This window comes from Massilia pseudoviolaceinigra (genome assembly GCF_030846505.1).
In the GTDB taxonomy this organism is placed as follows: domain Bacteria; phylum Pseudomonadota; class Gammaproteobacteria; order Burkholderiales; family Burkholderiaceae_D; genus Telluria_A; species Telluria_A violaceinigra.
The window spans coordinates 169,515-221,779 of sequence record NZ_JAVCWL010000008.1; the positions used below are offsets into that span (position 1 = coordinate 169,515).

The window sequence follows — 52,265 nt, forward strand, 5'->3', positions numbered from 1 at the left end:
ACCAAAGCGACCAGCAACGCTACCCGCATCACCGCTGAAGGCGTTGTAGCAACCTTCATCGCTGGCAATGTCGGCGCCCTGGTTGAAGTCAACAGCGAAACCGACTTCGTTGCCAAGAACGACGACTTCCTGGCCCTGGCGAACAACGCCGCGCGCCTGGTTGCGGAAAACAACCCTGCCGACGTCGCCGCCCTGCTGGCCCTGCCACTCGATGGCAAGACCCTGGACGAAGTGCGTATCGCCCTGATCGGCAAGATCGGCGAAAACATGACGATCCGCCGCTTCCAGCGTTTCGACACCACCGGCAAGCTGGCGTCGTACCTGCACGGCACCCGTATCGGTGTTGTGGTCGACTTCGAAGGCGCCGACGAGCAAGTTGGTAAAGACGTGGCCATGCACATCGCCGCCATGAAGCCAGTGTCGCTGTCGTCGGACCAGGTGCCTGCCGAACTGATCGAAAAAGAGCGCTCGGTTGCTGCTCTGAAAGCTCAGGAAGATGCGGACAAAGCCGTTGCCGAAGGCAAGCCGGTACAATCGGCTGAAATCCTGGCCAAGCGCCTGGAAGGCTCGATCCAGAAGTATCTGAAAGAAGTGTCGCTGCTGAATCAATCGTTCGTCAAGAACGACAAGCAATCGATCGAACAGATGCTGAAAGAAAAAAGCACCACCGTGAAAGCATTCACGATGTATGTCGTTGGTGAAGGCATCGAGAAAAAGCAAGACGATTTCGCTGCAGAGGTTGCGGCGCAAATGGCTGCGAACAAGCAGTAAGTGTGAAAGCGGGCCGGAAGGCCCGTTTTTTTAATCTGCGCACATGAAAGTGTGCGCACGGCAAGACCGAATACAAACCGTCATTTTTTGGAGCCCACCCCCATGTCGAAACCAGCCTACAAACGCGTACTCCTGAAATTGTCTGGCGAAGCACTGATGGGCGATGATCCTTACGGCATCAACCGCGCCACCATCGAGCGCATGGTCGCCGATGTCGCGGAAGTAGCGAACCTGGGCGTGGAACTGGCCGTCGTCATCGGCGGCGGCAACATCTTCCGCGGCGTCGCACCCGGCGCCCAGGGCATGGACCGCGCCACGGCCGATTACATGGGCATGCTGGCCACCGTGATGAATGCGCTGGCCCTGGCCGACGCCATGCGCCACGTCGGCATCGTCGCCCGCGTCATGTCGGCCATCGCCATCGAACAGGTGGTCGAGCCTTACGTGCGCCCGAAAGCGCTGCAATACCTGGAAGAAGGCAAGGTTGTCGTGTTCGCCGCCGGCACCGGCAATCCCTTCTTCACCACCGATACCGCCGCCGCGCTGCGCGGTTCGGAAATCAGCGCCGAAATCGTGCTCAAGGCCACCAAGGTCGACGGTGTCTACACCGCCGATCCGAAAAAGGACCCGAACGCCACGCGCTACGAGTCGATTACCTTCGACGAAGCCATTTCCAAGCACCTGCAGGTGATGGATGCGACCGCGTTCGCGCTGTGCCGCGACCAGAAGCTGCCGATCAAGGTGTTCTCCATCGTCAAGCCGGGCGCGCTCAAGCGCGTGATCATGGGCGAAGACGAAGGTACACTGGTACACGTTTAATATCATTCAGAGCTACAGGAGAGCAGCATGACTATCGCTGACGTCAAGAAAAACGCGCAAGAGCGCATGAACAAGTCGATCGACACCCTCAAGAGCGATCTGGCCAAGGTCCGTACCGGCCGCGCCCACACGGGTATCCTCGATCACATCATGGTCGATTACTATGGCTCGGCCACCGCGCTGACCCAGATCGCCAACGTGACCCTGATCGACGCCCGCACCATCGGCGTGCAGCCGTGGGAAAAGAAGATGCTGACCACCGTCGAAAAGGCGATCCGCGATTCCGACCTCGGCTTGAATCCTTCGTCGCAGGGCGACATGATCCGTGTACCGACCCCGCCGCTGACCGAAGAACGCCGCAAGGAAATGGTCAAGCTGGTCAAGGGCGAGGCGGAAGATGCCAAGATCGCGATCCGCAACATCCGCCGCGACGCCAACGAGTCGCTGAAAAAACTGGTCAAGGACAAGGCTTGCTCCGAAGACGACGAGCGTCGCGCATCGGAAGAAATCCAGAAACTGACCGACAAGTTTGTCATCGATGTCGATAAACTGGTTGCGGAAAAAGAAAAAGAAGTCCTGACGGTGTAGAGTTAGGGGACGCCACGGCAGGGTCTGCCCACGCGGAGGCGGACCTGGCGTCCGCTTCCCATGCATTTGTTCTAAATAGTCTGGATTTATGATCTATAAAAGTTCGACGACAGCAGTACCCGAAGTAGCCCGCGTGCCGCGCCATGTGGCCATCATCATGGACGGCAACGGCCGTTGGGCCACCAAGCGCTTTTTGCCGCGCGTGGCCGGCCACGTCAAGGGCGTCGAAGCCGTGCGCGGCTGCGTTGAAGCCTGCGTGCAGCGCGGCATCGAGTACCTCACCCTGTTCGCCTTTTCCTCCGAAAACTGGCGCCGCCCCGAAGAAGAAGTGTCGCTGCTGATGCGCCTGTTCGTCACCGCGCTCGAACGCGAAGTGGCGAAGATGCACGCGAACAATATCCGCCTGAAAGTCGTGGGCGATTTGTCGCGTTTTGATTCCAAGCTGCAAGATATGATCGCCTCGGCCGAGCGCCGCACCGCCAACAACACGCGCCTGACGGTGACCATTTGCGCCAACTATGGCGGCCGCTGGGACATCATGCAGGCCACCAGCAAGATGGTTGCCGCCAATCCTGGCCTGACCAGCTTTGCCGAAGAGCAGCTGGCCGAACACCTGGCCATGGCGTACGCGCCCGAGCCCGACCTGTTCATCCGGACCGGCGGGGAAGAGCGCATTTCCAACTTCCTGCTGTGGCAGCTGGCCTATTCGGAGCTGTACTTCACCGATACCTACTGGCCCGATTTCTCGATCGAGTCCCTGGATGCGGCGATCGCATCCTATCAAAGCCGCGAGCGCCGCTTCGGGCGCACGGGCGATCAACTGGCTGAAAAGAAAAGCTGATGCTAATTACCCGGATCATCACCGCCGTCGTGTTGCTTGTCGTCTTGCTGGCGGTGCTGTTCGGCGGGTATTACCCCGCTTTCGCCGCGGTCGTGCTGCTGTTCCTCACGGCGGCCATCACCGAAAGCTTTCAGCTGTTCAGGTCGTCGCGCAAGCAATCGTTCCTGATCGCCCTGTTCTGGAGCGCGGCCTTTGCCTACGCCTTCCTGTATAACGACAACAGCGCCGTCAAGTTCTGGTTCGGCCTGTCGACCTTGCTGTGGCTGCTGCGCTTCGTGCCCTCGCTCAAGGTGGGCTTGCCGCCGGCCGAAGGCGGCCGCAACACCATGATGGCCACCATGTACGCGATCTCGATCGTGGCCTGTTTTGCCGCCATCGTGCTGTTCTTCAAGCAGTCGGCCGTGTACCTGCTGTCGGTGCTGGCGCTGGTCTGGATCGCCGACATCGGCGCCTATTTCTCCGGCAAGGCCTTCGGCAAGCGCAAGCTGGCGCCGTCGATTTCGCCCGGCAAATCGTGGGAAGGCGCCATCGGCGGCGGCATTGCCGTGCTGCTGATCGCGAGCCTTTCCGTGCTGTTCGGCGGCCCCGTGCTGGCCGATACCTTCGCCGTCGCCCTCCAGGCCAAGCTGGGCTGGGCCGGTGCGCTGGCGGTGCTGGTGGTGATCGTCGCCGCCAGCGTGGTGGGCGACCTGTTCGAGTCGCAGCTCAAGCGCCGCGCCGGCGTCAAGGATAGCAGCAACCTGCTGCCGGGCCACGGCGGCGTGCTCGACCGGATCGATGCACTGGTGCCGGTGCTGCCGCTGGCGGCCCTGATCCATACCGGGCTGCTTTGAACGAAGTTTGAAAGTACAACTATGCAACGCATCACCATTTTAGGCGCGACCGGCTCGATCGGCGTGTCCACCCTGGACGTGCTTGCACGCCATCCCGATAAATACCAGGTGTATGCGCTCAGCGCGCATGCCAAGGTGGAAGAGCTGGCCGAGCAGTGCGCACGCTTCCGTCCGGCGCGCGCCGTGGTCGGCAGCGCCGATGCCGCCGCCAGCCTGACCGCCTTGCTGCGCGAACGCGACCTGCGCACCCAGGTCGAATACGGCGAAGCCGCGCTCTGCTCGATCGCCGCCAGTGCCGACACCGACACCGTGATGGCCGCCATCGTCGGCGCCGCCGGCCTGGCCCCGACCCTGGCCGCGGCCCGTGCCGGCAAGAAAATTTTGCTCGCGAACAAGGAAGCGCTGGTCATGTCCGGCCAGCTGTTCATGGATGCGGTGCACGAGCATGGCGCCACCTTGCTGCCGATCGACAGCGAGCACAATGCGATTTTCCAGTCGCTGCCGCAATCCTACGCGCGCCAGCCCGGCGCCGCCGGCGTGGCCAAGATCGTGCTGACCGCGTCCGGCGGCCCGTTCTTGAACCACGCGGTCGAGACGCTCGAACACGTCACCCCCGACGAAGCCTGCAAGCACCCGAACTGGGTCATGGGGCGCAAGATTTCGGTCGACTCGGCCACCATGATGAACAAGGGCCTGGAAGTGATCGAGGCGCACTGGCTGTTCGGCGCGCCGGCCGCGCTGATCGAGGTGGTGATCCACCCGCAAAGCGTGATCCATTCGATGGTGTCCTACGTGGACGGCTCGGTCATCGCCGAACTTGGCAACCCCGACATGCGCACCCCGATCGCGAATGCCCTCGCATTTCCCGAGCGCATCGAATCCGGCGTGGCCCAGCTCGACCTGACCAGCATCGGCACCCTGCAGTTCCACAAGCCCGATTTCGCGCGTTTTCCCTGCCTGGCGCTGGCCTTCGAGTCGCTTGAAGCGGGCGGCACCGCGCCGGCCCTGCTCAACGCGGCCAACGAAGTGGCGGTGCAAGCCTTCCTGGAACGGCGCATCGGCTTTCGCGACATCGACCGCGTGATCGCGCGCGTCATGCACGAGAACGACCATCACGCGGCAACCAGCATCGACGCGGTACTGGCGTGCGACGCGCGCGCCCGCGCCGCCGCCGGCAGCATCGTCGCCGGCCTGGCCAGATGACGTTCCTCACCACCGTCCTGGCGTTTCTGTGCGCGCTGGGACCGCTGATCATCTTTCACGAACTGGGCCACTACACGGTGGCCCGCCTGTGCGGCGTGAAAGTGCTGCGCTTCTCCCTCGGCTTCGGCAAGGTCATCTGGTCGCGCCGGTTCGGCGCCGACCAGACCGAATGGGTCGTTTCCATGCTCCCGCTCGGCGGCTACGTGCGCATGCTGGATGACCGCGATCCGGACACCCGCGCCATGAGCGAGGCCGACCAGGCGCGCGAATTTACCCGCAAGAGCGTGTGGCAGCGCATCGCCATCGTCGCGGCCGGCCCGATCGCCAACTTCCTGCTGGCCATCGCCGTGTTCGGCGGTCTATATATGGTGGGCATGGACGAGGTCGGTACCCGCGTGCGCGCCATGGCCGACACCACGCCCGCCTTCCAGGCCGGCTTGCGCGGAGGCGACCGCATCGTGGGCGTCAACGGCGTGCCGGTCTCCACTTTTTCGGAACTACGCTGGGAAACCCTGAAGGCGGTGCTCGACAAGAGCGGCGTGCGACTCGACGTCACCCAGCCGGGCGGGGCGCGCTACAGCGCCACCTTGCCGCCGGCGGCCCTGGCCGGCAAGAATGTCGAAGGCGACCTGCTGGGCGAACTGGGCATTTCCATGTTCCGCTCCCCGGTTTCGATCGGCAAGATTCCCGATAGCGCCGGTCCGGCCGCCATGGCAGGGATGCGCCCGGGCGACCGCGTGCTCAGCGTCGACGGCAAGCCGCTGCCGGACGGCGCCGCCTTGATGGCGCTGATCGCCCAATCGTGCGGGCGCACGCTCGAATTCGGGATCGAACGCGATGGCCGCCCCTTGAGCCTGGCCGTGACGCCGGAATTGAATAAAGCTACTAATCGCTACCGCATCAATGCCGAATTGCTGTCCTTGTTCGAAATGGTCAAGGTCACGCTCGGCCCGGTCGACGCGGTGCTGGCCGGTGCCAAAATGACCTGGCAGCAAAGCGTGATGAGCCTGAAAATGATCGGCAAGATGGTCACCGGGCAGGTGTCGCTGGCCAATCTGACCGGCGTGGTCACGATTGCCGACTACGCCGGCAAGACCGCGCGCATGGGGCCGATTGAATTTCTGAGCTTTATTGCCGTCGTCAGCGTCAGTCTTGGAGTGATGAATCTGTTACCAATTCCGGTTCTGGACGGTGGGCTTTTGCTGTATTATTCGCTGGAAGTTTTGACCGGGCGCCGTCTGCCGGACCGGATAGTCGAGTTGGCGCAGCGCGCCGGCATCGTGTTTTTGGTGATGCTGATGGCGCTGGCGCTCTTCAATGATACGATGCGCCTGCTGCGACCAGCGGGCACGCCTCCCGCGAATACATATGTACGTTGTCCAAACGATTGACCCATTGAATAACCCCAATGAAATTAAATTCTGAACGTATTGCCTTGCCTTTCTTTCGTCGCAGCTTAATTGGCGCTGCCGTCCTGGCGATGTGCGCCGGACAAGCCCTTGCAGTGAACCCGTTCGTGGTCAAGGATATCCGGGTCGAGGGCATCCAGCGTACCGAAGCCGGTACCGTGTTCAGCTACCTGCCGGTGCGCGTGGGCGAAACGTTCAACGATGAAAAGAGCATCGCCGCCATCAAGGCCCTGTACGCGACCGGCTTCTTCAAGGACGTGCGCCTGGAAGAAGAAAAGGGCGTGCTGGTCGTGCTGGTCGAGGAACGCCCGGCGATTGCCACCGTGGACTTCACCGGCACCAAGGAATTCGAAAAGGACGTGCTGGTCAAGGCGCTCAAGGAAATCGGCGTCGGCGAGACCAAGATTTTCGATAAGGCCTCGGTCGACCGCGCCGAGCAGGAACTCAAGCGCCAGTACCTGTCGCATGGCCTGTACGGCGTCAAGATCACCACCACCGTCACCCCGATCGAACGCAATCGCGTCACCGTCATGTTCAACGTGGACGAGGGCGAGGTCGCGCGCATCAAGCAGATCAGCATCGTCGGCAACAAGACCTTCTCGGACAAGGAACTGCGCGAAGTGCTGCAGCTCGGCACCTCCGGCTGGTTCACCTGGTACACCAAGGCCGACCAGTATTCCAAGACCAAGCTGACCGGCGACATCGAGTCGATCAAGTCGTTCTACCTGAACCGCGGCTACCTGGAAGCGAACGTCGAATCGACCCAGGTTTCGATCACGCCCGACAAAAAAGACATCTACCTGACGATCAACATCACCGAAGGCGAGAAGTACACCGTCTCCGGCATCAAGCTCGAAGGCGAAATGTTCGGGCGCGAGGAAGAGCTCAAGGAACTGGTGCGCCTGCGCGTGGGCCAGACCTATTCGGGCGACCTGCTCACGGCCAGTAACAAGCTCATTTCGGACCGCATGGGCACCTTCGGCTACGCCTTCGCCAACGTCAATGCGAACCCCGAAATCGACCGCGAAAAGCGCGAAGTGGCGTTTACGTTCTTTGTCGATCCGGGCAAGCGCGCCTACGTGCGCCGCATGAACATCGCCGGCAACACCACCACGCGCGACGAAGTCATTCGGCGCGAGTTCCGCCAGTTCGAGGGCTCCTGGTACGACGGTAACAAGATCAAGATGTCGCGCGACCGCGTCGACCGCCTTGGCTACTTCAAGGACGTGACCATCGACACGCCGGAAGCGCAGGGCACTTCCGACCAGGTGGACGTGAACCTGACCGTGACCGAAAAACCGACCGGTAACTTCCTGATCGGCGGCTCGTTCTCGCAGGCGGAAAAATTCACCTTCACGGCGTCGATCCAGCAGGCCAACTTTGCCGGCAGCGGCAACACGGTCGGCATCGACCTCAATACCAGCGATTACAGCCGCACGATCGCCTTCTCGCACACCAATCCGTACTTCACCGAAGACGGCGTGTCGCAGCAGTTCGAGCTGTATCTGCGTACCCTGAACCCGCCGGCGCTGAACATCGGCACCTACAAGGTCAAGCAAACCGGTGGCCGCGTGAGCTACGGCGTGCCGTTCTCCGAAACCGACACCGTGTATTTCGGCATCGGCGTGGAACGCACCACCATCGAAACCGATATCACCAGCCCGACCCGCTACCTGGAATACGTGCGCCAGATCACCGGCATCGAGAGCGGCATCGGCAGCGCCACGACCAACGCCTTGCCGCTCACCGCTGCGTGGCAGCGCGACAGCCGCGACAGCGCCATCACGCCATCGTCGGGCCGCTACCAGCGCGTCAACCTCGAACTCGATCTGGCCGGCGACACCAAATACTACCGCGCAGTCTACAACCAGGAATGGTACCGTCCGATCACCAGCAAGATCACCCTGGCGCTGCGCGGCGAGTTCGATTACGGCCATGGCGTCAAGGGCAGTCCGTACCCGGTCTTCAAGAACTTCTACGGCGGCGGCATCGGTTCGGTGCGCGGTTACGAGAGCTCGTCCCTGGGCGTGGTCGACCGCAACGGCGACGCCGTCGGCGGCGCCAAGCGGATCATCGGCAATGCCGAACTGCAGATGCCGTTCCCGGGCAGCGGCGCCGACCGCAGCCTGCGCTGGTTCGGCTTTTTCGACGCCGGCCAGGTCTACAGCGAAGAGCAAAAAATTCGCTTGAACGAACTGCGTTACTCGGCGGGTCTGGGCGTGAGCTGGATTTCGCCGGTCGGCCCGCTCAAGTTGAGTTATGCTAAGCCTTTGAACGCGAAACCTGGTGATCGCCTGGAACGCTTCCAGTTCCAGATGGGTACCGGTTTCTGATCGCGCCACGCGACCGTTTCCCTTTTAGATTGCGGAGAACTATGTTGAACACTGTGACTGCCTCCTGGCCCAAGCACATCGCCTTGCTGGCTTTGTGCGCATGCTCGCTGGCCCAGGCGCAAAATGCGCCGAGCAGGATTGGCTTTGTTTTCACCGAACGCCTGATGACCGAGTCGAAACTGGCCAAGGCGGCTGACGCCAAGATCGAAGCCGAGTTCTCGAAGCGCCAGAAAGCGATCCAGGATACGGTGGCGCGCTTGAAATCCATGGAAGCGAAGTTCGAGACCGACGCGCCGAACCTGCCCGAACTCGAACGCACGCGGCGCGCACGCGAGCTGCTCGACCTCGAAAAAGACGTGCAGCGCACCCAGCGCGAATTCCGCGAAGACCTGATCCAGCGCAAGAGCGAAGAACGCGGCAACATCGCGCAAAAAGCCGGCAAGCTGATCGAACTGATCGCCGAGCAGGAAAAGCTCGATATCGTGCTGCAGGAATCGGCCTGGACCAGCCCGCGCATCGATATCACGGACAAGATCCTCAAGCTGCTCGATAAATAAACACCACCACAACAATACAGGAATCAAGATGAGCACTCGACTAGGTGAATTGGTCGAACGCTTGGGAGGACAGCTGATTGGCGACCCGAATACCGAGGTATCCGGGGTCGCGCCATTGGCTGACGCAGGCGTTTCGCACATCAGTTATCTCAGCAACAGCAAACTGCGGGCCCAGGCCGCGCAGAGCGGCGCGGCGGCGATGATACTCTCGCCCGCCGACGACGAATTCGTCGGCGCGACCTTCCAGGGCGCGCGCATCGTCGTCAAAAATCCGCACGTCTACTTCGCCTACGCCGCCCAGTATTTCGCTTCGCTCGATCCGATCGTGGCGCCGGCCGGCATCGACCCGAGCGCCAGCGTGGCACCGACCGCCAGGGTCGACCCGAGCGCGCATATCGGTCCGCAGGTGACCATCGAAGCGGGCGCGGTGATTGGCGCGAACGCCATCATCGACGCCGGCAGCTTTGTCGGACGCGACGCCGTCATCGGCGAAGGCACGCACCTGTTCGCGAACGCCACCTTCCATGCGCGCTGCCAGATCGGCAAGCGCGGCATCATCCACTCGGGCGCCGTGATCGGCACCGACGGATTCGGCTTCGCCAACGAGGGCGGCGTGTACATCAAGATTCCGCAGACCGGACGCGTGATCATCGGCGACGACGTCGATATCGGCGCCAACACCACGGTCGACCGCGGCGCCATGGCCGACACCATCATCGAAGACGGCGTCAAGCTCGATAACCTGATCCAGATCGGGCATAACTGCCATATCGGCGCGCACACGGCCATGGCCGGCTGCGTCGGCGTGGCTGGCAGCGCCACCATCGGCAAATACTGCACCTTCGGGGGCGCCGCCATGGTCTCGGGCCACATCACCATCGTCGACAAGGTGTACGTCACCGCCGGCAGCCTGGTGGCCAACTCGATCAAGGAACCGGGCCAGTACACGGGCTTCTACCCGATCGCCAAGAACAGCGACTGGGAAAAGAACGCCGTCCTGCTGCGCAACCTGACGTCGATGCGTGAAAAAATCCGCGCGCTCGAAAAAGCCGTCAAGGCACTCACAGAACAAAAATAGAAGACATATGACCATTACCGACAACAAAGGCGTACCCGGCAAGACCCTCGACATCTGCCAGATCAAGGAATACCTGCCGCACCGCTATCCGATGCTGCTGGTCGACCGCGTGCTGGACTGGGAAGCGCACAAGTCGATCAGCGCGATCAAGAACGTCACCGCCAACGAAGAATTCTTCAATGGGCATTTCCCGCACAAGCCGGTGATGCCGGGCGTCTTGATGATCGAAGCGATGGCGCAGACCGCGGCGATTTTGTCGTTCATGTCGATCGGCGTGAAACCGGACGCCAGTTCGGTGGTCTATTTCGTCGGCATCGACAACGCGCGCTTCAAGCGCCCGGTCGGTCCCGGCGACCAGCTGCGCATGGATATCGAAATCGTGCGCTGCTCGCGCGGCATCTGGAAATACAAGGCCGTCGGCAGCGTCGATGGCGCCATCGCCCTCGAAGCGGACCTGATGTGCACCATCCGCAGCGCGAGCGACGCGAGCCAGCCAATGGGGAACTAAATGGCGACGATTCATCCTAGCGCCATCGTCGATGCGCGCGCGCAGTTGGACAGCAGCGTCGAAGTCGGCGCCTTTTCGATCATTGGCCCGCACGTCTCGATCGGCGCCGGCACGGTGGTCGGTCCGCACGTGGTCATCGAGGGCCACACCACGATCGGCAAGGACAACAAGTTCTTCCAGTTTTCCTCGATCGGCGCGCCGCCGCAAGACAAGAAATGGGATGGCGAGCCAACCCGCCTGGAAGTGGGCGACCGCAACACGGTGCGCGAATTTTGCACCTTCAATACCGGCACCGTGCAGGATGAAGGCGTCACGCGCCTCGGTAACGACAACTGGATCTCGGCCTACTGCCACCTGGCGCACGATTGCCAGGTCGGCAGCAACACGATTTTCTCGAACAACGCGCAGCTGGCCGGGCACGTGGAAGTGGGCGACTGGGCGATTTTGTCGGGGTTTGCCGGCGTTCACCAGTTCTGCAAGATCGGCGCGCATGCCTTCATCGGCATGTACACCAGCCTGACCCAGGATGTGCCGCCGTTCGTGCTGGTGTCGGGTAATCCGGCGTCGGCCCATGGCGTGAATATCGAAGGCATGAAGCGGCGCGGCTTCACCCGGCCGCAGATCGACGGCGTGCGCGCGGCCTACAAGCTGATCTACCGCTCCGGCATGACGCTCGAAGCAGCCAAGGCGGCCCTGGTCGACCAGCAGCACGAGTCGCCCGATGCAGCAGCCGACATCGGCGCCATGCTTACCTTCCTGGGCAGTGCGTCCCGTGGCATTGTCCGCTGATTCAACGCGGGGCGCGTCGGTTGCGGCTGCTGCCGCCGCATCGGTAGCCATGGTCGCAGGCGAGGTATCGGGCGACATGCTCGCCGCGCGCCTGCTGGCCGGCCTCGCGCCGCATCTTCCCGGCGCGCGTTTCCACGGTATTGGCGGCCCGCGCATGGCCGAGCAGGGGTTTGTGTCCGACATCGACATGGACCGCCTGACCGTGCGCGGCCTGTTCGAGATCATTCCGCGCTACCGCGAAATCAAGGGCATCCAGAACGCGCTGCGCGACCGCCTGCTGGCCGAGCGCCCGGACGTGTTCATCGGCGCCGATTACCCAGGCTTTAACCTCGGCCTGGAACTCCAGCTGAAAGAAGCCGGGATTCCGACGGTGCACTTCGTCAGCCCGCAAATCTGGGCCTGGCGCGGTGGCCGCATCAAGAAGATCATCAAGGCCGTCTCGCACATGCTGGTGATCTTCCCGTTCGAGGAAGAGATCTACCGCAAGGCCGGCGTGCCATGCACCTACATCGGCCATCCGCTGGCCGAACTGATTCCCATGGAGCCCGATGTGGCCGCGGCCCGCAGCGCGCTCGGCCTGGCGCCGGACGCGCGCGTGATCGCGCTGATGCCGGGCAGCCGCATGGGCGAACTCAAATACCTGGCCGAACCCTTTGTCGGCGCGGTCAAGCTGCTGGCCGCGCGCGACCCGGACCTGCGCTTTGTCGCGCCCATGGCGGGCGAACGCCAGCGCCAGTATTTCACGGAGCTGATCGCCAAGGCCGGATTGCAGTCGGTGCGCATCGACCTGTTAGAGGGCCGCTCGCATGAAGCCATCGCCGCCGCCGACGCCGTGCTGGTGGCCTCGGGCACGGCGACCCTGGAAGTGGCGCTGTTCAAGAAGCCGATGGTGATCGCCTACAAAGTCATGCGCGCCTCGTACGAGATCATGCGCCACATGGGTTACCAGCCCTGGATCGGGCTGCCGAACATCCTGGCGCGCGAATTCCTGGTGCCGGAACTGCTGCAGCACGCGGTTACGCCGCAAGGGCTGGCCGACGCCATGTGGGAACAGCTTAACAACCTGGCCAACCGCAAGACGCTGGTGCAGCGCTTCACCGACATGCACCATAGCCTGCTGCGCAACAGCGCGCAGGAAAGCGCGGCTGCCGTCATGCGCGTCATCGCGGCATCGAAAAAGTCATCATGAGAACCAAAAAAGTCAATTTTTACCCGGGGCTGAAGAAGAACGCCTATCCGTTTACGCTTGACGATATCGTCTGCGGCGTCGACGAAGCAGGGCGCGGCCCGCTGGCCGGCCCGGTGTTCGCCGCCGCCGTCATCCTGCACCCGGACCGCCCCATCGAAGGCTTGCGCGACTCCAAGAAGCTGACCGCCGAAAAGCGCGAAGAGCTGGCCCCGCAGATCAAGGAATATGCGCTGGCCTGGGCGATTGCCGAATGCTCGCATGAGGAAATCGACAGCATCAATATTTTGCAGGCGACCATGCTGGCCATGCGGCGTGCGGTGGAAGCCCTGTCGACCATCCCGACCATCGCCCTGATCGACGGCAACCGCAGCCCCGTGATGCAGATCCGCTGTCATCCGATCATCGAAGGCGACGACAAGGTGCACGCCATTTCCGCGGCCTCGATCCTGGCCAAGACCGCGCGCGACGCCGCCCTGGTGGCGCTGCACGAACTGTATCCGCAGTACGGCTTCGACCAGCACAAGGGCTACGGCACCGCCATGCACCTGGAGCGGCTGCGCGAGCACGGCGCCTGCCCGGTGCACCGGCGCTCGTTCGCACCGGTGCGCGCCACCTTGCCGGTGTCGGTGGCCAACACCATCGTCGGCATGGACATGTCGTTCGACTTCGGCGAGGCGGCATGAAAACCATCACCTCGCGCGACAATCCGCTCTATAAAGACCTCAAGCACCTCGCCGGCAGTTCGCAGGCACGGCGCAAGGCCGGCCAGACCCTGCTCGACGGCGTGCACCTTTGCCAGTCGTACCTGGCGCTGCGCGGCGCGCCGCTGCACTGCATCGTCTCCGAAGGCGCGCTGGCCAATCCCGAAGTGGCCGACATCATCATGCAGTGCGAGAGCGCGCATGCGTATGTCACCGCCATGCCGGATGCGCTGTACAACGCCCTGAGCCAGGTCGAACACGGCGTCGGGCTGATGTTCCTGATCGCCACCCCGGTGCTGGATGCGCCGGGCGTGCTCACCGCCTCGGCGGTCCTGCTGGACAACCTGCAGGACCCGGGTAACGTCGGATCGATCCTGCGCAGCGCGGCGGCGGCCGGCATCACCCAGCTCTACTGCAGCAGCGGCACGGCCTTTTGCTGGTCCCCCAAGGTGCTGCGCGCGGCCATGGGCGCGCACTTCGTGGTCGACATCCACGAAAACGTCGACCTGGCCGAACTGGTCAAGGCCTCTGCGATTCCCGTGCTGGCCACCAGCGGCTACGCCACGCAGCGCCTGTACGATGTCGACCTGGCACGTCCGGTGGCCTGGCTGCTCGGACACGAAGGGCAGGGCGTGGCGCACGACCTGCTGGCGTTGGCAACTCATCAAGTCGTGATTCCACACCTGGGACAAATCGAGTCGCTCAACGTGGCGGCGTGTGCAGCTGTCTGTTTTTTTGAACAGTTGAGGCAGATTCAATCAAAGTAAGGCGAAACAGTTTCTGGACCGCATAGACGACGCTAGGGGTATCGGGGTAATGTCAATACCAGAACCTAGCGGAGGAATGATGGACATCGCCCACTTGCACTTTCTGGTTGCGGACGCCGATACGGCCCAGCGCCAGACCCTGATCGACATGCTCGGCCGCCTGGGCGCCACCCGCATCAGCGTGGCCCTGGACGGCGAAACCGCGCTGCACAGCATCGAAGTGCCGGACGGCCCGCCGATCGACATCGCCATCATCGACCTGGCCCTGTCCGGGCGCGACGGCCTGGAACTGATACGCGACATCACCGTCCTCAATGCCGGCACGCGCGCCATCATCACCGGAAGCTGCCATGCGAGCCTGCTGTTTTCGGTCGAAAGCCTGGCGCTGGCCTACGGCCTCGACCTGCTCGGCACCATCCCCAAGCCGCTCACCAGCGGTCACCTCGAAGCGGTGCTGTCGCACTACACGCCGCCGGCCGCGCCGGTGCTGGAGCGCCGCGTGCTGCCGCGTTTCAGCTTCGCCGAAGTGGGCGAGGGGCTGCAGGCGCGCCAGTTCGAACCCTTTTTCCAGCCCAAGATCGAGCTGGCCAGCGGCGAGGTCAAGGGTTTGGAAGTATTCGCGCGCTGGCGCCACCCGGAGCACGGGGTGGTGGGGCCGGCGGCCTTTATCGATGCGCTGGAACAGAACCACCGCATCGATTTTCTCGACTGGACCATGATCGAGCGCTCGGCCGAGCAGTGCCGCGTGTTTTTGGACAAGGGCTTGCCGAGCGCGATATCGCTCAACCTGTCGGCCGAAACGATCGGCCACCCCGATTTCTTGCGCCAGATCGGCGTGTGCACCGACCGCCACGGCATCGCGCCATCGATGTTGACCTTCGAGCTGCCGGAATCGGCGGTGCTGACCAACGACCCGAGCTTCCTGGAGCGGCTGCTGCGCCTGCGCATGATGGGGTACGGCCTGGCGGTGGACGACTACGGCACCGGGCGCTCGAATGTGCAGCAGCTGGCCCGGGTGCCGTTTTCGGAATTGAAGATCGACCGCAGTTTTGTCGACGGCGCCTCGCGCAAGCGCTCGCTGGCCACGGTGCTCAGTTCCTGCCTGGGACTGGCGCGCAGCCTCGACCGCAAATCGTGCGCGGTGGGCGTCGAAACGCGCCAGGACTGGGATTTCTTGCAGGGTCTCGGCTGCACCTATGCGCAGGGCCATCACATTGCGCGGCCCATGGAAGCGGAGCGCTTTCCGGACTGGCTGGCGGACTGGCGCCAGTTTTTCTGAAAACGCTTAGCGGGAGCGCCGGCGCACAGCCAGCGTGTGGGCCAGCCATAACAGCGCGGCGGGAAATAGCGGCACCAGGATGCAGGCGAGCATGCCTGCGACGATGCCGCCGTCCATATAGTTGATCGTCGCAGCAAAGCCGGAGTCGACGGCGAGGTAAGCGAGCCCGTTGAGCAGCACGATAATGCCCGCACCCAGCCAGCGGTTTCCCTTGCCGGCCACGGCGAGGAAAAGGGCGCGTCACGACGCGTATCGAAGGCAAGCGCTGGGGCAGGCAGCAGAGCTGGCACTATGTCTGGAACAGCGAGAACCGCCTCAAGCGTGTCATTACGGCCGATGGCGATGCCTGGGAATATACCTACGATGCCCTGGGCGGCAGGCTGACGAAAAAGCAGGTGCCGAGCGATCGCGCTGCGCGCTTTACGGAACTGGAATACCTGTGGGATGGCCACACGGTCGCGGAAGAAAGGCGTTTTGGAAGAAAGCCGGACGGCAAGGGCGGCTCGGATCTCATGAGCAGTCTTTACGAATAAATAGAATAATTTCAAACATAAGTTAGACCGTTTTTTACCGCCGTGTCAGCGGCAACGGATTGGACTCCATGATGGCGCTTGCAACCAGAACTGGTCAGATCCTGACACTGGGTGCACACCCGGACCTTTTCGTTTGCGTGTCAGGAAATTTTATTCATTCCGCCAGTTTTGCATCAGTCCCGAAGGAAACTCATTCAGTGATCATCCTTTTATTACTTTGTATTTGGTAATATTAATAATTTCTGAGTGAATGGTTCGTGCCCGGCCAAGTGTATTAAATAAGAACGCAATTTCAATGTTTGCTTCCGGATTTGACCAGTTCGACGTATCAAAACTCCCGCCGATGTTCTTCAATTTCCACTCTCTGATGAAGTTGCATACAATCACTTCCTGATTGACACTTTGAGCGCATTGACCTCTATTTTTCCAGAATATCTCTTCAATTTTATTTCGATCCTGCCCAACGAATAGCTCGCTTGCAAGAGAGTTGAATTTTAATCTGTCAATGCGACCAACGCCGATGGAGCCACTGCTGTGCCCTGGGGTGAGATTTATATCCGAATAGGACTTGCGCAATAGATCTGATAAAACGTCATTATCCAGAACGGAAAAATCATCCGCGGCCAGTGGCATGCATCCAGCCAATGCCGCAACAAGCGCTAATGCTGCAAATGTGGCGCTTCGATTTGTCACGCCTGGCGCGCAAATTTGATGACGAACGATTTCCATAATATCTATCCAGAAGTATAAAGTGATTATATTGATCAAAATTTGCAGAATCTACGCGTTTTTCCGCTTCATGGAAGTCGACAATGGCGACCCGGAAGCAACCCTTGAACACCATCACGTCCTCAATGCAAGCTCGACGACCGAACTGGTGATGGAGGAGGCGATCAAAGCACGCCGGACGCGGCTGCGTTAAAGAAAGTTGCAGGTGTCTGGAGGCAGCGCCCAGACATCCAGGCGTACGGCGTGGATTACAGAGGGAACTCAGGCATGAACAGCGGATCTGGTTCCTTGCGACCCCAATATGCTGATCGGCTTGAGCATAGAATATGTGCAAGCGCTCCGGAACTTGCGCACTGGGATAATCCAGCTATCAGCGCGATCATCTGTCATCATTCCATGACTATCGCGCATGGTCGGCCAACACCAGCACCGGCCCGCTCGCCACCAGCACCATTTCGCGCACCATCAGGTTCAGGCGCATCTGCACCGCTTCCCGCAGCGGTCCCTGGATCGGCTTGAAGCCGAACATCTTCAGCACCGCCTGCACGATTTCTTCCTGGCTGGCGCCAAAGTGGCGTTCCACCACCTCGATGATGGCCACCTCGATCTCCTTTGGCGGCAGCATGTCGGCGCGGCGCAGGCCATCCGACTCCACGAACGTGCGGTCGCGTACCGTGACCGGGCTGCCCGGCTTCCACACGAAGCCGTTCAGGCGCGCCACCAGGCCGCTGGCGACGGCCGCATCGACCGCTTTCTCGGTGGCCGCTTCCATGCGCGAGCCGACCCGCTGCAAGCCCCAAGCCTTGCGCAGCCGGACCACGATTTCGTCGAGATGGACCGGGCCCTCGATATAGACGATCTGTTCGACCAGGTCGACCAGCACCTCCAGCGGCGCTTCATGCAGTTCATAGTCGCCGCTCGGCCGCACCATGCTCGCTTCCACGTAGCGGTTGCGCCGCTGCGGCGCTTCTTCCACCGGGACGATCGCCACTTCCGTCACGATCTCGCGCTCGATGCGTACACTCTGCGGCGGTGGCGCCTGGTGCAGTTTTTTACTGTCCTCGGCGCGCGCGTCGAGCGTCTTGCGCGCCTCATGGATCGCGGCGATCACGCGCGCAAGCTGCTCCTGCGGACGCTGGAACCAGTCAGTGCTCCAGATGCGGTGGATGATCCAGCCGTGATCCTCCAGCACTGCCTGGCGCAAGCGGTCGCGGTCGCGCGCGGAACTCGACGAGTGATACGCCGCGCCGTCGCATTCGATGCCGAGCAGGTAGCGCCCCGGGCGGTCCGGGTCGGGAATGGCCAGGTCGATGAAGAAACCGGCGATGCCGACCTGCGGATGGACCTCGAAGCCGCGTTCCTTGATGGCGGCCGCCACGTCGACCTCGAACATGCTGTCGTAATCGCGTGCGCTCCGGACGGCCACGCCGAGCTGCCCGGTGCGCGCATAGCGCAGGAACAGCTTGAACGCCTGCACGCCCTTGCCCTTGCCGCGTTCGAGGTCGATGTCTTCGTCGGTGATCGATGAAAACACTTCGCATCGGCGCTTTGCGCGGCTGATCAGCACATTCAAACGGCGCTCGCCGCCTTCCGCGCTCAACGGCCCGAAACGCATGTTGACCTGTCCGCTGGCGTTGCGCCCGTAGCCGACCGAAATGAGGATCACATCGCGCTCGTCGCCCTGCACGTTTTCGAGGTTCTTCACAAAAAACGGTTCGCTCGGATGCGACTGGAAAAAGCCTTCGGCGTGCTGGTTGGCGCGCCGCAGCAGCTCCAGCTGGTCTTCGATGGCCTTGCGCTGCACCACCGAGAAAGTGGCCACGCCCAGTGAATGCTGCGGCGTTTGCAGCGCGTGGCGCATGATGGCCTCGGCCACCGCCTTCGCTTCGGGCACATTGGTGCCCGTGTTGCCGGAGTCGAAAACGCCGTCGGTGACGTGCGTGAACTGCAATCCCATGCCCGCTTCCTGCGTGTAGGGGCTGGGCACGATGAACAGCTTGTTCTCGTAGAACTGGCTGTTCGACACGGCGATCAGCGACTGGTGGCGGCTGCGGTAGTGCCAGCGCAGCATGCGCTGCGGCAGGCCGCGCGCGGTGAACAGGCCCAGGATGCTTTCGATGTCGGCCACCTGCGCTTCGCCGCCGTCGGTATCCGTCTCGTCGCCGGCGTCGCTGGTCATCTTGGCAAAAAAACGGGTCGGAGGCAGCTGGCGTTCATCGCCCACCACCACCACCTGGCGGCAGCGCGCGATCGCGCCGAGCGCGTCGACCGGCTGGATCTGGCTGGCCTCGTCCATCACCAGCAGGTCGAACGTGAGCTGGCCGGGCGGCAGGAACTGCGCCACCGACAAGGGGCTCATCATGAGCACCGGTTTCAACGCCTGGATCGCCGGCGCCGCCTTGAGCATGAGCTGGCGAATCGGCATGTGTCCGCGCCGGCGCGCCATTTCGCCGCGCAGCACGCCCAGCGGGCCGATGGCGCCGCCACCTTGCGGAATGCGCTTGAAGTGGGCACGCGCCACTTCGATGCTGGCCGCGGCGATGCGCTGCAAGTCCAGTTCCACGAATTGCCGCACTTCGCTGTCGTGCACCTGCCCATCGAACGTGGCCAGGGCCGGTTCGGCGCGCACCTGGGCCGCATACAGGGCCTCGAAATAGCTCATGTTAAAGCACGCCGGCGCCGCGCCAGCGGTCAGGCGGCCGCTTTCCATCTCGTCGACAAAGCGGGCCATGCCCATCAGGCGCGCCTTGCCGCTGCGTTCGCGCCAGGTGACCCAGCGCGACAACTGTTCGGCGTGCGTGATCCATTGGCCGAAGTGCACCAATATGTCGGCAATCGGCACCTGCGCGATGCTGTCGGCGCCGAACAGCGAATGGGCGTCGGTGCACAGGGTCTCGAACAAGCCGGCGAGCTCGTTGTTCCAGGCGATACAGGTCTGTTCCAGAACGTGGGCGCGCCGCAGCGGCAGATCGCGCTCGTCGTGGCGCGCCACCATCGCCGGCAAGGCCGGATTGGCGGCGATCCACTGCGCCGCGCCGACCAGGAACGGCCAGTCCGAGGCCGCGCCTTGCCAGTGCGCGCCGAAGGCTTGCTCGCCCAGCACGCGCGCGCTGTCGATGCTGGCCGACAGGCGCTGCGCGCTGCTCAGGGCGTCGAGCACCGGCAGCAGGTCCGACAGGCGCGCCGGCCGGAACGCCAGTGCGCTGCGCACCGTGCCCAGGGCGCCGTCGATGGCGGCGACAAAGGTGCCCACCGCCGACAGGTCGGCATGTTCGACCGTCAGGATGTCGGGGAACATGTCGCGGATCGCCGCGCCGCAGTCGTTCCAGCAGTCGCGCAGCAGGGTCAGTGTGTTCTCGAGCGAGCGCTGGACGTGGTTCACGCGCTCGCCCAGGGCAGGGCGGTCTGTCACGCTGGCGGCGATCAGGCGCGGTTCCGGACCCATGCCGCGCAGGGTGCGCATCCACGCTACCAGGGCGCGCAGCGGGACCGGGGACGAGCGCTCGGCGCGCCAGTCGGTGCCGAATGCGGCGCGCCCGAGCTGGTCGTTCTCGCGCAGAAAACGCATGGTCTGCTGGCCGGCGGACAGGCGGTCCAGAATGTCGATCTGGCTGGCCAGGTCGATGTCGGGCACGCGCAGCACCGATTTGACCAGGCCATTGGCGCGGCGCCAGTCGTCGCGCAGAAAGCGCAGCATGCTGTTGCCGTGGATGGCCAGTACCTGGCGCACGCCGGTCAGGTCGGCCTCCCAGGCGTAGTCGAGGACCTTGTTCTGCAGGTAGGCACGCGCTTCCTGCAGCGACGCCACCGCCTCGGCCAGATCGGCGGCCTGCTCGATGCCGTGATCCCAGACGCTGGCGGCAAGCACCTCGGCGCTGACATCCGGCGCGCAAGCGATGCGCTGGCCGAGCACGAGGGCCTTGCCGATGTCGGCCAGTGTGCCGGTACGCGCGGACGCGCCCAGGTGCTGGCGCAGTCGTTCGGTATCCTGCAGCAGCGCCGGCAACTGGCCCGCCAGGCGCGCGATGCGGCCGAACGCGTCGTCGCTCATCCCGGCCGGCAGGGGACGCAGCGCCAGACGCGCCGGTTTCAGGTCCATCGTCCAGGCGGCAGGGGAGACTTTGCCGTCCAAAAAAGTGAGCAGCTGCGCGTATTGCGCACCCAGCTCCACCAGATTGGCCAGCTCCTCGCGCTGCGTGCGCCATACCGGCGACGAGAGGGCTTGGCGCGACAGGCGCGGCGCACTGGCAACCCGTTCGGCCATGTCGGCGATGCGGGAAAAATCGTCGCAGCTGTCCGGCGGACCCATGTCGAGCGAGGTGGCAAGCCCGCTCTGGCTGGCCGCCAGTTCCGACAAGCCGGTGCTCGACTGCGCGATGCGCTGGCCCAGGCGTTCCATTTCGGTGGGCGAGATATTCGTCATGCGCACGCCGCGCCATGGGTGCTGCGACGGCAGGCCCATGTCGGCGAGGCGCTGCGCCAGTTCGCTCACCAGCTGGTAGCGCTGCGCGCGTTCGTCCGGGGTCCAGGTTTCCGGGTGGTCGAACGCATCCTGCAGCGGGGCGACGCGCTGGCGCTGCAATTCGGTGATGTGGCCGATGACCTGATAGGGCGTCAGGCGCGCCACCGGGTGCGGCGCGTGCATGCGGTCCGCATGGCCGTTGAGGGTATCGCGCGCCAGCTGCAGGCGCGCGTTGAGCGTGGCGGGCAGTTCGCCGCGCGGCGCGCCCAGGTCGGCGGTGCGGCGCAGTTCTTCCAGCAGCACGCGCTTGTTGGCCTTGTTGCTGTGCAGTTCAAGGCAGGCGTCGCCCACGCCGGCATGATCCAGGCGGCGCTTGACCACGTCCAGCGCGGCCATTTTTTCGGCCACGAACAGCACGCTCTTGCCGTCGGCGACGGCCGAGGCGATGATGTTGGCGATGGTTTGCGACTTGCCGGTGCCGGGCGGGCCCTGGATCACCAGATTGCGCCCGCTGCGCACATCGTGCACGGCCAGTGCCTGCGAACTGTCGCAGTCGACGATGTGCAGCAGGTCCGCTGGCGCGATCACGGCGTCGATCGGGGTGCCGTCCGGGATCGTCAAGGCGTTGCTGGTAAAGCCGTCCGACAGCAGGCCGCGCATCAGCGGCTGGCCGAGCAAGCCTTCCTGCACCGGCCACACGGCCGGATCGAGGTCGCGGTACATCAGGAATTTGGCGAACGAGAAAAAGCCCAGCACGACGTCGTCGGCGAGGACGCGCCAGTCTTCCTTGGATGCGACGGCGCGCGCGACTTCGCCGATGTAGGCGGCAGGATCGAAGTCGTCGCCGGCCTCGAACGGCGGCAGGGTGATGCCGTGCACGCGGCTGAGGAACGCTTCGAGCGAGAGGTTGGCCGACAGTTCTTCCTGGCGCCAGCGCAGCTTGAACTGTTCGGCCGCATTGCCGCGCTGAAGACTGACCGGGATCAGGATCAGCGGCGCATAGCGGATATTCCTGGCGTTGGCCGGGTCGATCCATCTCAGGGTGCCGAGCGTGAGGAACAGGATGTTGACGCCCTGTTCTTCTTCCAGCGTGCGGGCGTCGTTGCACAAGTCGAGCAGGCGCTTTTGCAGGCCTTTCGAGGTCAGCCTGGTTTGCAGCTTGGTGTCGTTATGGCGCAGCATGACGCCACGCTCGTCGACGGCGTCGTCGGGCTGGGCCAGTTCGTCGAGCACGTCGGCATCCTGCTCCAGCTCGGCCGCGCCACCCGGGTAGGCCGCGCTGCGCCCTGGCAGGAAGGTGAGCGGGCGGTTTTCCGTCACCAGCATGCGGAAAATGTCGCTGGAACGCTCGTCGGTCACGTCGATGATGCGGGTCGCCTTGGCCGAGCGTGGAATGTTCAGCAGCCGGTTGCGCGCCGACAGGTCGAGCAGTTCCATGCGCGCGCGTTCGAGCTTGTCGTGCGCACTGAGGTTGCCGTCAAGGAACTCCGAGAGTTTTTCCGGCGCCGCGTCAGGCGCTGCCCCGTCAGGTTTTTTGGCCAACAGATCGGTCTTCTTGTTCTCAGCTTCACTCATGAATTAATACTCGCGCCGATCCGGTTTGATTTCCTGCAAGATGGTGGTGGCGATTTCTTCGATGGACTTGGTGGTCGACGACAGCCAGCGGATGCCTTCACGCTTCATCATCAGCTCGGCCTCGTTGACTTCGTAGCGGCAATTTTCGATGGACGCGTACTTGCTGCCGGCGCGCCGCTCATGGCGGATTTCCGACAGGCGCTCCGGCGTGATGGACAGGCCGAAAATCTTGTCGCGAAACGGCGGCAGGGACGACGGCAGCTTGCCGCGCTCGAAATCGTCGGGAATGAGCGGGTAGTTGGCGGCTTTAATGCCGTACTGCATCGCCAGATACAAGCTGGTCGGCGTCTTGCCCGAGCGCGATACGCCCACCAGGATCACATCGGCCGAGGACAGGTTCTTGTGCGACTGGCCGTCGTCATGCGCCAGCGAGAAATTAATCGCCTCGATGCGGTTCTTGTACTCCTGGCTGTCGACAATATTGTGCGAGCGGCCGATGGTGTGGGTCGACTTGACGCCCAATTCTTGTTCCAGTGGGGCAACGAATGTCTGGATCAAGTCCATGTGCATGCCGCGCGACTGGCGGATCACGTTCGACAGGTCGGGCTTGACCAGGGTCGAGAACACGATCGGACGCTGGCCGTCGGTGGTAAGCGCTTCGTTGATCTTGCGCGCCGCGTCGTAAGCCTTGTCGAGCGTGTCGATGAAGGGCAGGCGTACCTGGCGGAAACGCATCTCGAACTGGGTGAGGACGGCGTGGCCGAATGTCTCTGCGGTAATACCTGTGCCGTCGGAAACGAAAAAAACCGTACGGGCGGAGGTGGGCAGGGGTGGGCGTGGTTCTGTGGTCATATTTGTCGTGTCGGCTTCCTGTGCTGCCAATGTTTCAAGTTGTGCGCTGTAAATTCGCGGCGCAGGCTGTAAAATGCTCTGCAACGCTCAATTGTGCGGCACGACCCAAAGAATAACAAGAAAACATAGTCAGCCCCGCCTAGCGAACAGATTTCTACTATCAGTAAGGGTGTTTGTTATGACCAACTTGTCTACCGCAGCATTGAAGGAACCGGATCGCACCGGTGTGTACGTCGCATCGTTCGAGACATTACGCATGACGGATGTGGAATCCGTCGGCGGAAAAAATGCCTCCCTGGGCGAAATGATCAGCCAGCTCGCTGGTGCCGGCGTACGCGTGCCGGGCGGCTTTGCCACCACGGCCGACGCCTTCCGCGACTTCCTCGCGCATGGCATCGACGGCGGCCCGTCGCTGGGCGACCGCATCGCGACCCGCCTTGAGGGCCTGAACATCGACGACGTGCGCTCGCTCGCCGTTGCCGGCGCCGAGATCCGCAAATGGATCGTCGAAACGCCATTCCAGGCCCGCCTGGAAGAAGAAATCCGCACCTTCTACGCGCGCCTGGTGGCCGATTCCGAAGTCGAAATGTCGTTCGCCGTGCGTTCGTCCGCCACTGCGGAAGATCTGCCCGACGCCTCGTTCGCGGGCCAGCAGGAGAGCTTCCTGAACGTGGTCGGCATCGACAACGTGCTCGAAGCCATGAAGCACGTGTTCGCGTCGCTGTACAACGACCGCGCCATCTCGTACCGTGTGCACAAGGGCTTCACCCACGCCGAAGTGGCTCTGTCGGCCGGCGTGCAGCGCATGGTGCGCTCGGACCTGGGCGCCGCCGGCGTCATGTTCACCATCGATACCGAATCCGGCTTCAAGGACGTGGTGTTCGTTACCTCCAGCTATGGCCTGGGCGAGACGGTGGTGCAGGGCGCGGTCAATCCCGACGAATTCTATGTGCACAAGCCGATGCTGGAACAGGGCAAGTCGCCTGTCATTCGCCGCAATATCGGTTCCAAGCTGCTGAAGATGGAATTTACCAACGAGGCCAAGGCCGGCCGCTCGGTCAAGACCGTCGACGTGCCGATCGAAATGCGCAACCGCTATTCGCTGGACGACGCCGAAGTGGTGGAGCTGGCCAAGTACGCCGTCATCATCGAAAACCACTACGGCCGTCCGATGGACATCGAGTGGGGCAAGGATGGCCGCGACGGCAAACTGTACATCCTGCAGGCGCGTCCCGAGACCGTCAAGTCGCAGCAAAAACCGACCGACGCGCAGCAGCGCTTCAAGCTCAAAGGCAGCGGCACGGTGCTGGCGCAGGGCCGCGCCATCGGCCAGAAGATCGGCGCGGGCCGCGTGCGCGTGATTCACGATCCGTCCGAAATGGAACGTGTGCAGCCGGGCGACGTGCTGGTGGCCGACATGACCGACCCTAACTGGGAACCGGTGATGAAGCGCGCTTCCGCCATTGTCACCAACCGTGGCGGGCGTACCTGCCACGCCGCGATCATCGCGCGCGAACTGGGCGTGCCGGCCGTTGTAGGTTGCGGCGACGCCACCGAGACGCTCAAAGACGGCATGCTGGTGACCGTGTCCTGCGCCGAAGGCGACGAGGGCATGATCTACGACGGCTTGCTGGAAACGGAAGTGTCGGAAGTGGCGCGCGGCGAACTGCCGCCGATCGCCACCAAGATCATGATGAACGTCGGGAACCCGCAGCTGGCGTTCGACTTCCAGTCGATCCCGAACGGCGGCGTCGGTCTGGCGCGTCTTGAGTTCATCATCAATAACAATATTGGTGTGCACCCGAAAGCGATTCTCGAGTATCCGAACATCGATGCAGATCTGAAGAAAGCGGTGGAGTCGGTCGCGCGCGGTCATGCCTCGCCGAAGGCCTTCTACGTCGACAAGCTGGCCGAAGGCATTGCCACGATCGCCGCGGCGTTCTGGCCAAAGCCGGTGATTGTGCGCCTGTCCGACTTCAAGTCGAACGAGTACAAGAAGCTGATCGGCGGTTCGCGTTACGAGCCGGATGAAGAAAACCCGATGCTGGGCTTCCGCGGCGCCGCGCGTTACCTGTCGCCCGATTTCGCCGAGTCGTTCGAGATGGAATGCGCCGCCATGAAGCGCGTGCGCAACGACATGGGCCTGACCAACGTCGAGATCATGGTGCCGTTCGTGCGTACGCTCGGCCAGGCTGAAAAAGTCGTCAATCTGCTGGCCAAGAATGGTCTCAAGCGCGGCGAAAATGGCCTGCGCCTGATCATGATGTGCGAAGTGCCGTCGAATGCGATCCTGGCCAACGAGTTCCTGCAGCACTTCGATGGTTTCTCGATCGGTTCCAACGATCTGACCCAGCTGACCCTGGGCCTGGACCGCGATTCGGGCATGGCTTTGCTGGCAGCCGATTTCGACGAGCGCGATCCGGCCGTCAAGGCGCTGCTGTCGATGGCGATCAAGGCGTGCCGCGATCAGGGTAAGTACATCGGCATTTGCGGCCAGGGACCATCGGACCACCCGGATTTTGCGGCGTGGCTGATGGGCGAGGGCATCGAGTCGATGTCGCTCAATCCTGATTCGGTGATCGATACCTGGCAGAAGCTCGCCGCGCTGTAAAACCGGTCTTCATACGCTGAACCGCCGTTCCTGCCGTTGCCAGGAGCGGCGGTTTTGCATTTGCGGGTCATCATTCAGTAGTTGACTCTTCTCCAAAACCCGCTAGACTAAGCGCATTAAAGTTAATCCAACAAGACCATTATAAATACTGACTTTCTAACAAATTCTCACCCTCGTCGTCCATCCCGGGCCACGGGGGTTTTTGCTTTTTATAACCTGGAGGAGTGTTATGGCTGACTGGACGTGGTGGCTGGCGCTGGCTGGCGCACTGGTAATTTTTGAACTTTTCACGGGCACGTTCTACATCCTGATGATCGCCGTTGGGGTGGCGTGCGGCGCCATCGCGGCGCTGATGGGCTACGGCCCATCGGGCCAGCTCCTGACCGCCGCCGTCGTCGGCGTGATCGCCACCGGGCTGCTGCACCGCAGCCGCTTCGGCGCGCCCGGGCGCCAGAACACCGCGCGCGATCCGAACGTGAACATGGACATCGGCCAGAGCGTCAACGTCGACACCTGGAGTGAAGGCAAGGCGCGCGTGATGTACCGCGGCGCGCCGTGGGATGTGGAACTCGGTCCGGGCGCACTGGCCGAAGCGGGCAGTTTCCGGATCGTTGAAGTGCAGGGCAGCCGCCTGATCGTCTCTAACAAATAAATAACAACAAACTGAAAGAGGTAAGCTATGGAAGTTTTCGGAGTGATGACAATCGTTCTCTTCATCGTGGCGCTGGTGTTCGTCTTCAAGACCATCAACGTGGTGCCGCAGCAGCACGCCTGGGTCGTCGAACGGCTCGGCAAATACCATGCGACCCTGGCTCCGGGCCTGAACATCGTGGTGCCGTTCATCGACCGCATCGCATACAAGCACATTCTCAAGGAAATTCCGCTCGACGTGCCGCCGCAGGTCTGCATCACGCGCGACAACACGCAGCTGCAAGTGGACGGCATCCTGTACTTCCAGATCACCGATCCGATGCGCGCCTCGTACGGCTCGTCGAACTACCTGGCGGCCATCACGCAACTGGCGCAAACCACGCTGCGCTCGGTGATCGGCAAGATGGAACTCGATAAAACCTTCGAAGAGCGCGATCACATCAACATCACCATCGTCAACGCCATCGACGAATCGGCTGCCAACTGGGGCGTGAAGGTCTTGCGCTACGAGATCAAGGACCTGACGCCCCCGGCGGAAATCCTGCACTCGATGCAGGCCCAGATTACCGCCGAACGCGAAAAGCGCGCCCTGATCGCCGCCTCCGAAGGGCGCAAGCAGGAGCAGATCAACATCGCCACCGGCGAGCGTGAAGCGGCGATTGCCCGCTCCGAAGGCGAGAAGCAGGCCTCGATCAACCGCGCCGAGGGCCAGGCCAAGGCCATCGTGGCGCTGGCCGAAGCGAACGCCGAAGCGTTGCGCCAGATCGGCGCCGCCATCCGCGAGCCGGGCGGGCAGGAGGCGGTCAACCTCAAGGTGGCGGAGCAGTACGTGGATGCGTTCTCGGAGCTGGCCAAGACCAACAATTCGATCATCGTGCCGGCCAACCTGGGCGAGATGAGCGGCTTGATCGCCAGCGCCATGCAAATCGTCAAAACCCAGAAGTAAGGAGCGGCCATGCGCGTGATCGTCATCACCGGGAGTTCGGACGGCATCGGAGCCGAAGTGGCGCGCCAGCTGGCGGCGCGCGGAGGCGCCGGCGTGGCGCTGGTGCTGGCGGCCCGCAACGGCGCCATGCTCGATGCGGTGGCCGGGCAGTGCCAGTCGCTCGGCGCGCAGACGCTGTGCGTGCCGACCGATGTATCGGTGCAGGCCGAGTGCATTGCGCTCATTGGCGCGGCGGTGGCGCGCTTCGGCCGCATCGATGCCCTGATCAACAATGCGGGACGCTCGGCGCACGCCTTGTTCGAGGAGGTGCAGGACCTGGGCTGGTACGAAGACTTGATGCGCGTGAACCTGTGGGGCAGCGTGTGGTGCACGCACGCGGCTCTGGCGCACCTGAAGGCGACGCGCGGCAGCATCGTGGCGGTATCGTCGCTGTCAGGGCTGGTCGGGGTTCCGGGGCGCACTGCGTATGCGGCGACCAAGTTTGCCATGGCCGGTTTTTTCGAATCCTTGCGCGCCGAATTAAAAGGCGCGGGAGTGAGCGTGACGACCGCGTATCCGGGCGTGGTGACCACGCAGATCCGCCATCGCGGCTACAACGCGGCGGGCCAGCAACTGGGCAAGAGCAGTTTGAAGGAAGAAGGCGCGATGTCGGTGGAGGAGTGCGCACGCCTGATCGTCGACGGCATGGAGCGGCGCAAGCGCGAGGTTGTGATGACCGCCAAAGGCAAGGTGGGGCGCTTTCTCAAGCTGGTTGCGCCGGGGATAATTGAGAAGATGGCGTTGGCGGCGGTAAAGGAACCGTAGCTGGCGGGAATGTAAGCGGAAATTCGCGCGTACTGCGCGAATTTCGGCATCATAGCGCGAGCGATCATGCTCCCAAGTTGCCTCCGTTTACGGCAGTCATCTCGTCGGTCATATCGACGCCGTTACCGGGGCCTGAATTCATCAGATACGCGGCATAGCTTCCGACGCCATCGTAGATCAAAGTTGTTAGAAAGCGTATCGCAAATTTACGAGCACCCCCGGATACTGCTTCAATGTCGCTTGCACTCATCTCTTCCATTGCTAGCTCCTTAAGTCGCTTATCGGGTGATAAGAATCTCTATCCTAGGTTTGGAAGTGCCGAGCAGTATTGATATGGGAAATCATGTTGTTCAATAACCCGTATTAAGAGTCAACGTTGACCATTGTTTTGATAGTGATCAACGCGGTGCTTATTCATGGAAATGCTGTCTGGTAATCGACCGCCCTAAATGCGAGGATACGGCACGTCACTTACTTTAAGGCAACCATGTCGGCCATTCTAAAAACCCCAGAGCTCAGGAGCGGCGGCCTATGGCAGACCTGTCTGCTGAGCTATGCGACAGCGCTGTTTCTTTCTTTTTGCTTATTGGTAGTAGCCGATTCAATCGCCCTGCAGTTTGACATTGTCATGTCTGATCCGCCGTCGCGCTCGGCAACATTAGCCGAATTTTTTGGTACCATTTTTTTTGCGCCGGTCCTCGAAACACTTCTGGTCGGACTGACTATCAAGGCTCTTTCCAGATTTTTCCATCGACCATTTGTGATCGCCAGCATATCCGCACTGATTTTTGGAGGCGCCCATGGCCTGGTCGCCGTATCGTGGTTTTTTGGAACGGTTTGCTCATTTTTCGCCTACTCGTACGCGTATGTTTACTGGAGTAGCCGATCACTCCGTAAAGCGTACGTGGCGGCATGCGCGCCCCATATGCTGATCAACCTTACCGCGATGACCTTGGTTTGCTTGGGAAATTAATGCTGTCAACTGTTGTGCAGCAGGCAAGAACAAGGTTCGGTACCCCAATATGGGTTTATCTGCAAGCGCGGGCCACGCCGCGCTCGGCGTCGGCAATGGCCGCATTGCGATTTTCATCCGCCAAATAGTGGCGCTCCCCCTTTTTGTCGATCTGGACGACGCGCCCATCGCGGCGGACATGCGTCAGTTGCTGGCGCGCATTGGTGCATTCGATCGCCTTGTTGCTCGCCCGAATCTTCGCATTCTCGGCGTCGAGCTTCTCCGCAGCGAGCTTTTGCTGATTTTCGCTTTTGGCCGGCGCGTCAGACGCGGCTTTCGGTACGGGCGCGGACTTGGCCGCTACCACCGGTGCGCTCGGCGGCGCGGCCTGCGTCAGCGGCGGCAGCGACGCGCCCGGCTTGCGGGCCGGGTCCCAGTTGGCGCCCGGCCGGTCATCCGCGTATTTCTCGCGCTGTTGCTCCTGTTGTCTTTCCAGCTTGCTCTTCGCGTTGCGTTCGGCCAGCGTCGGCATCTTTTGCGAGCGCGCGCCAGGCAGATCGCACGGCGCGTTCTGGAATGTGTAGTGGCCGTTGGCCCCCTTGCATTTGTTCAGGCCCGCGTGAGCGCCAGTGCTGAGGGCTGCGAGGATGAGCGCGAGGTAAAGCGGACGTGTTTGCATGCTGATGAGGATATTCTTTTGAAGTAATAGGGCAGACCCGGGCAGGCCGGGCGTCGCGTGGATTTTGGCAGTAATACAATTTTTTCGCAAGCAACATTGTTCAAGCACACAAGCGCCGCCCTGCGTTAAGCATCGCTAAAGATCGTCCGCGTATAACTCTGTTCACCATTAACAGAGGAGGGTGATATGAAAAAGCTGGTACGCGAGAATAAGGGTTGGTTACTGTTTCTGTTGTTATTCGGTGTCTTCCGAACCGCCATTGCGGACTGGAATCCGATTCCGTCGGGGTCGATGCGTCCGAACCTGCTCGAAGGCGATGTCGTCTTCGTCAACCGCCTCGCGTATAACGTCAAGATTCCGCTGACCGATGTGGTGCTGGCGCGCGTGGGCGAGCCGCAGCGCGGCGATGTGGTGACGTTTTCGTCGCCCACTGATGGCACCCGCCTCATCAAGCGGCTGGTGGCGCTGCCCGGCGACATCGTCGAAATGCGCGATGAACAGCTGATTATCAACGGTCGGAGCGCCAGCTACGCTGCGGCCGGCACGGCCATGGAGCCGCTCGCCGACGCGGCCCCCATCGCCGTTCGGCGTATCGACGAAACCTTCGATGGCCACCGCCGCCGCATTCAGGTCATCCCGGAACTGATGGCGTTGCGCAACTTCGGGCCGGTGGCGGTGCCCAGGGATCAGTTCATGATGCTGGGCGATAACCGCGACCGCAGCGCCGATTCGCGCATGGTCGGCATGGTGCCGCGCCATCTGCTGATCGGGCGCGCCGAGCGCATTCTGGCCTCGGCCGATATCGACGGCAACTGGATGCCGCGCATGGAACGCTTCGGCATGAAGACGCCCTGAGCCGGCCTACCGCCATCGCCAACAAGTATCTGTTGTAGTTTTAATACAATTTCCCAGCATTCTTTATCCGTATTCAATCGGTAACTCCGTCTGATGCATCGTAGCAGTCCCCGATGCGCGGACGGATGAATCCACCTTTCTTCCCTGCGTAAGCGGAGGCCGGCCAACCATGGTCCCGGCCATGCCGTACTTTTCTTACGATAAAAACAGGGAGACAACAAGATGATTCTCAACGAGCGATGGCGCGCGCGCCTTTGCGCACTGGCGCTGGCGGCCGCTTTTCCCGTGGCGGCGAGCGCCGGCAATACCGGCGTGGCGTTTGTGCACGGCACCGGCAACCATCCCGACGCCACCAACGAATACTGGACCCGCGAGATGATCGACGCGGTGCGCAAGGGCTTGCCCAATCCCGCGCTGTACGTGGTCGTCGCGTGCGACTTTTCCAAGTACGCGTGGGCGCCAGAAGCGAGCGGTTGCCTCGGCAAGCAGCTGAGCGCCTTCATCGCCGCCAATAACATCACCGACATGGTGGTCGAGACCCATTCCCACGGCGGCAACATGATGCGCTGGCTAATGTCGAACCCGACCCAGGACAGCCGCTTTCCCGGCATCATCAAGACCATCCGCTGGGTCAACGCGCTGGCGCCATCGTCGCTGGGCACCCCGCTGGCCGACGCCACCATCAGCGGCAACGTGTTCGAATCCTCGCTGGGCTGGCTGATGGGCCAGAAGTCGGACGCGGTGCGCATGCAGCAGGTGAGCTGGATGGCCAACTACAACGCCACCTGGATGTACGGCACGGCCGGCCGCCCGGCGCTGCCCAAGAACTTTTATGCGGTGGTCGGCACCGACGTCAAGACCATGGTCTTCGACAGCGCCAGCTACTGCGGCGGCTATCCATCCCAGCTGGGGCTGGAAATCACCCAAGCCTGGCTGCCGGCCTGCTCGGATGGCTTCCTGTCGTGCGCCAGCCAGGCCGGTGCGGGCAGCACCTGGTTCCAGGACAAGGCCAAGCTGGGCGGCGAGACCTTGTCGCACAACCAGAGCCGCCGCCCTTGCTTCGGCCTCGACGCTCTCCTGCGCAACGATCTGTAACCGGACTCAAAACATGCTTACCAAACACCAACTGTCCTTCCTCCTGCCCGTTTTGCTGGGCACCCTTTGCGGCAGTGCCGGCGCGGCCAGCCGCCTGGAGCTGCTGCCGGCCCAGGCGGGCGACCTTGCCGCGCCGGCCGCGCTGGCCCGCTCGAGCCGCATGAGCATGGCCATGGCGGCGCCCGAAGGCCGGCGCGACGCGGTCGCCGTCAGCTGGGCCGCCGGTGCGCAGCCGCTGGCCAAACCCGTGCCATTTGCCGGCGAAAGCCGCGAATACTACACCGAAGTGAGCGGTGCCGAACTGGCCGCCGGGGTGGCGATCCGCACCAGCGCGGCGCAGGCCGTGGTCCGGGTCCAGCCGACCGGCGCGGCCAGCGCGCGCGGCGTCAAGCCGATCGATCCGCGCGCCATCGGCGTGCGTACCGCGCAGGGCAAGGACTTCAACAACGGCGCCGGCATGGACATGCTGGTCGACGCCGACCGCCTGGCCAAGGCCGGCCATGGCTTCGCCCAGGGCACCTCGGCGTTCCGGCTGCATCCGTCGCTGGGCGCGGGCAGCTTCACGCTGCGGGCCGATGCTCCCGCCGATGCGGGCGCGCGCTACCTGGTCAACGTCGTCGAGCCGGCAAGCACGGTTGCGCTGACCCTGCGCACCGACGCGGTCCATTACCTGCACGGCCAGGAACTGGTGATCCATGCCGACGCGCTGGAGCCGGCCGCACGGGCCGCCATGCCTGGCGCCGCCCTGCAACGCCGCACGCTCGACAAGATGGCCGCCGTGCTGGTCTCGCCCGCTGGACGCACGTTTCCGCTGGAGTTCAAGCGCGGCCGCGACGGCTTGCTGACGGCGCGCCATCAGCTCAACGCCGACGAAAACCCGGCGCCGGGCCTGTGGGAGGTAAGGGCGGGGGCCGAAGCGGGCAGCGGCAACACGGCTGTTAAGCGCACCCTGCGCATGGGCGTGGCGGTCGCCATGCCGCAGGCGCGCTTCGACGGCAACGTCAACCTGATCGACCAGGCCGACAAGCTCGTCGCGCGCTTCGGCGTCGAGGTCGGCGCGGGCGGGCGCTATGAAGTACGCGCACTCCTGTACGGCATGGTCAACGGCGCCATCGCGCCGGTGGCGGTGGCGCATTCGGCTGCGTGGCTCGAACCGGGCGCCGGCAACATCGAACTCGCGTACGACGCGGCCTTGCTGGCCGGCGTGCGCGGACCGTACGAACTGCGCGACCTCAGTCTGCTCGATCAGAGCCGGGTCGGGCTGCTGCATCGCCAGCAGCGCGGCCTGGTCATCGACGAGCGCGAAGCGCTGCGCACCGGCCTGCGCGTGGCGCAAAGCGCCGCTGGCGGCACCGCGGCGATTCCGCGCAAACCTGCGCAATAACCTACTCACCACCACCGAAGGAAATCCTGTATGAAAGCTGTAATCAAGCTGGTACCACTGGCCCTGGCCATGGCCGCCTGCCTCCCCGCCAAGGCGTGGAACACCGAAACCCACCGCCAGATCGTGCTCGACGCGGTGCAGTTCATGAAGACGCACCCGAACCAGACCAAGTACGCCAAGCTGCTCGCCGGCGTTAACAAGGCCGGCTACACGATGGACCAATTCGCCGCCGCCATCGGGCAGGGCGCGCACGACGTCGACTACTTCCAGGATACCTATCTGTGCGGCGCCACCAGCGGCAATTGCCAGACCTCGCCCGCCTGGGGCGCGGGTTCGGACCTGGCGCGCTATACCTCGTACTGGCATTTCCAGAGCCATACCCATGGCGCTGACGTGCATGGCAACGACTTCGGCGGCTACAACTACCAGAAGATGAACAACGCCGGCGATATCGATACGCTGGCAGCGACCTGGCTGGTCAACGACTACCTCGACGACGGCCCCGGCAACATGGGCGGCTGGTTCGGCGATTCGTCCAAGTACAACAGCTACGGCATCACCGAAGCGCGCTACCGCCAGGGCAGCTACTCGACGCGCGCCATGTATGAGGATTACCAGGCGTTCCCGTTCCAGCCGATCGACAACCTGGGCCAGTACTTCTTCAGCCGCTTCCTGCAGGCGCCGTCGGCCCAGACGCTCGGCTTCGTGCTGCACACCACCGACCTTCTGCAGCCGCACCACACGTTCGGCACGCTGGCGAACAACCATTCGGGCTGGGAAAACTGGGTCACCGACTACTACAGCAGCGAAAAGCTGAACGACCCGGCGCTGGTGCTGGCCGCGCTGGCGGACTTCACGCCACTGGCGGCCAACGCCACCGACATCCGCGCCATGCTGACCCAGGGCGGCACCTACTCGTACAAGTACGGCGGCGCGGTGCTGTCCTCGAGCGACCATGCGGTGCGCCGCGGCGTCGCCAAAAAAATGGTGCCGCACTCAATCGCGCTGGTGGTGCGCCTGCTCGACCGCGCCGCCGAACGCATGGCCATCTAGATCCGCTTTACCGGCACCGGCGCAGCGCCGGTGCCATTGCTCCACTTACAAAATATAAAAAGAATTGAAGAATTCAAAATGAAGAGTTTAATTACCATCCCATTGTTCTCCGTGGTGCTGCTTGGCGCGGCCAGCGCGCAGGCCGGGCCGACGTGGGATAGCTACGTCAAGGATAGCTGCCAGGCCAACGGCACGCGCCAGTGGTCGGCCAAGCTCAAGGGCGACACCGGCAATATGACCCTGGACCAGGTTTGCAAGAGTGTGGTCGGTGTCAAGGTCGGCGGCACCTCGCTGACCGCCTTGCCGAACCGTTGCGTCAGTTATGCGCTGGCTGGCTGGTGGGGCGAATGGAATGTGCCCGACACCAGCTGCGCGCCATCGTTTCACCCGGTGGAGAAGGGCGCCTGTTCCGGCACCAAATTCGGCGCGCGCGTGTATTCGGCACGGGTCAACTTTGTCCCGCCGGGCATGAGCTGGGAAACCGCCTGCCGCAGCGTCAAGGTGGCCAACATCGCCGGCTGGGAGCAGCCGCGCTTTCCCGACCGCTGCCTGAACAAGGGCACCGGCGAATGGGGCGAATGGGATTCGATGGATGGCTCCTGCCAGTCGAGCTTCGGCCCGCCCGAAAAGAAGCAGTGCAGCGCCAACGGCAAGCGCCTGTACACGGCGCGCCTGGAGAACACCTACACCGACTGGGATTACTCGTGCAAGCACACCAGCGCCAATATCGCCGGCCAGGCTTTCAGCAAGCCCGATCGCTGCGTGAAAGAGGTCACCGGCGAGTGGGGCGAATTCAACGTCAACGACAGCAGCTGCGCGCCCAAGTGGACCAATGTGACCAAGGGCCGCTGCTCCGATTCGGGACGCCGCATCTTCATGGCCAAGCTCAATATGGATAATCTGGGCGACTTCGGGCTGACGTTCGCCAAAGCGTGCACGGAGACCGGCGCCACCATCCACGGCCCGTCGGGCGACATCGCCTTCAAGCGGCCGACCCGCTGCACCGCGCCCGACAGCGGCGAATTCGAAGTATTCGACAGCACTTGCAGCCCGGCCAACGACAGCAACATCGCCGCGCCCGCGGGATCGTTCATCAAGTCGACCGCTCACGTGGAATTGAGCTGCAACGACGTGTGCGCCAACAGCACCGGTAACTGGGGTTTTCCGGCCGGCGCCTGCGTGAAGGGATCGATCAACGATGGCCCGAATGCCGGCAAGGCGATCACCTGCGGCGAGAAACCGGCCTCGCTGTACGCGGGAGCGACCGCCATGTCGTGCACCTGCGCGCCGCCGGCGACCGGCTTTGCCGACACCCACGCGCACCAGATGGCGCACCTGGGCTTCGGCGGGAGGGCTTTTGTGGGCAAGGCGTTCGGTCCGATCGAAGAGGCGCTTCCATGGTGCGACGACGTGCACGGCCCCGGCGGCGCGCTCGATAGCGTGACCAATGTCATCGGCGGCTTCGAAGGCCTCGCGGGACCCGGTCACAAAGTGGGCGGCTTCCCGCAGTATGACGGCTGGCCGCGCTGGAACAGCCTGACGCACCAGCAGATCTACGAGGATTGGCTCAAGCGCGCGGTCGATGGCGGCATGCGCCTGATGGTCATGCACGCGGTGAACAACCAGGATATTTTCGGTGTCCCGATGTTCGCGGGCAAGGCTGCTGGCCGCACCAAGGAAGACATGGAAGCGGTCGATCTGCAGCTGGCCGAAGCGTTCAGGATGCAGCAGCACATCGACAACAAGGCCGGCGGCGCGGGTCTGGGCTGGTACCGCATCGTCAAGACCCCGGCCGAAGCGCGCGCCGTCAACGCGCAGGGCAAGCTGGCGGTGGTGCTGGGCATGGAGGTGGATCACCTGTTCGACTGTTATTCCGACAAGGACGGCGCCTTCGGCGACGGCGTCAAGAACTGCGACGCTGCCTTTATCGAAACCCAGCTGACCAAGTACTTCAACATGGGCGTGCGCCACCTGCATCCGATTCACTTCAAGGAAAACGCCTTCGGCGGCGCCGCGCTGTACAACGCGGGCACCTGGGACAGCCAGTCGCACGATTGTTCGGCCGACGGCTATTCCAAGATCTGCGGCAGCATCGGGCTCAAACCGTCGGGCAAGGCCCTGGTGCGCGGCATGATGAAGCGTGGGATGCTGATCGATGTCGACCACATGGACCGGATTACCTTCCGCGACACGATGACGATGACCGAGCAGCATGGATATCCGGTCATCAGCGGCCACGTGGGCCTGGTCGATGCGTCCGCACCCGGCGGCGACCGGCGTCACGAGGGCAACCTCAAGGACGAGGAAGTCAAGCGCATCCTCGCCGGCGGCGGCATGGTGTCCCTGATTACTGCGCAAGGTCACCGCGACGAGACGCCGACCGCGCGTCGTGCCGGCCTGCCGGTGGTGCCTCACGATTGCGGCGCTACGTCGCAGACCTTCGCCCAGACCTATCTGCACCTGCTGTCGCTGGCAGGGCCGAATGGCCGGATCGGTTTCAGCACCGACTTCAACGGCTTTGCCGGCGAACCGGCGCCGCGCTTCGGCGTCGACGGCTGCTTCTTTCAGAAGGAAATTGGCGCCGCACAGGTCAATCCAACCCAGTACCCGCTGAGCATTGCGGTCAAGGGCAGCCCCTCGGTCCTCGGCCGCAGCAAGATCGGCGAGCGCACGTTCGATATCAATGGCGATGGCCTGGCGCATATCGGCATGCTGCCCGACTTTATCGCCGACCTGCGCACCCAGGGCTTGCGCCAGCCTGACCTGGCGCCGCTGATGAATTCGGCTGAGAGCTATATCCGCATGTGGGAGCAAGCGGTTGCCAAGAGCACGTCCGTGCCCTAAGCTAGCGCAAATGCACCGGCGCCACGCCGCAACGCTGCCTCTGGCCGGCGTTGCGGCGACGCGCTTTTCCTGCCGATCCGCCACCTGATGTCTGGAGCACCATGTTCATTAAATTAAGCCTGCCGGCGGCCTTGCTCGGCCTGGCCCTGGGCGGTTCCGTCCATGCGGCCACGCCCGCCAAGCCCGCCAAACCCTACGCCGATGTCGAGAAGGCGGTCGCCCCCTTGCTCGGCAATGTTCCGATCGAGAAAATTTCGCCCAGTAAATTCGGCACCCTGCTGGAAGTGGTCACACCCCGCGGCCTGATCTACACCGACAAAACCGGGTCCTTCGTTCTCTTCGACGTGACCGCGATCGATACCCGCACCCAGGAAAACCTGACCGAACAGCGCAACAACGAACTGGGCAAGTTCGAGTTTGCCGATCTGCCGCTGAAAGACGCGATCAAGACCGTGCGCGGCGACGGCTCGCGCGTGATCGCCACCTTCGAGGATCCGAACTGCGGCTATTGCCGCAAGCTCATCGGCGAGCTGAAAAAGGTGGACAATCTGACCGTCTACACCTTTTTGGTGCCGATCATGGCGGCCGATTCGGCCACTAAATCGGCGGCGATTCTGTGCTCGCCCGATCCGGCCAAGACCTGGGTTTCGCACATGACCGACAACAGCCCGCTGCCGGCCGCCACCGACTGCGCCACCCCGCTCGAACGCAACGCCGCCCTGTATCACAAGCTGCGCCTGAACGGCACGCCGGCCATCCTGTTCCAGTCCAATACCAGGACCCCGGGCTATATTCCGGCCGAGCGCATCGAAGCGCGCCTGGCAGGGGGCAAGTAGCAATCGCTGCCGGGCCCGGTGACGTTTCCAAAATGCCGGTAAAATTACGGGCTCGGTTGCCCGCACTGTCGCGGTGCCGTTTTTGAATAAGGCACGTCTGGCATGCAGCGAATGTTAACAGTCATTTTGGCTTGTATCGGGATGGTGGGTGCGCTCGCGATCGATACCTATCTGCCATCCATCCCGGCGATCGGACGCGAATTCGCGGTCGGTCCGCTGGCGGTGCAGCAAACGCTCAGTGTGTTCCTGTTCACCTTTGCGTTCATGATGCTGTTTTACGGCACGCTGTCCGATTCGTTCGGGCGCCGCCCGGTGATCCTGATTTCGCTGGTGGTCTACACGCTGGCCTCGCTCGGGGCCGCGTTTGCGCCCAGCTTCGGCGTGCTGCTCGCTTGCCGCGCGTTGCAGGGGCTGGCGGCGGGCGCCGGCCCGGTGATCGGGCAGGCCATCGTGCAAGACCGCTTTTCGCACGACCAGGCGCATGCGCAGCGCATCATGTCGCACATCATGATGGTGTTCGGGCTGGCCCCGGCCATCGCGCCGGTGCTGGGCGGCTATCTGCACGTGCATTTCGGCTGGCGCTCGACGTTCGTGTTCCTGGCCGTGTTCGGCGTGCTGATGCTGCTGCTGGTGTACCGCGGCTTGCCGGAGAGCTTGCCGAAGACCCAGCGCCATGCCTTTCATGGCGTCGAGATCGCGAAAAACTATCTCAAGGTGCTGCGCCATCCGCAGTTTCTCCTGCTGTCGCTGGCTGTGGGACTGGCGTTCAGCGGCTTGTCGCTGTACATCGGCGCGGCTGCCAATTTCATCATGGATATCCTGCACCTGCCGGAAACCGCCTTTGCGTGGCTGTTCATTCCCATGATCGGCGGCATGGTGGTCGGCTCGGCCTGGGGCGGCAAGGCGACCGCGCGCATCGCACCGGCCAAGATGATGTGGCTGGGATTCGGCATCATGGGGGCGGGCAGCGTGATCAGCATTGCCTACAACCTGATGTTCGTGGCGCAGGTGCCGTGGGCGGTGCTGCCGCTGGCGGTGTACACCTTCGGACTGGCGGTGGCGATGCCGGCCATTCAGGTCGGCGCCTTGTCGCTGTTTCCGGACAATCGCGGGCTGGCCTCGTCGATGATGTCGTTTATCCAGACGATGGCGTTTGCGCTGGTGTCGGGCATGCTGGCGCCGTTGCTGTTCGACAGCGCGCTGAAACTGGCGTGCGGGGTGGGCGGCTCGCTGGTGCTGAGCTTCCTGTGCTGGCGCCTGAGCCTGATGGTGGCGCGGCCTGCGGTGCAGCTGGCATGACATCCGTCGTTCCTGCCACTGGCAGAAGCGACGGTGTTACTGGCTGCCGCTGAGGGCGCTTCCTAGCGGCTATGCGTCTTCATCGCCGCGGCAACTTCACGCTTGCCGTCGCGTTCTTTCTCGGTGGCACGCTTGTCGTGCTGCTTCTTGCCCTTGGCAAGTCCGATCTCGCACTTGACCCGTCCACCCTTGAAATGCAGGTTGATCGGCACCAGGGTATATCCCGAGCGCTCGACCTTGCCGATCAGCTTGTCGACTTCGGCACGGTGCAGCAGCAGCTTGCGCGTGCGTACCGCTTCCGGGTGGGTGAATGAGGATGCGGTCGCCAGCGCGCTGATGTGCGCGCCGAACAGGAACAGCTCGTCCCCGCGCACGACCACGTACGCCTCCTTGATCTGGACGCGCGAATCGCGAATCGCCTTGACTTCCCATCCTTCGAGCACGATACCGGCTTCGTACCGGTCCTCGATGAAGTAGTCGTGGAATGCTTTTTTATTGTCAACAATACTCATGAAATGGCTAAAACGCGCGGTTCGGTTAAACTACTGATGCAAGATACCCAACATCATAGCAAACGGTTGATTAATGGCAGTAGTACACAAAACAGTATTTTTGGCTTACAGCGCCGAACAGATGTTCGATCTGGTGGCCAAAGTGGAAGATTATCCCAAATTCCTGCCCTGGTGCGGCGGCGTGAAGCTCATCGAGCGGACCGACGACACACTGGTCGCTTGCCTGGCGATTCACTTCCATGGCGTGAAGCAAAGCTTCACAACCCGCAACATCAACACGCGGCCGACCCAGATGAAGATGAAGCTGGTCGACGGCCCGTTCAAATGCATGGATGGCACCTGGACCTTCAAGGCGCTGCGGGCCGATGCCTGCAAGGTCGAATTCGACCTGCACTACGAATTTTCAAGCATGATACTCGAACAATTGATCGGGCCCGTGTTCGGCGTGATTGCCAACAGCATGGTCGACTCGTTCTGCAAGCGCGCCGAGACGGTCTATGGGTGATCCAGCGGCGGAAAAATTCACGGTCCAGGTGTGCTACGCGACGGCGTTGCGCGAGTACCTGCAGGAGTTGACGGTGGAGCAGGGCTGCACGATCGAACAGGCAATCCGCCAAAGCGGCGTGCTCGACGCCATTCCCGGAATCGACCTGGCGCTCCAGCCGGTCGGCCTGTACGGCAAGAAAAAGCCGCTGGAGACGGTCTTGCGGGCGCGCGACCGCATCGAAATCTACCGGCCGCTGGTGGCCGACCCGAAAGAGTCGCGCCGCAAGCGGGCTGAAAAAAAGGCTCAGCCAGGCTGAGCCGCGACCATCCTTACTTGCACCCTGCGGCGATCGACTTGTTGGCGCGCGCAATTTCCGCCGTGCGCTGGGTGTCGTCCATGAACGTGCGTTCGCCGTTCTTGTCGGTCGAACTCACGCGCGTGCCTTGTTCCAGGGTGCGCTTGTAAGTGCGGGCGCTTTCGCAGGCGACTTTATTGGAGGCCTTCCTGGTGGCTTCTTCGCCGGCTTTCTTTTGCTCGTCTTCCTTGGCCTTGGTGCGCTTGCGGTACTCGGCTTCGCGGTCGGCCAGGCTAGGCGGCACCTTGTCGTCGGCGCTCATTGGCTTCGATGCTGGCGCTTGCACGTCGTCCGTCTTCGGCGCGACCGCGGCAGCGGTTGGCGACTTGATAATGTTCTTGGCCGGCACGCCGGGCGGCGGCGGGCGATCCGAGAATTGCTTGGTGCCATTCGCGTCGACCCACACGTATTGCGCTGAAGCCACGGTGGCGAACAGCATCAGTGCGCCTCCGGCCAGCAGCTGCAATGTTCGTTTTCCGATAAGGTTGACCATGTAAATCTTTCCGTTAGTAATCAATCCCCGATTTCGCCATGATTTGCCCGCCGTGTCAACGAACTTGACGGCTTTTCGGGCATTTTGAGGGCTTCAAGAGACGGCGCACAGGAACTTCTGTATAATTCACTTTTGCGCCAATAGGAAAATGCTATGCGTCTACTTCAAAAAGCACTCACGTTCGATGATGTGCTGCTCGTCCCGGCTTACTCGAATGTCCTGCCAGCCGACACCTCCCTCAAGACCCGCCTGACCCGTAATATTGCCCTGAATATTCCCTTGCTGTCCGCAGCGATGGATACGGTCACTGAAGCGCGCCTTGCCATTGCCATGGCGCAGGAGGGCGGCATCGGGATCATCCACAAGAATCTGTCGCCGAAGGACCAGGCCCGTGAAGTAGCGCGCGTAAAACGTTTCGAGGCCGGCGTGCTGCGCGACCCGATCACGATTCCGCCGAGCATGAAAATCCGCGACGTGATCGCCCTGACCGAACAGTACGGCATCAGCGGCTTCCCTGTGGTGGAAGGCAAGACCGTGGTCGGCATCATCACCAACCGCGATTTGCGTTTTGAAGAAGAGCTCGACGCCGAGGCGCGCGAGAAGATGACCCCGCGTGAGAAGCTGGTGTACGTCAAGGAAGATGCCGATACCGCCGAAGCGAAGCGCCTGATGAACAAGCACCGCCTTGAGCGCGTGCTGGTCGTCAACGATGAATTCGAGCTGCGCGGCCTGATCACCGTCAAGGATATCCAGAAGTCGCACGAGCACCCGTTCGCCTCCAAAGACGCGCAGGGCAAGCTGCTGGTCGGCGCCGCCGTCGGCGTGAGCCAGCGCGACGAAGAGCGCATCGAGCTGCTGGTCGCGGCCGGCGTGGACGTGCTGGTGGTCGATACCGCCCACGGCCACTCGCAGGGCATCCTCGACCGCGTGAAGTGGATCAAGGTGCGCTTCCCGCACGTGGACGTCATCGGCGGCAACATCGCCACGGCGGCCGCCGCGCTGGCGCTGGTGGAACATGGCGCGGATGCGGTCAAGGTCGGCATCGGCCCCGGCTCGATCTGCACCACGCGTATCGTGGCCGGCGTGGGCGTGCCGCAGATCACCGCGATCTCCAACGTGGCGGCGGCGCTGGCCGGTACCGGCGTGCCGTGCATCGCCGACGGCGGCATCCGCTTCTCGGGCGACATTTCCAAGGCACTGGCCGCGGGCGCATCGACCGTGATGATGGGCTCCATGTTCGCCGGCACCGAAGAAGCGCCGGGCGAAGTGATCCTGTACCAGGGCCGCAGCTACAAATCGTACCGCGGCATGGGTTCGCTGGGCGCGATGGCGGACGGTTCGGCCGACCGCTATTTCCAGGACGCGGCGGCCAAGGCCGACAAGTTCGTCCCGGAAGGCATCGAAGGCCGCGTTGCCTACAAGGGCAGCGTGCTGGCGATCATTTACCAGCTGGTCGGCGGCGTGCGCCAGTCGATGGGCTACTGCGGTTGCGCCTCCATCGACGAGCTGCGCGAAAAAGCGGAGTTTGTCGAGATCACCTCGGCCGGCATGCGCGAATCGCACGTGCACGACGTGCAGATCACCAAAGAAGCGCCGAACTACCGTTCCGGCGAATAAAGGCGAGCAAAACGCGGCGACAAGTTCGCCGCGTTGTTTTTGGCGCGGGCATCCGTTGCCCACGAGCGCCGCCCAACGGCACCCATTTTGTCATTTCTCCTGGCCCTACATGCACTCTAAAATCCTCATTCTCGATTTCGGCTCCCAAGTTACCCAGCTGATCGCCCGCCGCGTGCGCGATGCCGGCGTGTTCTCCGAAGTATTCCCGTATGACGTCAGCGACGAATTCGTGCGCAATTACGGCGCCGCCGGCGTGATCCTGTCGGGCAGCCACAGCTCCACCCTGGAAGGCGACGCCCCGCGCGCGCCGCAGGCCGTGTTCGAGCTGGGCGTGCCGGTCCTGGGCATCTGCTACGGCATGCAGACCATGGCGGCCCAGCTGGGCGGCAAGGTCGAAAACGGCCTGGTGCGCGAATTCGGCTACGCCGAAGTGCGTGCGCGCAGCCATACCGCGCTGCTGAACGGCATCAACGACTTTGTCACCGACGAAGGCGACGGCATGCTCAAGGTCTGGATGAGTCACGGCGACAAGGTGCTCGACATGCCGCCAGGCTTCAAGCTGATGGGCGACACCCCGAGCTGCCCGGTGGCCGCCATGGCCGATGAGGAGCGCCGCTTCTACGCGCTGCAGTTCCATCCGGAAGTGACGCACACGTCGCAGGGCAAGGCCATTCTCGGCCGTTTCGTGCACGAGATTTGCGGCTGCAAGTCGGAATGGAACATGCCCGACTACATCAGCGAAGCGGTGGCCAAGATCCGCGAGCAGGTCGGTACCGACGACGTCATCCTCGGCCTGTCCGGCGGGGTCGATTCGAGCGTGGCGGCGGCGCTGATCCACCGCGCCATCGGAGACCAGCTCACCTGCGTATTCGTCGACCATGGCCTCTTGCGCCTGGACGAGGGCAAGATGGTGATGGACATGTTCGCCAAGAACCTCGGCGTGAAGGTGCTGCGCATCGATGCCGAAGACCAATTCCTCGGGCACCTGGCCGGCGTGGCCGATCCGGAAGCGAAGCGCAAGATCATCGGACGCGAGTTCGTCGAAGTGTTCCAGGTCGAAGCGGGCAAGCTGAAGAACGCCAAATGGCTGGCGCAGGGCACGATTTATCCGGACGTCATCGAAAGCGCCGGCAAGGGCAAGAAAGGGCAGACCATCAAGAGCCACCACAACGTGGGCGGTTTGCCGGAAACGCTGAACCTGAAATTGCTCGAACCGCTGCGCGAACTGTTCAAGGATGAGGTGCGCAAGCTCGGCGTGGCGCTCGGCTTGCCGCACGATATGGTGTACCGCCATCCATTCCCGGGTCCTGGCCTGGGCGTGCGTATTCTGGGCGAAGTGAAGAAGGACTTCGCCGACCTGCTGCGCCAGGCCGATGCGATCTTCATCGAAGAACTGCGCAACACGCCGTGCGACCTGCCGGCGCTGGAAAGCATCGACGCCGGTGCGGCGCCGAAGAACTGGTACGAAGCGACCAGCCAGGCGTTTGCCGTGTTCCTGCCGGTCAAATCGGTGGGCGTGATGGGCGATGGCCGCACGTATGAGTACGTGGTGGCGCTGCGCGCGGTGCAGACGCTGGACTTCATGACGGCGCAGTGGGCGCATTTGCCGCACAGCTTGCTGGGCAAGGTGTCGAACCGCATCATCAATGAAGTGCGCGGGATCAACCGGGTGGTGTACGACATTTCCGGCAAACCACCGGCAACGATCGAGTGGGAATGATGTCAGAGATGGCATGAGCCGGCAGGCTCATGCACTTTGTTCGAACTAAGCCTCTGATTTCAGGGGCTTTTTTTTGCCCGTGCGGCACAGCTTGGCATTGATGGGCAATGCGAAGCAACGCTATTTTGAAGCCGCTCGAGAAGGGCTACAAGGTTCCTGATCGGGACGGATTGTACGTGGCAGTATTAAAAACCGGAAAAATTTCGTTTCGTTACAATTATCGAATCAATGGACGTCAGTAGACATTAGTACTGGGGCAATATGGCGTTGGGGGACTTACGCTCAGCGAAGCACGCGAAAAGCTAAACGAGGCAAAGAGAGCGCTTGCGGCAGGCAATTCGCCTTCGCGGGAAAAAGCGCGGGAAAAACTTAAACAGCGTTCCTTGAATGATTTCGGCGAATGGTTTGAGAGGTGGATTGCACGGCACGACATGGCAGATTTCAGAAAGAAATTCGCCACTGAAGGCACGAAATTGACGGATTCGAACGAATTTTCTCCCGTCCGCCGCACTCAGGACGCAACTTGGGTTTGCTGCCGGCCAAGGAACCTGCGGGCAAGCACCAGGTTGGTGAAGGTACTGCTCAGAGATCTGCGAACAGGCGGAAACGGTCAGATCGTTTGGAGTCTGCCGTAACTGCAACCGAATTTGGGATGGCCAAAACCGGGGTTATTATCGCAATAACGCCTGGAGAATTTGCGTAACGTGTTCCCAAGAACAATGCCATTGCGTCGTCTGTCGCGCACAGGTAAACGAATCTCCCTCACACTATCGCGACTATGCAATGCGTTCGACTGTCGGCTTCGGGGCAAGCGGACAGGCGCGGTCGAGGTCGGGAATGTTGGCCTTTGCGGCAACATAGCCTGAAATCGGCTGTTCCAAGTCATTTGAACGTGCGCTGGTCAAATGCGAACCTGGAAAAAATCCGCTATCGAGCAGGTATCAACCAACGCTACTCAATGGAGCACTTTGACGAACTTGAAACATGAGGACAAAGCGCTGAGCGGCCGGGTAACGATTCGGTGCTAGAGTGGTTTTCTTCACCACATTGCAAGCATGCGCGGCGCCGGTAAACGTCGCATCCTGCTTGCTACGCCCAATGTTTATGTCGACGACTCGCCGCACTTTCCTAGCCCAGGCATTAGGGTCTGCGGGGCTGCTCTCACTCTGCCACGTTTCGGTGCTGGCCCGGCCTACGTTCGGGATCTCCAACGTCAGCCAGCTGTACCCCGTCGAAGTAGCCCGCATCGTCGTCCCATTGTCTACCGAAGAAGTAGCGCGTGAAGTCTTAGGATGGACAGGAAAAGTGGCAGTCGGCGGGGGACGATACAGCATGGGCGGCCAGACTGCCGTCGCCCTTGGGTTGCACCTCGACATGCGGCGGATGGATCGGTTACTGCACTTTGACCCGACAGCGCGCACGGTGAGGGTACAGGCAGGCATGACCTGGCGTGACCTGCAAGACACACTCGATCCCGCTGGACTGGCTGTGAAAAGCATGCAAAGCTTTTCGAACTTCACGATTGGCGGCGCCGTCTCCGTCAATGCGCATGGGCGATACACTGATACCGGTCCGGTAGGGAGCACGGTGCGATCGCTGCGCCTTGTGCTCGCCGATGGTTCGATCGTCGACGCGAGTGCCAATGAAAACATCGAACTATTTCGCGCCGCTATCGGCGGATACGGCGCTGTCGGCGTCATCACCGAGATTGAACTTGAATTGACGGAGAACTGCCGTATCGAACGCCTAGTTGTGCCGCTCACGCTAGCAACCTATCGTGCGTACTTCACCCGTCACGTGCGCGATGCGGCCGATGTCATTATGCATAACGCAGACCTGCTACCGCCTCGTTTCGATCAACCAGTAGCCGTCTCGTGGCGCCGCACCGGCAAAGCGTTGACCGAATCGGCGCGTCTGGTCCCACGCGGCCTGTCCTATCGACTTAGCCAAAGCGCGCTACAAGTGGCCACCGAGGTGCCGGGTGGTGATTTCTTGGTCCGACACGTATTGCATCCTCTGTTTCGCTCGCAAGGTACGGTAAAATGGCGTAACCACGAGGCCAGCCTGGACGTGCGCGAACTAGAACCACCATCGCGCGCAACTTCCACTTATGCCCTGCAGGAATACTTTATTCCAGTAGTTCATTTCGACTCCTTTACCCGAGCAATGGCAGCGCTGATCCTTCAGCATCGTGCGCAAGTGTTGAGCGTATCTGTGCGACACGCAAACCCTGATCCAGTTCCACTTCTGCCATGGGCTGAAGAGGAAGTATTTTCGTTCGTCGTGTATTACAAGCAAAAGACCAATGCAGCTGCATGTGCCGCCGTGGGTGAGTGGACGCGGGCAATGATCGAGATGGCATTGCGGTATGGCGGACGGTACTATCTCCCCTATCAGTTGCACGCTACGAGAGCCCAATTTGCACGGGCATATCCCGAAATTGAAGCGCTCCGACGCTTGAAGCGGACGGTGGACCCTGATGGAAAATTCTCAAACGCGATGTGGGCGAAATACCTCTGATTGGGCGCCGCTCGCTTAGCTTGAGCTTTTCAGGTTGACGATTGAAAGGTGAATTTTTGTTCAGGGCGGTATCGGCTGAGGTAACCTGAGCTCTGTGGACACTTCTATTTGATAAACTTGTCAAAGGGAGTGAACTTATGAAATTAACGACATACACGCCGGAGTTCCGTACGGAAGCCGTCAAGCTGGTGCTTGCGCAAGGCTTGACGTTGGAAGAAGCGGCGAAACGAATCGCCATCCCCAAGGGGACATTGGCGAACTGGGTTAGCGCGGCCAAGCGCGGTAGCGATCCGACTGCACCGCCAGGCAGCCGTAGCGTCGCTGAGCTTGAAGCCGAGGTGGCGAAGCTACGCAAGGACCTGGCCGTCGAGCGCATGGAGAAGGAAGTGCTAAAAAAGGCCACCGCGTACTTTGCGAGGGAGTCGCTGCCCGGTACGCGTTCATAAAGTCGGTGCGACTCGATTATCCACTTGGCCTGTTGTGCCGTGTCTTTGATGTGTCGCGCAGCGGCTTCTATGCGGCAGTGGAGCGCCCGCCATGCCGGCGCGCACAGGACGATGAGCGACTGAACGCTGAAGGCCCTACTGACCCTGGTTTGTGGGTAGAAACGCCCCCTTGGTGTTAGCACTGATCCGATACAACTCTTGCTTCGTCAAGGTTGAGAATGCCGGGTCTACGCGTCATGGGGTTATCCTTTGTAGCGTCAAGATTGACGCCCACTTCACGTTAATTGCATGCAAAGCCGCTTCATTAAACCGAAACTTTTGTTGCTTGCGCTGGCTAGTCTTTGGATATGCTGGTGCGTGTATGCAATCGCTTCATTCAAGGACCGCGATCTTCCTGCCCGGTCGGATTGTGCAATCGTTCTTGGCGCTGCCGCATATGGGGCCACGCCTTCACCGGTGTTTGAAGAACGTATCCGGCATGCCCTCGACCTTTATCGGCGCGGCCTTGTCCGCAAACTCATCTTTACTGGAGGAGCTGGTCCGGGAGCCCAGTTTGCCGAAAGTACCGTTGCTTCCAAGTACGCTGCCCAGGCCGGTGTGCCCTTGTCCGACATTTACACGGAAACCCAGTCACACACGACGCACCAAAATCTTGGCGAGGCCCTCGGCATCATGCGCCAGAGCGGTCTTCGCAGTGCCATTATCGTCAGTGACCCGCTCCATCTCCGAAGAGCCAAGAAAATGGCTGACGATCTTGGTATCGAGGCTGTCACGTCCGCAACTCCAACCACGCGGTATCGAAGCTTTTCGACTCGTGCGCCGTTTCTTCTTCGCGAGCTCTACTTCTATCATCACTATCTTGTGATGGGGCACTAGGGAAGCCCTGATTTATTCATCCGACACCGTGCCGGGCTCGTGCGATACCTGAGACTGTAGTGGTCAAGTAAATTCGGACACTACGATGGGTTTTACTGCTGCCATGTTCCGTTCGTAGACGGAGGGCGGCAGATTGCCCAGAACTGTGTGCAGACGTTCGCTGTTATAGAAGCCAACGATGTAGGCGGCGCTATCGATCTTGGCCTCGGCGTGGTTGGCGTACGACCGCTGCCACACGCGTTCCATTTTGAGATTCAGAAAGAAGCGTTCTGCCACGGCGTTGTCCCAGCAGTTCCCTTTGCGGCTCACGCTGCAGATGAAACCGTGGCTGGCCAATTTCGCTTGGTACTGGGCGCTGGCGTACTGGCTGCCGCGGTCTGAATGAACGATCAATCCTGGAGCCATTTCGTTGTCGGCGTTCAGGCGCCACCAAATCGTCGCCGTAATGGCGCCAATTCATCGGCGGCGTATTGGCGCCACTTGATCGTCGGCGTTAAGGCGCCAGTTTCAGGGGCTCGAACTTTCATTGATCGGCTAGACTTCCCGGCATGTCGCCTGGGAGAAGCCGTGACAAAACGGAGGTTCGAGATGTATCTATACCGTCACATCTTGACGCGCATGCGTCAGGGAAATTCAGACCGGGAGATAGCCCGGTCGAAGACCATGGGGCGCAAGAAGATTGCCCAGGTTCGCGAGTTGGCGAGCGCACGCGGCTGGCTTGCACCCGACACGGCACTGCCGGACGACGCAATTCTCGCATCGGCGCTGGTACGCAAGGAGCCGCTGCCGAGCACTTGCATTTCCACGTTGGAACCGTGGCGGGCGCAGATCGGCAACTGGTACGCCGCCGGCATTCAGGGAACGACCATTCACGCCACGCTGGTGCGCAATCACGGCTACACCGGCAGCTACTTGGCCGTGTACCGATTTCTGCATCAGCTGGTCGTCGACGAGGTGGCCGACGTGCCGCTGCGGCTGGAGTTCAAGCCTGGCGAAGCGGTCCAGGTCGACTTTGGCGCGGGCCCGCCGATCACCGACGTGCATACCGGGGAAATCTTCAAGACGTGGTTCTTCGTGATGACACTCGCGTGGTCACGCCACCAGTACGCCGAATTCGTGCGCGACCAGACCGTGGGCACCTGGCTCGGGTGCCACCGCCGTGCCTTCGAGTGGTTCGGTGGCGTTGTCGAACGCGTCACGATCGACAACGCTAAGTGCGCGATTACGCGGGCCTGCGTGTATGAGCCGGAGGTGCAGCGTTCGTATGGCGAGTGCGCCGAAGGATATGACTTTAGGATCGATCCATGCCCGCCTAGGGATCCGCAAAAGAAAGGGATCGTGGAGTCGGGCGTTAAGTACATCAAGGGCAGCTTCCTGCCACTGCGCGAGTTCCGCGACCTGGCAGACGCCAATCGACAACTGCACGAATGGGTGATGGGACAGGCGGGCAACCGCATCCACGGAACGACCCGCGTGGCACCGCTGAAGCGCTTCGTCGACGTTGAGAGGAGCTCGCTCAAACCTTTGCCCGATGTGCCGCCCCAGCTGGCCACCTGGCTCAAGGTCAAGGTCCACCGCGATACCCATGTGCAGTTCGAGCACAACTACTACTCCGTGCCGTTCCGGCTGGTCGGCCAGGCACTATGGCTCAAAGCCAGCGACGCCGTGGTGACGATGTACCTGGAGCATGAGCCGGTTGCCACCCATGTGCGATTAAAGCACCGGGGCGAGCGCAAGACCGTACCCGACCACATGCCGCCGGAGGCACAGGCCTGGCTCCTGAAAGACACCAAATGGTGCATGGCGGAGGCAGAAAGGGTGGGCCCGGCATGCGCGGCCATGATCCGCGCCATGTTCGGGGATAAAGTACTGATCCGCATGCGCGCCGTGCAGGGCGTGCTTGGGGTGCAGAAAAAATATGGCGCCGTCAGGTTGGAGGCGGCCTGCTCGCGCGCCAACCACTACGGCACGCCGGGTCTCAACGTCGTCAGGCGCATCCTTGAGAAAGGACTCGACCAGCAAGACTTGCTGGCGGCGTTCGACGCCCTGGCCAGCACTTACACCGAGGGCGGTCGCTTCTACCGCGCCACAAACACTATCCTTCAATGAGAGCGACCATGCATCCAATTCCAGAACTGAATTCCCTGCTCAAACAACTGCGCCTTTCCGGCATCCTAGACTCGCTGGAGGCACGCGACCGCGAAGCCATCGACCGCAAGCTGGCCTTCACCGAATTCCTGAGTCTGCTCATTCATGACGAAATCGCCCGCCGCGGCCAGAAGAAGTTGGCGCAGCGCATGCGCCGCGCCAACTTCCGCAACGAGAAGACACTCGACGGGTTCGACTTCAACCGCTTGCCCGGCTTGAACCGAGCCGCCGTCCATGACCTCGCCACCTGCCGGTTCATCGACGAGAAAGTAGCCGTGCTCATCTCCGGCCCCTGCGGCACAGGAAAGAGCCACCTCGCGCAGTCCCTGGGCCACGCCGCCGCGCGCCATGGCTATGATGTGCTGTTCATCACCCAGACCCAGCTGATGGCCAGCCTGCGCACCGCGCAAGCGATGGGCACGTACGAACGGCGCCTGCAATACCTTAGTAAAGTCGCTCTGCTCATCATCGATGACTTTGGGCTGAAACCGCTTCGTCCGCCCGAGGACGAGGATTTCCACGACCTAATTGCCGAACGATACGAGAGAACGGCGACGATCCTGACATCGAACCTCCACTTTGACGAATGGGGCGCCGCCTTCGCGGCCAACAAGATGATCGGCGCGGCCACCCTGGACCGCTTGCGCCATGGCGCTTACAAGCTCGTGCTCGACGGGGATAGCTATCGTGCCCTGCCATCTGCGTCAGAAGCGTCCAAACCGACAACCGAAAAGGGGCGCAAGGCGGCGCCGCCATGAGTGTTGACTAACGACATAAATCGTTTATATCGTTAATATATGTGAGGGGAGAGACTCATTCCGGACCAAGCCGGCGTGAGTTTCCCCTCGTTACCTTGGTCGGCTTCCGGGTTGGCTCCCAAAGCCCGACTTCAGACAATCTGGGGCGCTTCCGGCAACTCTTGGAACGACAGCTGTCGCCCCAAAGCGGACTATAGGCTTATGTTGAAAATCATCAGATCGTCGTTTAAGTGCTAACAAAGCGCCTGTTCCGACGAAAGTCGTTTCTACATGTGTGAGCCTTGAAGTTTCAACGGACTCGACGCAATTGAGGATCAGCCAGCGGCCAGGCCGTAGCCATATCATGTTCAATTTTTGCCGCTTCAGCTTTCTTGCCGAGGCCAAGTAAGGCACGGCTCATGCCGCGCAAAGCCCAAGCACTGCGAGGATTGATAGTTAAATCGTTTCGGAAGGTTTGTTCCGCATCATGCCACCGCGCCAGGCGCAATTGCATATCACCCAATGCCTA

46 protein-coding genes and 2 pseudogenes (1 of these 48 only partly in view) are annotated in these 52,265 nt (G+C 62.1%); 38 read left to right on the forward strand and 10 right to left on the reverse strand.

Annotation, left to right across the window (positions count from 1 at the left end):
- The 16 genes from tsf to RBA40_RS10250 all read left to right on the forward strand — a co-directional run.
- A protein-coding gene (gene tsf / locus RBA40_RS10175) for a translation elongation factor Ts (protein ID WP_099878159.1) crosses the window boundary here: on the forward strand, window positions 1-771 show its 3' portion. It extends 138 nt beyond the left edge of the window; the window shows 771 of its 909 coding nt (coding positions 139-909); its start codon lies off the left edge, out of view; its stop codon occupies window positions 769-771.
- A 102-nt stretch (window positions 772-873) separates the two neighbouring features.
- Window positions 874-1,590 (forward strand): UMP kinase, encoded by a 717-nt coding sequence (gene pyrH / locus RBA40_RS10180; RefSeq protein WP_054262915.1) that lies wholly within the window; start codon window positions 874-876, stop codon window positions 1,588-1,590.
- Between the two features lie 27 nt (window positions 1,591-1,617).
- Window positions 1,618-2,178 carry a ribosome recycling factor gene (frr, locus tag RBA40_RS10185; RefSeq protein ID WP_099878161.1) on the forward strand — a complete coding sequence of 187 codons (561 nt, stop codon included), beginning with the start codon at window positions 1,618-1,620 and terminating at the stop codon, window positions 2,176-2,178.
- An 88-nt stretch (window positions 2,179-2,266) separates the two neighbouring features.
- Window positions 2,267-3,019, forward strand: coding sequence for a polyprenyl diphosphate synthase (uppS, locus tag RBA40_RS10190; protein WP_099878164.1), 753 nt, complete (start codon window positions 2,267-2,269; stop codon window positions 3,017-3,019).
- Window positions 3,019-3,852: a phosphatidate cytidylyltransferase gene (locus RBA40_RS10195; protein WP_306647791.1), complete on the forward strand. Its 834-nt coding sequence runs from the start codon at window positions 3,019-3,021 to the stop codon at window positions 3,850-3,852. The genes uppS and RBA40_RS10195 overlap by 1 nt, the downstream gene beginning before the upstream one ends.
- Before the next feature lie 21 nt (window positions 3,853-3,873).
- On the forward strand, window positions 3,874-5,055 hold the full coding sequence (ispC, locus tag RBA40_RS10200; protein WP_306647792.1) for a 1-deoxy-D-xylulose-5-phosphate reductoisomerase: 1,182 nt from the start codon (window positions 3,874-3,876) through the stop codon (window positions 5,053-5,055).
- Window positions 5,052-6,446 (forward strand): RIP metalloprotease RseP, encoded by a 1,395-nt coding sequence (rseP, locus tag RBA40_RS10205; protein ID WP_306647793.1) that lies wholly within the window; start codon window positions 5,052-5,054, stop codon window positions 6,444-6,446. The genes ispC and rseP overlap by 4 nt, the downstream gene beginning before the upstream one ends.
- 17 nt (window positions 6,447-6,463) lie before the next feature.
- Window positions 6,464-8,797, forward strand: a complete 2,334-nt coding sequence (gene bamA, locus RBA40_RS10210; RefSeq protein ID WP_306647794.1) for an outer membrane protein assembly factor BamA — start codon at window positions 6,464-6,466, stop codon at window positions 8,795-8,797.
- Between the two features lie 41 nt (window positions 8,798-8,838).
- Window positions 8,839-9,354: an OmpH/Skp family outer membrane protein gene (locus RBA40_RS10215; protein ID WP_099878178.1), complete on the forward strand. Its 516-nt coding sequence runs from the start codon at window positions 8,839-8,841 to the stop codon at window positions 9,352-9,354.
- 28 nt (window positions 9,355-9,382) lie between these two features.
- Window positions 9,383-10,432 (forward strand): UDP-3-O-(3-hydroxymyristoyl)glucosamine N-acyltransferase, encoded by a 1,050-nt coding sequence (gene lpxD / locus RBA40_RS10220; protein WP_306647795.1) that lies wholly within the window; start codon window positions 9,383-9,385, stop codon window positions 10,430-10,432.
- A 7-nt stretch (window positions 10,433-10,439) separates the two neighbouring features.
- Window positions 10,440-10,940, forward strand: a complete 501-nt coding sequence (gene fabZ, locus RBA40_RS10225) for a 3-hydroxyacyl-ACP dehydratase FabZ (protein WP_306647796.1) — start codon at window positions 10,440-10,442, stop codon at window positions 10,938-10,940.
- Window positions 10,941-11,729 (forward strand): acyl-ACP--UDP-N-acetylglucosamine O-acyltransferase, encoded by a 789-nt coding sequence (lpxA, locus tag RBA40_RS10230; protein ID WP_306647797.1) that lies wholly within the window; start codon window positions 10,941-10,943, stop codon window positions 11,727-11,729.
- Window positions 11,713-12,918 carry a lipid-A-disaccharide synthase gene (gene lpxB / locus RBA40_RS10235; RefSeq protein ID WP_374710475.1) on the forward strand — a complete coding sequence of 402 codons (1,206 nt, stop codon included), beginning with the start codon at window positions 11,713-11,715 and terminating at the stop codon, window positions 12,916-12,918. Before lpxA ends, lpxB begins: the two co-directional genes overlap by 17 nt.
- The gene (rnhB, locus tag RBA40_RS10240; protein WP_306647799.1) at window positions 12,915-13,601 is read left to right on the forward strand and encodes a ribonuclease HII; all 687 of its coding nucleotides are present in this window, start codon (window positions 12,915-12,917) and stop codon (window positions 13,599-13,601) included. Before lpxB ends, rnhB begins: the two co-directional genes overlap by 4 nt.
- Window positions 13,598-14,386: a TrmH family RNA methyltransferase gene (locus RBA40_RS10245; protein WP_306647800.1), complete on the forward strand. Its 789-nt coding sequence runs from the start codon at window positions 13,598-13,600 to the stop codon at window positions 14,384-14,386. Before rnhB ends, RBA40_RS10245 begins: the two co-directional genes overlap by 4 nt.
- A 76-nt stretch (window positions 14,387-14,462) precedes the next feature.
- On the forward strand, window positions 14,463-15,665 hold the full coding sequence (locus RBA40_RS10250) for an EAL domain-containing response regulator (protein WP_306647801.1): 1,203 nt from the start codon (window positions 14,463-14,465) through the stop codon (window positions 15,663-15,665).
- Window positions 15,666-15,671: 6 nt separating this feature from the next.
- On the opposite strand, the gene RBA40_RS10255 is transcribed toward RBA40_RS10250, so the two are convergent.
- Complete coding sequence (locus RBA40_RS10255; RefSeq protein ID WP_306647802.1) at window positions 15,672-15,887, reverse strand: hypothetical protein; 216 nt, start codon at window positions 15,885-15,887, stop codon at window positions 15,672-15,674.
- A gap of 512 nt (window positions 15,888-16,399) precedes the next feature.
- A complete protein-coding gene (locus tag RBA40_RS10260) occupies window positions 16,400-16,927 on the reverse strand; it encodes a hypothetical protein (protein WP_306647803.1) in 528 nt (175 codons plus the stop codon).
- A gap of 22 nt (window positions 16,928-16,949) precedes the next feature.
- Between RBA40_RS10260 and RBA40_RS10265 the strand changes: the two genes are divergently transcribed.
- Complete coding sequence (locus RBA40_RS10265) at window positions 16,950-17,120, forward strand: hypothetical protein (RefSeq protein ID WP_306647804.1); 171 nt, start codon at window positions 16,950-16,952, stop codon at window positions 17,118-17,120.
- Window positions 17,121-17,327: 207 nt separating this feature from the next.
- On the opposite strand, the gene RBA40_RS10270 is transcribed toward RBA40_RS10265, so the two are convergent.
- Together RBA40_RS10270 and ppsR are read right to left on the reverse strand one after the other, a co-directional pair.
- Window positions 17,328-22,964 (reverse strand): DUF3320 domain-containing protein, encoded by a 5,637-nt coding sequence (locus RBA40_RS10270; protein WP_306647805.1) that lies wholly within the window; start codon window positions 22,962-22,964, stop codon window positions 17,328-17,330.
- Window positions 22,965-22,967: 3 nt separating this feature from the next.
- Window positions 22,968-23,816, reverse strand: coding sequence for a posphoenolpyruvate synthetase regulatory kinase/phosphorylase PpsR (gene ppsR, locus RBA40_RS10275; protein WP_306647806.1), 849 nt, complete (start codon window positions 23,814-23,816; stop codon window positions 22,968-22,970).
- Window positions 23,817-23,994: 178 nt separating this feature from the next.
- Between ppsR and ppsA the strand changes: the two genes are divergently transcribed.
- The 4 genes from ppsA to RBA40_RS10295 all read left to right on the forward strand — a co-directional run bounded on the left by ppsA (window position 23,995) and on the right by RBA40_RS10295 (window position 28,828).
- Entirely contained in the window at window positions 23,995-26,427 is a 2,433-nt protein-coding gene (gene ppsA / locus RBA40_RS10280; protein ID WP_306647807.1) for a phosphoenolpyruvate synthase, read from the forward strand.
- A gap of 229 nt (window positions 26,428-26,656) precedes the next feature.
- Complete coding sequence (locus RBA40_RS10285; protein ID WP_099878224.1) at window positions 26,657-27,079, forward strand: NfeD family protein; 423 nt, start codon at window positions 26,657-26,659, stop codon at window positions 27,077-27,079.
- Window positions 27,080-27,124: 45 nt separating this feature from the next.
- On the forward strand, window positions 27,125-28,024 hold the full coding sequence (locus RBA40_RS10290; protein ID WP_370663827.1) for an SPFH domain-containing protein: 900 nt from the start codon (window positions 27,125-27,127) through the stop codon (window positions 28,022-28,024).
- A gap of 9 nt (window positions 28,025-28,033) precedes the next feature.
- Window positions 28,034-28,828: an SDR family oxidoreductase gene (locus RBA40_RS10295; protein ID WP_306647808.1), complete on the forward strand. Its 795-nt coding sequence runs from the start codon at window positions 28,034-28,036 to the stop codon at window positions 28,826-28,828.
- A 64-nt stretch (window positions 28,829-28,892) separates the two neighbouring features.
- Here RBA40_RS10295 and RBA40_RS10300 read toward each other — a convergent pair whose 3' ends face one another.
- Complete coding sequence (locus RBA40_RS10300; RefSeq protein ID WP_306647809.1) at window positions 28,893-29,087, reverse strand: hypothetical protein; 195 nt, start codon at window positions 29,085-29,087, stop codon at window positions 28,893-28,895.
- 228 nt (window positions 29,088-29,315) lie between these two features.
- Here RBA40_RS10300 and RBA40_RS10305 point away from each other — a divergent pair, with 228 nt between their 5' ends.
- Window positions 29,316-29,801, forward strand: coding sequence for a CPBP family intramembrane glutamic endopeptidase (locus RBA40_RS10305; protein WP_306647810.1), 486 nt, complete (start codon window positions 29,316-29,318; stop codon window positions 29,799-29,801).
- A gap of 55 nt (window positions 29,802-29,856) precedes the next feature.
- Here the strand turns inward: RBA40_RS10305 and RBA40_RS10310 are convergent, their stop codons facing one another.
- The gene (locus RBA40_RS10310) at window positions 29,857-30,459 is read right to left on the reverse strand and encodes a hypothetical protein (RefSeq protein ID WP_306647811.1); all 603 of its coding nucleotides are present in this window, start codon (window positions 30,457-30,459) and stop codon (window positions 29,857-29,859) included.
- A gap of 186 nt (window positions 30,460-30,645) precedes the next feature.
- On the opposite strand from RBA40_RS10310, the gene lepB reads away from it, so the two are divergent.
- The 7 genes from lepB (at window position 30,646) to RBA40_RS10345 (ending at window position 39,825) form a co-directional block, all read left to right on the forward strand.
- Window positions 30,646-31,314, forward strand: a complete 669-nt coding sequence (gene lepB, locus RBA40_RS10315; protein WP_306647812.1) for a signal peptidase I — start codon at window positions 30,646-30,648, stop codon at window positions 31,312-31,314.
- A 222-nt stretch (window positions 31,315-31,536) separates the two neighbouring features.
- Window positions 31,537-32,409, forward strand: coding sequence for a Fes1 domain-containing protein (locus RBA40_RS10320; RefSeq protein ID WP_306647813.1), 873 nt, complete (start codon window positions 31,537-31,539; stop codon window positions 32,407-32,409).
- 13 nt (window positions 32,410-32,422) lie between these two features.
- Window positions 32,423-33,793 (forward strand): DUF4785 domain-containing protein, encoded by a 1,371-nt coding sequence (locus tag RBA40_RS10325; protein WP_306647814.1) that lies wholly within the window; start codon window positions 32,423-32,425, stop codon window positions 33,791-33,793.
- A 30-nt stretch (window positions 33,794-33,823) separates the two neighbouring features.
- A complete protein-coding gene (locus RBA40_RS10330) occupies window positions 33,824-34,846 on the forward strand; it encodes a phospholipase C/P1 nuclease family protein (RefSeq protein ID WP_306647815.1) in 1,023 nt (340 codons plus the stop codon).
- Window positions 34,847-34,924: 78 nt separating this feature from the next.
- Window positions 34,925-37,690 (forward strand): membrane dipeptidase, encoded by a 2,766-nt coding sequence (locus tag RBA40_RS10335; protein ID WP_306647816.1) that lies wholly within the window; start codon window positions 34,925-34,927, stop codon window positions 37,688-37,690.
- Window positions 37,691-37,791: 101 nt separating this feature from the next.
- Window positions 37,792-38,526 carry a DsbC family protein gene (locus RBA40_RS10340; protein WP_306647817.1) on the forward strand — a complete coding sequence of 245 codons (735 nt, stop codon included), beginning with the start codon at window positions 37,792-37,794 and terminating at the stop codon, window positions 38,524-38,526.
- 102 nt (window positions 38,527-38,628) lie between these two features.
- Complete coding sequence (locus RBA40_RS10345) at window positions 38,629-39,825, forward strand: multidrug effflux MFS transporter (RefSeq protein ID WP_306647818.1); 1,197 nt, start codon at window positions 38,629-38,631, stop codon at window positions 39,823-39,825.
- Between the two features lie 62 nt (window positions 39,826-39,887).
- Here RBA40_RS10345 and smpB read toward each other — a convergent pair whose 3' ends face one another.
- Entirely contained in the window at window positions 39,888-40,337 is a 450-nt protein-coding gene (gene smpB, locus RBA40_RS10350; protein ID WP_099878263.1) for an SsrA-binding protein SmpB, read from the reverse strand.
- Window positions 40,338-40,410: 73 nt separating this feature from the next.
- Between smpB and RBA40_RS10355 the strand changes: the two genes are divergently transcribed.
- Together RBA40_RS10355 and RBA40_RS10360 are read left to right on the forward strand one after the other, a co-directional pair.
- The gene (locus RBA40_RS10355) at window positions 40,411-40,842 is read left to right on the forward strand and encodes a type II toxin-antitoxin system RatA family toxin (RefSeq protein WP_054262875.1); all 432 of its coding nucleotides are present in this window, start codon (window positions 40,411-40,413) and stop codon (window positions 40,840-40,842) included.
- Window positions 40,835-41,140: an RnfH family protein gene (locus RBA40_RS10360; RefSeq protein WP_306647819.1), complete on the forward strand. Its 306-nt coding sequence runs from the start codon at window positions 40,835-40,837 to the stop codon at window positions 41,138-41,140. Before RBA40_RS10355 ends, RBA40_RS10360 begins: the two co-directional genes overlap by 8 nt.
- A 13-nt stretch (window positions 41,141-41,153) precedes the next feature.
- On the opposite strand, the gene RBA40_RS10365 is transcribed toward RBA40_RS10360, so the two are convergent.
- Window positions 41,154-41,672 (reverse strand): DUF4124 domain-containing protein, encoded by a 519-nt coding sequence (locus RBA40_RS10365; RefSeq protein WP_306647820.1) that lies wholly within the window; start codon window positions 41,670-41,672, stop codon window positions 41,154-41,156.
- Between the two features lie 153 nt (window positions 41,673-41,825).
- Here RBA40_RS10365 and guaB point away from each other — a divergent pair, with 153 nt between their 5' ends.
- The 5 genes and pseudogenes from guaB (at window position 41,826) to RBA40_RS10390 (ending at window position 48,851) form a co-directional block, all read left to right on the forward strand.
- On the forward strand, window positions 41,826-43,289 hold the full coding sequence (guaB, locus tag RBA40_RS10370) for an IMP dehydrogenase (RefSeq protein WP_306647821.1): 1,464 nt from the start codon (window positions 41,826-41,828) through the stop codon (window positions 43,287-43,289).
- Between the two features lie 109 nt (window positions 43,290-43,398).
- A complete protein-coding gene (gene guaA / locus RBA40_RS10375; protein WP_306647822.1) occupies window positions 43,399-45,009 on the forward strand; it encodes a glutamine-hydrolyzing GMP synthase in 1,611 nt (536 codons plus the stop codon).
- Window positions 45,010-46,113: 1,104 nt separating this feature from the next.
- Window positions 46,114-47,529 carry an FAD-binding oxidoreductase gene (locus RBA40_RS10380; protein ID WP_306647823.1) on the forward strand — a complete coding sequence of 472 codons (1,416 nt, stop codon included), beginning with the start codon at window positions 46,114-46,116 and terminating at the stop codon, window positions 47,527-47,529.
- A 137-nt stretch (window positions 47,530-47,666) separates the two neighbouring features.
- A pseudogene (locus RBA40_RS10385) lies at window positions 47,667-48,097 on the forward strand (transposase); the annotation flags it as partial.
- 166 nt (window positions 48,098-48,263) lie between these two features.
- The gene (locus RBA40_RS10390; protein ID WP_306647824.1) at window positions 48,264-48,851 is read left to right on the forward strand and encodes a YdcF family protein; all 588 of its coding nucleotides are present in this window, start codon (window positions 48,264-48,266) and stop codon (window positions 48,849-48,851) included.
- A gap of 63 nt (window positions 48,852-48,914) precedes the next feature.
- Here the strand turns inward: RBA40_RS10390 and RBA40_RS10395 are convergent.
- Window positions 48,915-49,253: pseudogene (locus tag RBA40_RS10395) on the reverse strand (integrase core domain-containing protein); the annotation flags it as partial.
- Between the two features lie 186 nt (window positions 49,254-49,439).
- Here RBA40_RS10395 and istA point away from each other — a divergent pair.
- Together istA and istB are read left to right on the forward strand one after the other, a co-directional pair.
- On the forward strand, window positions 49,440-50,960 hold the full coding sequence (gene istA, locus RBA40_RS10400) for an IS21 family transposase (protein ID WP_306647831.1): 1,521 nt from the start codon (window positions 49,440-49,442) through the stop codon (window positions 50,958-50,960).
- Window positions 50,961-50,968: 8 nt separating this feature from the next.
- A complete protein-coding gene (gene istB, locus RBA40_RS10405; protein WP_306647825.1) occupies window positions 50,969-51,757 on the forward strand; it encodes an IS21-like element helper ATPase IstB in 789 nt (262 codons plus the stop codon).
- Between the two features lie 289 nt (window positions 51,758-52,046).
- On the opposite strand, the gene RBA40_RS10410 is transcribed toward istB, so the two are convergent.
- A complete protein-coding gene (locus tag RBA40_RS10410) occupies window positions 52,047-52,250 on the reverse strand; it encodes a hypothetical protein (RefSeq protein ID WP_306647826.1) in 204 nt (67 codons plus the stop codon).
- Window positions 52,251-52,265: the final 15 nt, after the last annotated feature.

Excerpts from the sequence above, each read along its gene's own strand:
- RBA40_RS10300 (WP_306647809.1), bottom strand. The coding sequence starts at position 29,087 with ATGGAAGAGATGAGTGCAAGCGACATTGAAGCAGTATCCGGGGGTGCT.
- lpxA (WP_306647797.1), top strand. The coding sequence starts at position 10,941 with ATGGCGACGATTCATCCTAGCGCCATCGTCGATGCGCGCGCGCAGTTG.
- RBA40_RS10320 (WP_306647813.1), top strand. The coding sequence starts at position 31,537 with ATGATTCTCAACGAGCGATGGCGCGCGCGCCTTTGCGCACTGGCGCTG.
- ppsR (WP_306647806.1), bottom strand. The coding sequence starts at position 23,816 with ATGACCACAGAACCACGCCCACCCCTGCCCACCTCCGCCCGTACGGTT.
- RBA40_RS10330 (WP_306647815.1), top strand. The coding sequence starts at position 33,824 with ATGAAAGCTGTAATCAAGCTGGTACCACTGGCCCTGGCCATGGCCGCC.
- lpxD (WP_306647795.1), top strand. The coding sequence starts at position 9,383 with ATGAGCACTCGACTAGGTGAATTGGTCGAACGCTTGGGAGGACAGCTG.
- RBA40_RS10365 (WP_306647820.1), bottom strand. The coding sequence starts at position 41,672 with ATGGTCAACCTTATCGGAAAACGAACATTGCAGCTGCTGGCCGGAGGC.
- smpB (WP_099878263.1), bottom strand. The coding sequence starts at position 40,337 with ATGAGTATTGTTGACAATAAAAAAGCATTCCACGACTACTTCATCGAG.
- RBA40_RS10355 (WP_054262875.1), top strand. The coding sequence starts at position 40,411 with ATGGCAGTAGTACACAAAACAGTATTTTTGGCTTACAGCGCCGAACAG.
- RBA40_RS10250 (WP_306647801.1), top strand. The coding sequence starts at position 14,463 with ATGATGGACATCGCCCACTTGCACTTTCTGGTTGCGGACGCCGATACG.
- RBA40_RS10310 (WP_306647811.1), bottom strand. The coding sequence starts at position 30,459 with ATGCAAACACGTCCGCTTTACCTCGCGCTCATCCTCGCAGCCCTCAGC.
- RBA40_RS10325 (WP_306647814.1), top strand. The coding sequence starts at position 32,423 with ATGCTTACCAAACACCAACTGTCCTTCCTCCTGCCCGTTTTGCTGGGC.
- RBA40_RS10305 (WP_306647810.1), top strand. The coding sequence starts at position 29,316 with ATGTCGGCCATTCTAAAAACCCCAGAGCTCAGGAGCGGCGGCCTATGG.
- rseP (WP_306647793.1), top strand. The coding sequence starts at position 5,052 with ATGACGTTCCTCACCACCGTCCTGGCGTTTCTGTGCGCGCTGGGACCG.
- RBA40_RS10215 (WP_099878178.1), top strand. The coding sequence starts at position 8,839 with ATGTTGAACACTGTGACTGCCTCCTGGCCCAAGCACATCGCCTTGCTG.
- RBA40_RS10270 (WP_306647805.1), bottom strand. The coding sequence starts at position 22,964 with ATGAGTGAAGCTGAGAACAAGAAGACCGATCTGTTGGCCAAAAAACCT.
- pyrH (WP_054262915.1), top strand. The coding sequence starts at position 874 with ATGTCGAAACCAGCCTACAAACGCGTACTCCTGAAATTGTCTGGCGAA.
- ispC (WP_306647792.1), top strand. The coding sequence starts at position 3,874 with ATGCAACGCATCACCATTTTAGGCGCGACCGGCTCGATCGGCGTGTCC.
- RBA40_RS10295 (WP_306647808.1), top strand. The coding sequence starts at position 28,034 with ATGCGCGTGATCGTCATCACCGGGAGTTCGGACGGCATCGGAGCCGAA.
- ppsA (WP_306647807.1), top strand. The coding sequence starts at position 23,995 with ATGACCAACTTGTCTACCGCAGCATTGAAGGAACCGGATCGCACCGGT.
- frr (WP_099878161.1), top strand. The coding sequence starts at position 1,618 with ATGACTATCGCTGACGTCAAGAAAAACGCGCAAGAGCGCATGAACAAG.
- guaB (WP_306647821.1), top strand. The coding sequence starts at position 41,826 with ATGCGTCTACTTCAAAAAGCACTCACGTTCGATGATGTGCTGCTCGTC.
- fabZ (WP_306647796.1), top strand. The coding sequence starts at position 10,440 with ATGACCATTACCGACAACAAAGGCGTACCCGGCAAGACCCTCGACATC.
- uppS (WP_099878164.1), top strand. The coding sequence starts at position 2,267 with ATGATCTATAAAAGTTCGACGACAGCAGTACCCGAAGTAGCCCGCGTG.
- RBA40_RS10245 (WP_306647800.1), top strand. The coding sequence starts at position 13,598 with ATGAAAACCATCACCTCGCGCGACAATCCGCTCTATAAAGACCTCAAG.
- lepB (WP_306647812.1), top strand. The coding sequence starts at position 30,646 with ATGAAAAAGCTGGTACGCGAGAATAAGGGTTGGTTACTGTTTCTGTTG.
- RBA40_RS10285 (WP_099878224.1), top strand. The coding sequence starts at position 26,657 with ATGGCTGACTGGACGTGGTGGCTGGCGCTGGCTGGCGCACTGGTAATT.
- RBA40_RS10380 (WP_306647823.1), top strand. The coding sequence starts at position 46,114 with ATGTCGACGACTCGCCGCACTTTCCTAGCCCAGGCATTAGGGTCTGCG.
- RBA40_RS10195 (WP_306647791.1), top strand. The coding sequence starts at position 3,019 with ATGCTAATTACCCGGATCATCACCGCCGTCGTGTTGCTTGTCGTCTTG.
- RBA40_RS10260 (WP_306647803.1), bottom strand. The coding sequence starts at position 16,927 with ATGGAAATCGTTCGTCATCAAATTTGCGCGCCAGGCGTGACAAATCGA.
- bamA (WP_306647794.1), top strand. The coding sequence starts at position 6,464 with ATGAAATTAAATTCTGAACGTATTGCCTTGCCTTTCTTTCGTCGCAGC.
- RBA40_RS10360 (WP_306647819.1), top strand. The coding sequence starts at position 40,835 with ATGGGTGATCCAGCGGCGGAAAAATTCACGGTCCAGGTGTGCTACGCG.
- rnhB (WP_306647799.1), top strand. The coding sequence starts at position 12,915 with ATGAGAACCAAAAAAGTCAATTTTTACCCGGGGCTGAAGAAGAACGCC.
- RBA40_RS10340 (WP_306647817.1), top strand. The coding sequence starts at position 37,792 with ATGTTCATTAAATTAAGCCTGCCGGCGGCCTTGCTCGGCCTGGCCCTG.
- RBA40_RS10290 (WP_370663827.1), top strand. The coding sequence starts at position 27,125 with ATGACAATCGTTCTCTTCATCGTGGCGCTGGTGTTCGTCTTCAAGACC.
- RBA40_RS10335 (WP_306647816.1), top strand. The coding sequence starts at position 34,925 with ATGAAGAGTTTAATTACCATCCCATTGTTCTCCGTGGTGCTGCTTGGC.
- RBA40_RS10410 (WP_306647826.1), bottom strand. The coding sequence starts at position 52,250 with ATGCAATTGCGCCTGGCGCGGTGGCATGATGCGGAACAAACCTTCCGA.
- guaA (WP_306647822.1), top strand. The coding sequence starts at position 43,399 with ATGCACTCTAAAATCCTCATTCTCGATTTCGGCTCCCAAGTTACCCAG.
- RBA40_RS10390 (WP_306647824.1), top strand. The coding sequence starts at position 48,264 with ATGCAAAGCCGCTTCATTAAACCGAAACTTTTGTTGCTTGCGCTGGCT.
- istA (WP_306647831.1), top strand. The coding sequence starts at position 49,440 with ATGTATCTATACCGTCACATCTTGACGCGCATGCGTCAGGGAAATTCA.
- RBA40_RS10345 (WP_306647818.1), top strand. The coding sequence starts at position 38,629 with ATGCAGCGAATGTTAACAGTCATTTTGGCTTGTATCGGGATGGTGGGT.
- istB (WP_306647825.1), top strand. The coding sequence starts at position 50,969 with ATGCATCCAATTCCAGAACTGAATTCCCTGCTCAAACAACTGCGCCTT.